The organism is Streptomyces sp. NPDC005435 (assembly GCF_040703155.1).
In the GTDB taxonomy this organism is placed as follows: domain Bacteria; phylum Actinomycetota; class Actinomycetes; order Streptomycetales; family Streptomycetaceae; genus Streptomyces.
This window is the reverse complement of sequence record NZ_JBEXEQ010000007.1, coordinates 224,985-282,655: the sequence shown is the minus strand read 5'-3', so window position 1 is coordinate 282,655 and position 57,671 is coordinate 224,985. Positions and strand designations below refer to the sequence as shown.

Sequence of the window (57,671 nt, the reverse complement as noted above, 5' to 3'; positions counted from 1 at the left end):
TGCCGGGGCTGCCCCGGGCGAACGGGGTGGTGCGCATGGTCCACCCGCAGGCGGGAGAGGTACGGCTCGCGTACGAAACGCTCGGCCTGCCCGCCGAAGACGACCAGCAGCTCGTCGTCCACCTCCCCGCCGACGACGCGAGCGCCGCCGCCCTCGACCGCCTCGCCGGCCGTCGCCCCGGCGCCCTGCGGGCGGTCTGAACGGGCGAGCCCGCCCTCAACAAGCCGATTTCAGGGGCCAGTTGACTGGCTCCTGCTCGTGCGCGCCGACCGCCTCCGCATCCCGCCGCGACCGGCCGAACCCACACGCGCACGACGCTCGTCTGACGTTCCCCTGGCGTTGCCGCCCGTTCCTGCGCAACCCGTGTACAAGATGACGCACTCCTGAACAGGCGCGCCTTGATCGGGCCATGGGCGACCCAAGAGCCTTGAAGCCGGGAACCGGGGCGCCGCCCCCGTTCCCACCGCCGGCCCCCCGACACCGGACTGGTCCCCGCACGTCCCCGCCCGGCAGGCCCGTACCCAAGGAGTGTCACGTATGCACAGCACCCTGATCGTCGCCCGTATGGCGCCCGAGGCCGGCACCGACGTGGCGCGGCTGTTCCGCGCGTTCGACGCGACCGAGATGCCGCACCGGATGGGCACACGGCGCCGTCAGCTCTTCTCGTACCAGGGACTGTACTTCCACCTCCAGGACTTCGACACCGCCGACGGAGGAGCGCGGATCCAACAGGCCCGCACCGACCCCCGGTTCATCGGCATCAGCGACGACCTGAAGCCCTTCATCGAGGCCTACGACCCCGCCACCTGGCGTTCCCCCGCCGACGCCATGGCCTCCCGCTTCTACTCCTGGGAGGCCTCCGCATGACGGCACGCCGCGTGGCCGTCACCGGCGTGGAGGTCCTCGCGCCCGGCGGAATCGGCACCAAGGACTTCTGGAACCTGCTCAGCGAGGGCCGGACGGCGACCCGGGGCATCACCTTCTTCGACCCCGCGCCGTTCCGCTCCCGGGTGGCCGCCGAGATCGACTTCGACCCCTACGCCCACGGACTGACCCCGCAGGAGGTCCGGCGGATGGACCGGGCCGCCCAGTTCGCCGTGGTCGCGGCACGCGGCGCGGTCGAGGACAGCGGAATCGACCTGACGGCGCTGGACCCCCACCGGGTCGGCGTCACGGTCGGCAGTGCCGTCGGCGCGACGACCGGACTCGACGCGGAGTACCGGGTCGTGAGCGACGGCGGCCGGCTCGACCTGGTAGACCACACCTACGCCGTGCCCCATCTGTACGACCACTTCGTCCCCAGCTCCTTCGCCGCGGAGGTGGCCTGGGCCGTCGGGGCGGAGGGGCCGGGCACCGTGGTGTCCACCGGATGCACCTCGGGCATCGACTCCGTGGGCCACGCCGCCGAACTGATCCGCGAGGGCTCGGCGGACGTGATGGTGGCCGGCTCGTCGGACGCGCCGATCTCCCCCATCACCATGGCCTGCTTCGACGCCATCAAGGCCACCACCCCCCGCTCCGACGACCCGGCCACCGCCTCGCGCCCCTTCGACAACACCCGCAATGGTTTCGTACTGGGGGAGGGCGCCGCCGTCTTCGTCCTGGAGGAACTGGAGAGCGCGCGCCGCCGGGGCGCCCACGTCTACGCCGAGATCGCCGGCTACGCGACCCGCAGCAACGCCTACCACATGACGGGTCTGCGCCCCGACGGCGCCGAGATGGCCGAGGCGATCCGCGTCGCCCTGGACGAGGCCCGGATCAACCCGGAGGACGTCGACTACGTCAACGCCCATGGTTCGGGCACCCGGCAGAACGACCGGCACGAGACCGCCGCCTTCAAGCGCAGCCTCGGCGACCACGCCCGCCGCACCCCGGTCAGCTCCATCAAGTCGATGATCGGGCACTCGCTGGGCGCGATCGGCTCCCTGGAGATCGCCGCCTCGGTCCTGGCCATGGAGTACGACGTGGTGCCGCCCACGGCCAACCTGCACACCCCCGACCCGGAGTGCGACCTCGACTACGTCCCCCTGTACGCCCGGGACCAGCTGACCGACGTGGTGCTCACGGTGGGCAGCGGCTTCGGCGGCTTCCAGAGCGCGATGGTGCTCGCCGAGCCGGGACGGAGGCGGACATGAGCGGCACCGCGGTGGTCACCGGTCTGGGTGTCGCCTCCCCCAACGGGCTGGGCGCGCCCGCCTATTGGGCGGCGACCCTGGCCGGCCGCAGCGGCATCGGCCGGATCACCCGCTTCGACCCGGCCCGGTATCCGGCCCGGCTGGCCGGGGAGATCGGCGACTTCGTGGCCGAGGACCATCTGCCGGGCCGGCTGATCCCGCAGACCGACCGGATGACCCGGATCGCCCTGGCCGCCACCGACTGGGCACTGGCAGACGCGGACGTACGCCCCGACGAACTGCCCGCGTTCGACATGGGCGTGGTCACGGCCAGCGCCTCCGGAGGCTTCGAGTTCGGCCAGAACGAACTGCGCAAACTGTGGAGCCAGGGCAGCCAGTACGTGTCCGCGTACCAGTCCTTCGCCTGGTTCTACGCCGTCAACAGCGGCCAGATCTCCATCCGCAACGGCATGAAGGGGCCCAGCGGCGTGGTCGTCGGCGACCAGGCCGGCGGCATCGACGCCCTCGCGCAGGCCCGCCGGCAGATCCGCCGGGGCACCCGGCTCGTCGTCTCCGGCGCGGTGGACGCCTCCCTGTGCCCGTGGGGCTGGGTCGCCCAGCTGGCCGGCGGCGCGCTGAGCACCGGCGAGGACCCCGCCCGGGCCTACCTGCCCTTCGACCGTCAGGCGCGCGGGCACGTACCGGGGGAGGGAGGTGCCCTCCTCGTCCTGGAGGAGGCGGCGGCGGCACGCGCCCGGGGCGCGCACGTCTACGGCGAGATCGCCGGGTACGGCGCCACCCTCGACCCGAAACCGGGCTCGGGACGACCGCCCGGACTGCGCAAGGCCGTGGAGATCGCCCTCGCGGACGCGGACGTGGACACCGCCGACGTGGACGTGGTCTTCGCGGACGCGGCCGGCGACCCGGACCTCGACCGCGCGGAGGCGGACGCCCTCACCGCCCTCTTCGGCCCCCGGGGCGTCCCCGTGACCGCCCCGAAGACCATGACCGGACGCCTGTACTCCGGCGGGGCCCCGCTCGACGTGGCCGCCGCCCTGCTCGCCCTCCGGGACGGCGTCGTCCCGCCCACCGTCCACAGCGACCCGGCCCCGGAATACGGCCTCGACCTCGTCCTGGACCGGCCGCGCCCGCTGCCCGTGCGCACCGCCCTGGTGCTGGCCCGGGGGCGCGGCGGCTTCAACTCCGCCCTGGTGGTGCGCCGGGCCGCCGGGTAGCGGCACCGGCTCACCGTCCCCTCCTCATCCCGCGTTGTCCGTTTCCACCCCGCGAAAGGACCCTCCGTGGCCACCGACGTTTTCACCCCCGACGCGCTCAAGCGCATCCTCCTGGAGGCCGCCGGCGCCGACGAGACCGTCGACCTGGACGGCGACGTCCTCGACACCGACTTCACCGACCTGGGCTACGAGTCCCTGGCCCTGCTGGAGACGGTCGGCCGGATCGAGCGGGAGTACGGCGTCTCGCTCGACGACGACGTGCTCGCCGAGGCCCCCACCCCCCGAGCCCTGATCGACCTCGTCAACGAGCGGCTGTCGGCCGCCCGGGCCGCCTGAAGGGGGAGCACCGTGCCGACCGAGACACCCGAGATATCCGAGACATCCGAGGCGCCCGAGATACCCGGGACGCCCGCCACGGCCGCGCCGGTCGCGCTCGTGACCGGCGGGACCAGCGGCATCGGGCTGGCGGTGGTCCGGCTGCTGGCCGCCGGCGGGCACCGCGTGTTCCTCGCGGCCCGAGACGCCGACCGGGTCGCCGCGACCGTGAAGGAACTGACCGCCGAGAAACTGGAGGTGGACGGCACGGCCTGTGACGTACGGGACCCGGCCGCCGTGGAACACCTCGTCCGGGCCGCCGTCGACCGCTTCGGCACCATCGACGTCCTCGTCAACAACGCGGGCCGGTCCGGTGGCGGTGTCACCGCCGACATCGGGGACGAGCTGTGGGCGGACGTCCTCGACACCAATCTCACCAGCGTCTTCCGGGTGACCCGGGAGGTGCTCAACACCGGGGGACTGCGGCACAAGTCCCGCGGCCGGATCATCAACATCGCCTCCACCGCCGGAAAGCAGGGCGTGGTCCTGGGCGCCCCCTACTCCGCCTCCAAGCACGGCGTGGTCGGCTTCACCAAGGCGCTGGGCAACGAACTCGCGCCCACCGGCATCACCGTCAACGCGGTGTGCCCCGGATACGTCGAGACACCGATGGCCCAGCGGGTGCGCCAGGGGTACGCCGCCGCCTACGACACCACCGAGGAACAGATCCTGGAGAAGTTCCGGGCGAAGATCCCGCTCGGCCGCTACTCCACCCCCGAGGAAGTGGCCGGACTGGTGGGCTACCTGGTCTCGGACACCGCCGCCTCCATCACCGCGCAGGCGCTCAACGTCTGCGGCGGGCTCGGCAACTTCTGACCGCGCGGCGGGACTGCCGCCGTACCTGTCGCCCGCCGTACCCGCCGTACCCGTCGTACCCGTTGTACCCGTCACCCGTCGCGTCCGCCGTACCCGCCGAGCTCCGCCGCCCCACCGCATCCGTCGAGGAGACACCGCCATGACCACCCGCGAGGTCGAGCACGAGATCACCGTCGGGGCCCCCGCTCCCGCCGTCTACCGGCTGCTGGCCGACGTCGCCCAGTGGCCGCGCATCTTCCCGCCCACGCTCCACGTCGACCAGGTGGAGCGCGCCGGGGCCGAAGAGCGCATCCGTATCTGGGCGACCGCGGGAGACGGGGCGAAGAACTGGACCTCCCGCCGCGTCCTCGACCCGGACGCGCTGCGCATCACCTTCCGCCAGGAGGTCACCGCCGCGCCGGTGGCCGCGATGGGCGGCACCTGGATCGTCGAGCCGGTCCCGGACGGCACCGCCCGGGTACGGCTGCTGCACGACTACCGCGCCGTCGACGACGACCCCGACTCCCTCGCCTGGATCGACCGCGCCGTGGACCACAACAGCCGTGCCGAACTGGCCGCGCTCAAGGACAACCTCGAACGCGCACACAAGGCTGAGGAGTTGACCTTCTCCTTCACCGACAGCGTCACCGTCGCCGGCGCCGCCGAGGACGTGTACGACTTCGTCAACGACGCGGGGCGGTGGCCCGAGCGGCTGCCGCACGTCGCCGCCGTCCAGCTGACCGAGGACACCCCCGGGCTCCAGACCCTGGAGATGGACACCCGCGCCAAGGACGGCTCCACGCACACCACCAAGTCGTACCGGGTGACCTTCCCGCACCACCGCATCGCCTACAAGCAGGTCACCCTGCCGGCCCTGCTGACCCTGCACACCGGGCTCTGGACCTTCGAGGAGACCCCGGCGGGCACCGTCGCGTCCTCCCGGCACACCGTGACCCTGAACCCGGACAACCTGGCCGTGCTCGGTCCGGACGCCACCGTCGCCGACGCCCGCGCCTACGTCCACGGCGCGCTGAGCACCAACAGCCTCGCCACCCTCGGCCACGCGCGCGCCTACGCCGAGGAGCGCGCCCACGCCGAAGGGAAGGCCTGAGCGTGGCCGGGACCCGGCTGGAGACCCAGGTCGTGGTGGTGGGCGCCGGACCCGTGGGCCTGCTGCTCGCCGGTGAACTGCGGCTCGGCGGCGCCCAGGTCGTCGTACTGGAACGCCGGAGCGAGCCCACCACCGAGTCGCGCGCCTCCACGCTGCACGCCCGCACCATGGAGATCCTCGACAGCCGCGGGCTGCTCCCGGACCTCGGCGACCCGCCGCGCCAACCGCGCGGACACTACGCGGGGATTCCCCTCGACCTGACGCTGCCCGGCCCGTACGCCGGACAGTGGAAGGTCCCGCAGTACGACACCGAACGGCTGCTGGAGCGGTGGGCGCGCGGTCTCGGCGCCGACATCCGGCGCGGCCACGCCGTACGCGCCGTGCGCGCCGGGGCCGCCCCGTACGTGGAGACGGTGGCCGAGGGTCCGGGCGGCGCCCTGCGGGTGCGCGGCGCGTACCTCGTCGCCTGCGACGGGGAGGACAGCACCGTACGCCGGCTGCTGGGCGCCCCCTTCCCCGGGCACGACGCCCGGCGGGAGCTGGTCCGCGCGGACGTCGCCGGCGTCGCCGTACCGGACCGGCGTTTCGAGCGGCTGCCCGACGGCTTCGCGGTGGCGGCCCGCCGTGCGGACGGGGTGACCCGCGTCATGGCGCACGAGTTCGGCACCCGGCCTCGACGGCGCACCGGGGCACCGGAGTTCACGGAGATCGCCGAGGTGTGGAAGCGGGTGACCGGCGAGGACATCAGCGGCGGCACCCCGCTGTGGACGAACGCCTTCGACGACACCAGCCGTCAGCTCGACCGCTACCGGCACGGCCGGGTCCTGTTCGCCGGGGACGCCGCCCACCGCCAGCTGCCCATCGGAGGCCAGGCGCTCAACCTCGGCCTGGCGGACGCCTTCAACCTCGGCTGGAAACTGGCCGCGCACGTCACCGGCCGCGCCCACCCGGACCTGCTCGACACCTACCACCGCGAACGGCACCCGGTGGGCCGGCGCGTCCTGTCCGGCATCCGCGCCCAGGCGCTGCTGCTGCTCGGCGGCCCCGAGGTGCGGCCGGTACGGGAGCTCATGGCCGAACTGATCGCCCTGGAGCCGGTCCGCGCCCACCTCGCCGGGCTCATCAGCGGACTCGACGTCCGGTACGACGTCGGAGGCCCCGCCCATCCTCTGCTGGGGGCACGCCTGCCCCCGCCGGCCCTGGACACCCCGGGCGGCCTCGCGGGCACCACCGAACTGCTCCGCGCCGGCCGGGGCCTGCGGATCGGCGGTCCGCACGGCGGCCCCGGCCCCGGCGCCGACGGACCCGTGCTGGTCCGCCCCGACGGCCACGTCGTACGGGCGGGACCGGAGCGGCCCGGCGACGAGGCGACGGCACGGGCCCGCTGGTTCCCGGCCGGCGTCACCCTCCCCACCCTGGAAGGAACCCCATGCCCCTGATCTCGCCCGACGACGGCCACCTCACCGTCTTCAACCTGTTCGAGACCGACACCCGCGCCCTCCAGGACGACGTCCTCGACGCGATGCGCGACATCATCGACCACGCCGACTACCCGGGCTGGATCTCCTCCACCCTGCACTCCGGCATCGACGCTCCCGGCACCGTCAACTACATCCAGTGGCGCAGCCTCGCCGACCTCGAAGCCCGCTACCAGGGGCAGAGGTTCCAGCGGAAGACCGTTCCCCAGTTCCATAAACTCGCGCGCACCGTACGGCTGTTGAAGACCGAGCTGGAGTTCACCCAGCATCACCCCGGACTGGGTGACACCGTCGAGATCTCGCCCGACCGGGACGACCACACCGTCCTGATCGTCCTCGACACCACCCCGGACCGGCAGAAGGAACTCCTCGAAACCCTCGCGAAGCCCGACGAGTGGATCACCACCGTGCCCGGCTACCGCTCCCACACCTACTTCCGCGGCCTGGACGGCACCTTCGTCGTCAACTACGCGCAGTGGGCGGACAAGGAGGCCTACGACGCCTTCCACCACCTCCCCGAGGAGCAGCGCCCGGCGGACGTGCGCGCCGGGCGGGTCCGCGCCCGCGAACTGGTCACCGGGCGCCAGGCCAACACCTACCGGGTGACCCACTCGCGTTCCGCGACGGGCTGAGGGAGGGGCTGCGATGGACACGGACACGGATACGGATACGGATACGGACATAGAGGCAACGGGCGGCACGGAGGGCACGGGTGTCACCCAGGCCACCGACGTCACGGACGTCATCGTCGTCGGCGCCGGCCCCACCGGACTGCTGCTCGCCGGTGAACTCCGCCTGGGCGGCGCCCGGGTGACCGTCGTCGAACGGCTCGCCGCGCCGACCGGGCAGTCCCGCGGGCTCGGCTTCACCGCCCGCGCCATGGAGGTCTTCGACCAGCGCGGCCTGCTGCCCCGCTTCGGCCGCGGCCCGGTTCCGCCGATCAGCCCGGTGGGCCACTTCGGGGGCGTCCGGTTCGACTACACGGTCCTGGAGGGAGCCCACTTCGGCGCCCGCGACATCCCGCAGTCCGAGACGGAGGCGGTGCTGGAGCAGTGGGCCGCCGAACAGGGGGCGGACATCCGGCGCGGCCGGGAACTGACCGGTCTCACCGTGGACGGCACCGGCGTCGAGGCCGTCCTGCGCACCCCGGACGGCACCGAACGGCTGCGCGCCGCCTACCTGGTGGGCTGCGACGGCGGCCACAGCACCGTACGGGAACTGGCCGGGTTCGGCTTTCCGGGCACCCCCGCCACCCGTCTGATGTACCTCGCCGACGTGGCCGGCCTCGGCCTGCGTCCCCGGCCGCTCGGCGAACGGCTGCCGAACGGCATGGTGATGGCCGCGCCGCTGGGCGACGGCGTCGACCGGATCATTGTCTGCCCGCACGGCGCACCACCGGACGCCCGCAGCGGACCGGCCGGCTTCCCCGAAGTCGCCGCCGCCTGGCGGCACATCACCGGCGAGGACATCGGCGACGGACACGCCACCTGGGTCAGCTCCTTCACCGACGCCACCCGGCAGGCCGACCGCTACCGGCGCGGCCGCGTCCTGCTCGCCGGGGACGCCGCCCACATCCATCTGCCCGCCGGCGGCCAGGGGCTGAGCACCGGGGTGCAGGACGCGGTCAACCTGGGCTGGAAGCTGGCCGCCGTGGCGCGCGGCACCGCACCGGAGTCCCTGCTCGACACCTACCACGACGAACGGCACCCCGTCGGCGCCCGGTTGCTGATGAACACCCGAGCCCAGGGCCTGGTCTTCCTCGGCGGCGCCGACGCGGACCCGCTGCGCGAACTGTTCACCGAACTCCTGGAGTACGACGACGTCAAACGCCATCTGGCGGGCATCGTCAGCGGACTCGACGTCCGCTACCCGGCCGGCCCCGGCCGGCATCCGCTGCTCGGCCGCCGCCTCGGACACCGCGCACTGGTCGGCGGGGCGGGCGACACCAGCACCACCGCACTGCTGCACCCGGCGCGCGGCGTTCTGCTCGACCTGGCCGGCGAACCGGCGGTCCGGGCCGCCGCCGACGGCTTCTCCGACCGGGTCACGGTGGTCACCGCCGTACCCAAACCGGTGGACGGCGCCGACCCGCTGGCCGGCACCCCCGCGCTGCTCGTCCGGCCCGACGGCCACGTCGCCTGGGCGGCGCCCGGCACCGGCGACCCGGCGGCCGGCCTCGGCGACGCGCTGCGGACGTGGTTCGGCCCGCCCCGCCACACCGGTGAACCTTCCCCGACCTCCCCGACCAAGGACACATGATGGCCTCACGCCTGTTCACCTCGGAGTCCGTGACCGAGGGGCATCCCGACAAGATCGCCGACCAGATCAGCGACACGATCCTCGACGCACTCCTCCGGGAGGACCCGGCCTCGCGCGTCGCCGTCGAGACGCTGATCACCACCGGCCTGGTGCACGTCGCCGGCGAGGTCACGACCAAGGCGTACGCGCCGATCGCGCAGCTGGTGCGGGACAAGATCCTCGAAATCGGCTACGACTCCTCCAGGAAGGGCTTCGACGGCGCCTCCTGCGGTGTCACGGTGTCCATCGGTGCGCAGTCCCCGGACATCGCACAGGGCGTCGACACGGCGTACGAGTCCCGGGTCGCGGGCGCCTCCCCCGGGGACGAGGGCGACGAGCTCGACAGGCAGGGCGCGGGCGACCAGGGCCTGATGTTCGGCTACGCCACCGACGAGACCCCGGAGCTGATGCCCCTGCCCATCCGCCTGGCCCACCGCCTCGCCCACCGCCTCACCGGCGTACGCCGCGACGGGGCCGCCCCCTATCTGCGCCCCGACGGCAAGACCCAGGTGACCGTCGAGTACGACGGCGACCGCGCCGTACGCCTGGACACGGTCGTGGTGTCCGCGCAGCACGCGAGCGACATCGACCTGGAGTCCCTGCTCGCCCCGGACATCCGCCGGCTGGTCGTCGAGCCGGAGCTGAAGGCGCTCGCGGAGGACGGCATCAAGCTCGACACCGACGGCTACCGCCTGCTGGTCAACCCGACCGGCCGCTTCGAGATCGGCGGCCCGATGGGTGACGCCGGGCTGACCGGCCGCAAGATCATCATCGACACCTACGGCGGCATGGCCCGCCATGGTGGCGGCGCCTTCTCGGGCAAGGACCCGTCCAAGGTGGACCGCTCGGCCGCGTACGCGATGCGCTGGGTCGCCAAGAACGTGGTGGCGGCGGGCCTGGCCTCCCGCTGCGAGGTCCAGGTCGCGTACGCGATCGGCAAGGCCGAGCCGGTCGGTCTCTTCGTGGAGACCTTCGGCACCGGGACCGTACCGGCGGCGCGTATCCAGGCCGCCGTCACCGAGGTCTTCGACCTGCGTCCGGCCGCCATCATCCGCGACCTCGACCTGCTCCGCCCGATCTACGCCCGGACGGCGGCCTACGGCCACTTCGGCCGTGAACTGCCCGAGTTCACCTGGGAGCGCACCGACCGGGTGGACGCGCTGCGCGCGGCGGCCGGACGGTGAGCGGGCACCGGCGCGTCCTGGTCACCGGCTCCGTGGCCACCGACCACCTCATGGCCCACCCGGGACGCTTCGCCGACCAGCTCGTCGCCGACCGGCTGGACCGCGTCTCGCTGTCCTTCCTCGCGGACACACTGGAGGTCCGCCCCGGCGGAGTCGCCGCCAACATCGCGCTCGGACTCGCCCGGCTGGGGCTCTCGCCGGTGCTCGCCGCGGCCGCCGGGCCCGACTTCGGACCGTACGGCGAGCGGCTGCGGGACGAGGGGGTGGAGACCGGGTCCGTACGCGTCAGCGACACCCTGCACACCGCGCGCTTCGTGTGCACCACGGACACCGAGCAGAACCAGATCGCCACCTTCTACGCCGGGGCGATGGCCGAGGCGCGGCATATCCGGATCGCCGACGTCACCGCCCGCCACGGTCCCTTCGGCATGGCCCTCGTCGGACCGGACGACCCCCGCGCCATGGCCCTGCACACCGAGGCATGCCGCCGGCAGGGCATCCCCTTCGCCGCCGACCCCTCGCAGCAACTGGCCCGGCTGGACCGTACCCGTACCCGGGCCCTGGTCACCGGATCGCGGCTGCTGTTCACCAACGAGTACGAGGCGGGGCTGCTCCAGGAACGCACGGGCTGGACGCACGCGCAGGTGCTGGAGCACACCGGCACCTGGATCGTGACGCGCGGCGCCGACGGCGTCGACCTCACCCGCGCCGGACACCCCCCGCTGCACGTCCCTGCGGTCCCCACCGAGGCCGCGGCCGAACCCACCGGCGTCGGCGACGGCTTCCGGGCCGGCTTCCTCGCCGCCACCGCGTGGGGACGCCCGCCGCTCGGCGCGGCCCGGCTCGGCTGCGCGCTCGCCACCCTCGTACTGGAGACCGTCGGCCCCCAGCAGTACGTGCTCGACCCCGAGGACCTCGGCCGCCGCCTGCGGCACGCCTACGGAATGGCGGCGGCCCGGGAGATCACCCCCTGGCTCGCCCGCCTGGGCGGGGGTGAGCCTGCCGTCCGGGGCGGGGTGTTGCGGGAGGGCGGGGGTGCCCGCGATGGCGGGGGTTCCCGTAATGGTGGGGGCGTCCGCGACGGTGGGGGTTCCCGTAATGGTGGGGGTTCCCGCGACGGTGGGAGTTCCCGCGAGGGCGGGGGCGTCCGCGAGGGTGCCGGCGACGGTGGGGGCAGGCGCGATGGTGAGGGCGCCCGCGACGGCGGGGGCAGGCGCGAGGACGGGGGTTCGCGCGGCGGACGGGGTACGCGTCCCGTCCGGGACGAGGTCCGGCGTGCCGACGGCGGCTCACGTGCCGTGCGCGGCGAGACCTCCGGTCCGGCGCGCCCGGCCGGCCCGGGACACCCCTCACCGGCCGACGGGCCCGTCCACGTTCCCGCCCTCCCGGCCCTGCCCGGTGGCCTGGTGCCCTGGGCCGGGAACATCGGCGCCGCCGGCCCGGGCAGCGGCGACGGCATCGGCCGGCTCGCCGCGACCGGGGGCGAGGGGAGCGGTGTGGCCGATTCCCGTGCGGCCGACGCCCGCCCGGCTGTCCCCCGTGCGGCCGACCTCCGTGCGGACGATCCCCGCCCGGCTGGCCCCCGCCCGGTCGACCTCCGGGCGGCCGACGCTCGCACCACCGGCTGCTGCCCGGCCGATTCCCGTCCGGCAGAAGGCCGCCCGGCCGACCTCCGCCCGTCCCGCCCCCGTGCGGCCGACCTCCGCACGGACGATCCCCGCCCGGCTGGCCCCCGCCCGGTCGACCTCCGGGCGGCCGACGCTCGCACGACCGGCTGCTGCCCGGTCGATTCCCGTCCGGCGGAAGCCCGTCCGGCCGACCTCCGCCCGTCCCGCCCCCGTGCGGTCGACCTCCGCCCGGACGATCCCCGCCCGGCTGGCCGCCGCCCGGTCGACCTCCGGGCGGCCGACGCTCGCACGACCGGCTGCTGCCCGGTCGATTCCCGTCCGGTAGAAGCCCGCCCGGCCGACCTCCGCCCGTCCCGCCCCCGTGCGGCCGACCCCCGCCCGGTCGACCTCCGGGCGGCCGACGCTCGCACCACCGGCTGCTGCCCGGCCGATTCCCGTCCGGCCGACCCTCGTGCGACCAACCTCCGGGCGGCCGATTCCCATCCGGCCGGCCCCCGCCCGGCCAGCCTCCGCACGACCGACCCCCGCCCCGCCGGTGTATCCGTACCGCCGTGGTCCGTCCGGCCGGTCGGGGGTCTGTCGGCTCCGTGGGTGTCCGGTGGGGGAGTGGCGTGAGTGCGGTGGCCGTTGCGGCCGGTCGGGGGCCGGTACCGGCCCCGGTGTCCAGGGGTGTGCGCCGTGTCGAACTGGACGCGGCCGGCACCGTGCTGTCCGCCCTGCTGAGCGAACCCGCGCGCGGGGCGCCACGGGCGACCGTCGTCGCGGTCCACGGCGGTGGGCTGCGCGCGGGCTACTTCGACGGGCAGGCCCACCCCGACGTGTCCCTGCTGACCCTCGGCGCCCGGCTCGGCTGCTCCGTGCTCGCCGTCGACCGCCCCGGCTACGGCCGGTCGGCGGCCGAGCTGCCCGCCGGGCTGCCGCTGGCCGCGCAGTCCGTACTGCTGCGCGCCGCCCTCGACGACTTCACGGCCCGGCACCCGGCCGGCGCGGGCCTGCTCCTGCTCGGCCACTCCTTCGGCGGGAAACTCGTCCTGCGGGCCGCCGCCGACGGACTTCCGGTGCTGGGCCTGGACGTGTCCGGATGCGGTCACCGCCCCGCCGTACCGCTCACCGGACCGCGCGTCCCCCGAGGCCGGACCCGGTACTGGGGACCGCTCAACCTCTACCCACCGGGCACGTTCCGGGCGTGCGCGGCCCTGACAGCGCCGACACCCACCCAGGAGGCGGACGAACTCCCGCACTGGCCGCGGTACTTCGCCCGGATCGCGCCCCGGGTCCGGGTCCCGGTCCGGCTGACCTTCGCCGAGCACGAGCGCCTCTGGCAGCACGGCCCGGAAGACCTGGCCGACCTGGCGGCCCACTTCACCGGGGCCCCACGGGTCCTGGTGGAACGGCAGCCGGCCGCGGGCCACAACATCAGCCTGGGCTGGGCCGCCCGCTCCTACCATCTGCGCGCCCTGGCCTTCCTGGAGGACTGCGTGACCCGTTCCGCACCCCGCTGACCCCGCCGTACCGCCCGCAGACACCCGCCCCCGTCCGAAGGGAACGCCATGTCCACCACCCCCGCCCCGGCCAAGGAACTGTCCGAGGAACTGCAGACGCTGCGCGCCCAGGTGCGGCTGCTCACCGACCGCGCCGAACTGACCGCCCTGGCCGACCGCTACCTCGCCCACCTGGACCACGACCGCGACCGCGACGACTGGCTGGACTCGGTGTTCACCCAGGACGCCCACCTGGTCTTCCCGATGGGGGAGTACCGGGGGACCGCCGGACTCGCCGAGTTCCAGAAACTGGCCCGCACGACCTTCGAGCGCACCCACCACCAGGGCACCAACCACTCCGTCGACGTCGACGGCGACCACGCCCGGATCCGGGCCCACCTCACGGCGGTCCACGTCGCACACGCCGCCGAACCCGGCGTGCACTTCGACATCGGCGGCCACTACGAGGCGGAGGCCGTACGCACACCGGACGGCTGGCGGCTGCGCCGCTTCGTTTTCGACCTCGTCTGGCACGCGGGCAGCGGACCCCTGACCGAGGGCGGCCACTGACCGCCCGGCCCCGCGGCTCGTCGCCGGCCAACCTGCGAAAACCTGACGCGAGTTCACCAAAACCTGACACAGGACCGCCTTGAACAGGCCACCCGCAGCGAAGAGGCTTCAGGTGGGCCCAGTCGGTGCGTCCGGTCCGTTCATCCGGTACTCAGGAGGAAGTTCGTCATGCCCTCAGACACCTCCCGGCTCCCCGCACCCGCCCGCATCCTGCACCTGCTCGCCGGCGGCTGGCTCGCCCAGGCCGTCAGCGCGGTCGCCGAACTGGGCGTCGCCGACGCGCTGGCCGACGGCCCGCGCTCCGTCCAGGACCTGGCCGCCGCCACCGGCACCCACGCGCCCAGCCTCCACCGGCTGCTGCGGACCGCCGCCGACGCCGGTCTCCTCGAAGAACTCGACGACCGCGCCTTCGCCCTGACCGAACTGGGACACGCGCTGCGCGAGGACGCCCCCGGTTCGCTGCGCAACTTCGCCGTCTGGACCGGGCTGCCCGCCGAACGCCACGCCTGGACCGGTCTCGCCGACGCCGTGCGCACCGGCCGTACCGCCTTCCCCGACGTGCACGGCACGTCCGTCTGGGACTACCTCGGCGAACACCCCGACGTCCTCACCGTGTTCGACAAGGCCATGACCGAGGCGTCCCGGGGGATCATCGCCCCCGTCGTGGCGGCCTACGACTTCGGCGCCTTCTCCACCGTGGTCGACGTCGGCGGCGGCCGCGGCGCGCTGCTGTCCGCCGTGCTCGACGCCAACCCGGGAGTGAGCGGAACCCTCTACGACCGGCCCGAGGTGGTGTCCCAGGCGGAGGAGACCCTGCGGGCCGCCGGAGTGCGCGACCGGGTACGGCTGGTGGGCGGCGACTTCTTCGACACCGTGCCCGCCGGCGGCGACGCCTACGTCCTGTCCAACATCATCCACGACTGGGACGACGAACTCTCCCGGCGCATCCTGCGTAACTGCCGTACCGCGCTCGGCGACGACGGACGGGTGCTGCTGGTCGAGGCCGTCCTGCCGGAACGCCCCCGCCCGACCCCCACCGTCTCCCTGATGGACCTCGACATGCTCCTCGTCGCCGGCGGAAAACAGCGCACCGCCGGGGAGTTCGAGGTACTGCTGGAGAAGTCCGGCCTGCGGCTGACACGGATCGTCCCCGGCGGCCACTGCAGCGTGGTGGAGGCCGCGCCGGCCTAGGGGGAGACACCCCCTAGGCCCTGTCGTCACATTCCCGTCTGCCTCGCGACGCCTGGCACGCACTCTCGCCGCACATGACCAGCCCTACGGAATCCCGTGAAAGAGGTACGCGTCAGTCATGCCAGAACGGCTCGCACGCAAGCTGTGGTTCGGCTACGGCCCGGGGTCGGCTCTCGCCGAGGCCGACGAGATCGTCCGCGGAGTGGAGCACGCCGACCGCGCGGGGCTCGACTTCTTCGCGCTGTCCGACCACCCCTACTACGGCAGCCGGCTGGAGGCGTACGCCACCCTGGGACTCCTCCTGGGCCGCACCCGCGCCATCACCGGTGTCGTCACCGTCACCAACCTGCCCACCCGCCCGGTACCGCTGCTGGCCCGCACGCTCGGCACCCTCTCCGCGCTCTCGCGAGGCCGTGTCGTCCTCGGCATCGGGGCCGGCGGCTACTGGGACGACATCGTCAGGTTCGGTGTGCCCCGGCTGGAACCGGCCGCCGCCGTCCGCGCGCTCGAGGAGGCCATCGGCCTGGTCCGGTCGCTGTCCGGCGGCGGCCGACCGGTCACCTTCGAGGGCGAGTTCACCCGGGTGGAGGCGCTCGACCCGGCCCCGGTGCCGGCTCCGCCGGTGTGGACGGGGTCGGTCGGCCCCAAGTCGCTGGCCGTCACCGGCCGCCTGGCCGACGGCTGGATACCCGGCCACGCGGCCGACTGGCAGAGCCCCCGCTACCGCGCCTCGCGACGGATCGTCGAGGAGGCCGCCGTCGCCGCCGGCCGGGACCCGGCGGACATCGCCACGGTCTTCAACCTGCCGGCCCGCGTCACCGACCGGCCCGTCCACGCGCCACGCGACGAGACCGGACGGTGGACGGGCGGCTCGGTCCGGCAGTGGACCGACGAACTCACCGAAGCGGTGCTGGAGCACGGCGCTTCCGGGTTCGTGTTCTTCGCGGCAGGCGACCCGTCCCGCGCGAAGGACCTGGAGCGCTGGACGGGGGAGATCGTCCCGGCCGTACGCGAGGCCGTGGCCAAGGAACAGAGGTAGCGGCACCGCCCACATCAGCACGTCGGCACATGGGCGCCGCGCATATGGGCGCCGCGTACATGAATGGCGCGCACATGGGCGCCGCGCACATGAGTGGCGCGCACATGTGCGCCGCGCACACCAGCACATAGGCACATCAGTACGTCCCAGAAAGGGCCTTGGATGTCCATACGCCGAACCGGTCCCAGCCACCTCCACCGGGCGCCCCTGCGCCCGGCACTCGCGCTGCTCGCGCTGGCGCTCACCGCCACCGCGTGTTCCGGTGACGGCTCCGGTGCCCCGGCCGGGGGCGCGGCGGGCACGCCACGCGAGGGCGGCACGCTGGTGGTCGGCGCCGAGGCCGACCCCGCCTGCCTCGACCCGCAGCAGACCGGGCAGCTGGCCGCCGTGGACATCACCCGCTCCGTGGTCGACAGCCTCACCGACCAGGACCCGAAGACGGGCAAGATCGTGCCGTGGCTCGCCAAGTCCTGGAAGCGGAGCGCCGACGGCCGCGACTTCACCTTCGTCCTGCGCGACGGCGTCACCTTCAGCGACGGCAGGCCCGTCGACTCCCACGCGGTGAAGCTGACCTTCGACAACCTGATCAAGCAGCCCGCCAACGGCGCCCCCGCCTACATCCGCGGTTACCGGGGCACCACCGTCAAGGACGCCCACACCTTCACCATCCGCTTCGACGCCCCCAACGCACAGTTCCTGCAAGCCAGTTCGGGCGTCGGCCTGGGCATCCTGTCACCGGCCACCTTCGAGAAGTCCAACGCCGAGCGCTGCCGGGGCGAGTTCGCCGGCTCCGGTTCGTACGTGCTGGACCACTACACGGCCAACCAGGAAGTGGTCCTGAAACGGCGCAAGGGCTACGCCTGGCCGTCCTCGCTCGACAAGAACCGGGGCGCGGGCCGCCTCGACCGGGTGAAGTTCACCTTCGTCGCCGAGGCGGGCGCCCGTACCAGCGCTCTCAGTTCCGGCCAGGTGCAGGTCGCCAAGAGCGTACAGCCCACCGACCAGGAGCAGTTCAAGGGCAACGGCTTCCACCTGCTCGCCAAGCCCGCCCCCGGACTGGTGCCCCCGCTCTCCCTGAACCACGTCGGCGCCCTCGCCGACGAGAAGGTCCGCAAGGCGCTCCTCGTGGGCATCGACCGCAAGCAGCTGGTCGACACCGTCTTCAACTCCTCGTACAAGCCGGCCACCAGCGTCCTGGCCTCCACCACGCCCTACTACACCGACGACAGCGACAAGCTGCGCCACGACCCGGAGGGCGCCGCCCGGCTGCTGGACGAGGCGGGCTGGAAGAAGGGCAAGGACGGCATCCGGGTCAGGAACGGCAAGCCGCTCACCCTGACCTGGCTGATTCCCGCGCCGCTGCCGCCGGTGGACGAGTACGTCCAGCAGCAGCTGCGCAAGCTGGGCGTGGACGTCAAGCTCAAGGCCGTCCAGCCCGCCGCCTACGTCGAGCAGCAGCAGAAGGGGCGCTTCGACATCACCGCGGTCGCCGTGACCCGCGCCGACCCGGACGTGCTGCGCAACATCTTCTACTCCAAGGGCTCCAACCTCTGGCACCTGCCGGCGAGCGCACTCGACACCTATCTGGAGCAGGAGGCGTCCGCGACCGACGACAAGACCCGCCGCGAGGCCGTCACCAAGGCCACCGACTGGATCCTCGACCACGCGGACACCGTCCCGCTGTACGAGGGCTCCCTGGTGCACGGCGTGTCCGACCGGGTGCACGGCCTGACGCTGGACGCGTCGACCCGGCTGAACCTCCACGACGCGTGGCTCGGGTGAGGCCGGTGCGAGCTTTCCGCGAGTCCGCCGGCGGGCCGGGCGGTGCGTCATGACCGCCGTGCGGTACCTGGCGGGACGGGTGCTGCGCGCGGTGTTCGTCGTCTGGGCGGCGTTCACCCTCGCCTTCGCCGCCCTGCGGCTGCTCCCCGGTGACCCCGTCGCGCTCATGCTGAGCGGGCGCGGCGGGTTCGACACCCTCAGCCCGGCGGACATCGCCCGGGCCAAGGCCGAACTGGGCCTGGACCAGCCGCTGTCGACGCAGTACGGCCATGCGCTCGCCGACGCCCTCCACGGTGACCTCGGCGCGTCGCTGCAGACGGGACAGCCCGTCACCCGCATGATCGCCGACGCGCTGCCGCCGACGCTGGCCCTGGGCGGCACCGCCCTGGTGCTCGCGCTGGCCGCCGGGACCGCGCTGGCGGTCTCCGCCCATCTCGCGGGCTCCCGGGCACTGCGGCAACTGCTGCGCTCCCTGCCGTCGTTCGCCGTCTCGCTGCCGTCGTTCGCGGTGGGCCTCGTCCTGATCCAGCTGCTGTCGGTCCGGTGGCACCTCTTCCCGTCCCTGGGCGGCACCGGAGCGGCCGGACTCGTCCTGCCCGCCCTCACCCTCGCCATCCCCGGAGCGGCGCTGGTCGCGCAGGTGCTCGGCAAGAGCCTGCACACCGTCCTGCGGGAGCCGTACGCCGACACGGTCCGGGCCACCGGCGCCGGCCGCGCCCGGCTCCTCCTCGGGCACGGGCTGCGCAACGCGGCCATCCCGGCGGTGACGGTCGTCGGCCTGCTGGTCGGCTATCTCATCGGCGGCGCGGTCGTGGTGGAGACCGTCTTCTCCCGCCCCGGCATGGGCCGGATCACCCAGGCCGCCGTCTCCACCCAGGACCTGCCCGTCGTCCAGGGCGTGGTCGTCCTGGCGTCGTTCGTCTTCGCCGTGGTGAACCTCGGCGTCGACCTGCTCTATCCCGTACTGGACCCGCGGATCCGGGCGACCGGCCGGCTGGTGACGTCATGACCGGCCACGGCACCGGCACCACGGCCGGCACGGCGTATGCCCCCGAGGCCGATGACACCGTGGCCGGCCCCCGGCTGCGTGCCGCGTGGGACGGCGCGGTCCGGCGCGTGCCGCGTTCGCCCGGCGCGGTCCTGTCCGTGCTGGTGCTCCTGCTGGTGCTGGGGTGGGCGGTCGCGCCCGAGTGGTTCACCCACCGGAGCCCCACGGCCGGGATACCGGCCGAGCGGTTCCGTCCGCCCGGCGGCGCGCACCTCTTCGGCACCGACCAGCTCGGCCGGGACGTGTACGCCCGGGTGGTGCACGGCGCGTCCCTGTCCCTGCGGGCGACCGTCGTCGCCATCGCCGTGGCCCTGGTCGTCGGCACCCTGCTGGGGCTGGCCGCCGGGTTCTTCGGCCGGTGGGCGGACGCGGTGATCATGCGGCTGGTCGAGGTGATGCTCTCGGTGCCCCCGGTCCTGCTCTCGCTGACCATCGTCGCCGCCATCGGTTTCGGCACCGTCCAGGTGGCCGTCGCCGTCGGTGTCACGAGCGTCGCCGGGTTCGCCCGGGTGATGCGGGCCGAGGTGCTGCGGGTGCGTACGGCCGTCTACGTCGAGGCCACGATCCTGCTGGGCTCCCGCTGGTGGCGCGTCCTGTTCCGCTACATCCTGCCCGCCGCCGTCGGCCCCGTACTCGCCCTGGCCGCCCTGGACTTCGGGCTGGTCGTGCTGGCCATCGCCAGTCTCAGCTTCCTCGGCTACGGGGAGCCGCCGCCCGCCCCCGAGTGGGGCGCCCTGGTCGCCGACGGCCGCAACTACCTCGCCACGGCGTGGTGGCTGACGACCCTGCCCAGCCTGATCGTGACCGCCGTCGTCCTCTCCGCCAACCGGCTGTCGAGGATGCTGGAGACCCGAGGAGAACGGCCATGACCTCCGCACCGGCCGGGACGACCCCTCCCGAGACGGTCCCGCAGGACACCCCGGTGCTGCGCATCACGGACCTGCGGGTCGGCTACCGTACGGCCGCCGGAACCCGAACCGCCGTCGACGGCCTCGGACTTGACGCCGCCCCGGGCCGGATCACGGCCGTCGTCGGCGAGTCCGGCTCCGGCAAGAGCACCACCGCGCACGCCGTGATCGGGCTGCTGCCCCCGGGCGGCCGGGTGGAGCACGGCTCCGTCCGCCTCGAAGGCGAGGAACTGACCGGGCTGAGCGAGCGGGCGTGGCGGGACGTACGGGGCCGGCGCATCGGCTTCGTACCCCAGGACCCCGGCGTGGCGCTGGACCCGGTGAAGCCGGTCGGCCGGCAGGTCGTCGAGGTGCTGCGCGTCCACCACCTGGCCACCGGGCGGGGCGCCGCCGAACGGGCCGTGGACCTGCTCGCCGGGGCGGGACTGCCCGACCCCGCCCGGCGGGCCCGGCAGTACCCGCACGAACTGTCCGGCGGTATGCGCCAGCGCGTGCTCATCGCGATGGCGACCGCGGCCCGGCCCCGGCTGCTCGTCGCGGACGAGCCCACCTCCGCGCTGGACGGCACGGTGCAGCGGCAGATCCTGGACCACCTGGAGTCGCTCGCCGCCGGCACCGGTACCGCCGTACTGCTGATCACCCACGACCTGGGCGTGGTCGCCGACCGCGCGCAGCACGTCGTGGTGATGTCCCGGGCGCGGGTCGTGGAGGCCGGGCCGACCCGCGAGGTGCTCGCCGATCCACGGCACCCGTACACGCGCCGGCTGCTCGCCGACGTGCCCCGCCTCGTCCCCCGTACGCGCCCGGCCGCCGGCTCGGCTGCCCGTCCGGCCGTCCGGACGGCACCACCGGCCACGGCCGTATCTGTCACGGCGTCACCGGTCACGGCGTCACCGGTCACGGTGCCACCGGCCTCGGCAACACCCGTACCCGCCCCCACTCCCGCGTCCGGTCCGCCCGCCGATGCCCCGGACCCCGGCGTACTGCTGCGCGTGCGCGGTCTCACGCTCTCCTTCCCGCTGCGCGGCCCCGGTCCCCGGCGCCGGCACCTCGCCGTCGACGGGGTCGGGTTCGACATCCCGCCGGGCCGCACCCTCGGTCTGGTCGGCGAGTCCGGCTCCGGGAAGTCCACCACCGCCCGCCTGGTGCTCGGCCTGGAACGGCCCGAGGCCGGCACCGTGGAGCTGGACGGCGTCGATGTCACGGCGGTACGCGGCGCGGCCCGGCGCCGACTGCACCGCGACATCCAGCTCGTGCACCAGAACCCGTACGCCTCCCTCAACCCCCGTTTCACCGTCGAGGAACTGCTCACCGAGCCCCTGCGCAACCACCGTGTCGGCGACCGCGCGCGGCGCGCCGCGACCGTACGGCGGCTGCTGGACGACGTCGCGCTGCCGGCGGACGCGCTGCGGCGCAAGGCCGCCGAGCTCTCCGGCGGGCAGCGCCAGCGGGTGGCCATCGCCCGCGCCCTCGCCCTCGGCCCGAAACTGCTGGTCTGCGACGAACCGGTCTCGGCGCTCGACGTCACCGTGCAGGCCCGGATCCTGGAACTCCTGACCGGACTCCAGGAACGCCACCGGATGGCCTATCTGTTCATCTCGCACGACCTGGCCGTCGTCGGACAGGTCAGCGACCGCGTCGCCGTCCTGCGCGCAGGGCGGATCGTCGAGGAGGGCGGCACCGACCGGGTCCTGCGCGCGCCCCGGCACCCCTACACCCGCGAGCTGCTGAGCGCCGTACCCGGACGGCACGCCCCGGACGCCCCGAACGCGGAGGACACCTCATGGAGCTAGGCCTCATCACCTTCGGCAGCCTGCTGCCCGACCCGGTCACCGGGACGATCCTCACCCAGCGGGAACGGCTGCGGGACGTCGTCAGGGCGGCGGCCGAGGCGGAACGGCTCGGCTTCTCCTGGTACACCCTCGGAGAGCACCACTTCGGGGAGCGGGACGTGATCCCCTCCCCGGCGCTGGTCCTGGCCGCGATCGCCGAACACACCTCCACCATCCGGCTGGCCACCGGCACCACCCTGGTCGCCAACCGGGACCCGGTCCTCGTCGCCGAGGACTACGCGCTGCTGGACCTGCTGTCCGGCGGCCGTCTCGACATGGTCCTCGGCGGCTCCTTCTTCCCCGAGCCGTACACCGTCTTCGACCAGGCACCCGAGTCCAAGGCGGCCCGCAAGCGCGAGAACACCGAACTGCTGCTGCGGCTGTGGACCGAGGAACGCGTCACCTGGCGGGGCCGGTTCCGCCCGCCCCTGGACGACGTACTGGTGCAGCCGCGCCCCCTGCAGTCCCGGCCGCCGTTCTGGATCAGCGGGGGAGTGGGCTCGGAGTCGGTCGGGCTGGCCGTCGACCACGGGCTGCCCCTGGTGGTCGGTACGACGGCGCGCCGGCCGGACGTCTTCGTCCCGGTGTTCGACTCCTACCGCGCCCTGTGGAAGGAGCGGCGGACGGACCCGCCGGGACGGCTGGGCGCCGCCAGTCATGTGTTCGTCGCCGAGACCTCGCAGGCGGCCCGCGCCCGCTGGGCCCCCTACATCGAGACCTATCTGACGGTACGGAAACCCGGCACCGTGGGACCGCCCGTCCCGCCGGACTTCGACACCTACATCGGCCCCGACGGCCCCGCGATCTGCGGCAGCCCCGCCGAAGTGGTCGACCGGCTCGGGCGGTTGCGGGAGCTGTGGGGCCACGATCTGCATCTGCTCGCCATCGACGTCGGCGGCCTCCCGTACGCCGACGTCCAGGCGGCGACGGAACTGGTCGCCTCCGACGTACTGCCGCAGGTGCGGGCCCCCGGCCGCGACGAGAGGGTGACGAGCGGTGCTTGACGACGACGTCCGTGAACTCGCCCGCGCCCGGACCCTCGGCGTCTTCACCACGCTGATGCCGGACGGCGGACCGCAGACGAGCCTCGTGTGGCCGCACGCCGACGCGGAACACCTGCTCGTCGGCACCCACACCTCGCGGCAGAAGTACCGCAACGTGCTCGCCGACCCCCGCGTCAGCCTCCTCCTGCTCGACTCCGGGAACAGCCGCCGGTACATCGAGATCCGGGCCCGGGTGGTGGACATCGAACCGGGCGAGGCCGCGCTGCGCCTGGCTCGCACCACCTTCGGCAAGTGGACCGGCAGTGAGCGGGTGCGGCGGGCCGAGGGCGAACGGGTGCTGCTGCGGCTGAAACCCGACCGCGTCCACCGCAAGGAGTGACCGCCGGGCGCCCCCGGCCCCCGGCGGCCGCTCCTGAGCCCCGACCCGAGAGGAAGACCCGCATGCCCGCCTCCCCCGCACCACTCGCCGCCCCGTCCCCTGTCGTCGACGCCGACTGGGTGCGCGAGCACCGTGGTCGGCTGGTCCTGGCCGACGTCCGCTGGTACCTGGACGGCCGCGACGGACGCGAGGCCCACCTCGCCGGACATCTGCCGGGTGCCGTGTGGGTGGACGTGGACACCGTGCTCTCCGCACCGCCCAGCGTCTCCGGCGGACGCCATCCGCTGCCCGGGGAACGGGAGTTCGCCCGCGCGCTGGGTGCGCTGGGCATCGGCGACGACACGACGGTGGTCGCCTACGACGACAACGGCGGTGCCTACGCGGCCCGGCTGGTCTGGCTGCTGCGCCGCACCGGCGGCCGGGCCGCCCTGCTGGACGGCGGACTCCAGGCCTGGGACGGCGGCCTGGAGACCGGGCCCGTCGTCCCCGTGCCGGCGGCCCGCACCCCGGTGGCCTGGCCCGGGGAACTCCTCCGGTCGGCCGACGAGGTGGCGAAGTCCCTGGCGGCGGGCACCGCCGTCGTCCTCGACGCCCGCGCCCCGGACCGGTACTCCGGCGCCACCGTGCTGCCGAGCGACGTACGCTCCGGGCACGTCCCCGGAGCCCGCAGCGCCCCCTGGGCCGCCAACCTCACCGCCGGGGGCCGCTTCGCCCCGGCCGCACACCTGGCCGCGCACTACGCGGCCCTCGGGGTCACCCCCGGCACCGATGCCGTCGTGTACTGCGGCAGCGGGGTCACCGCCTGCCACGACCTGCTGGCGCTGGAACTGGCCGGCGTGCCCACCGCGGCCCTCTACCCCGGCTCGTGGTCCGCCTGGTCGGCGGACCCCTCGCGTGCCGTGGTGACGGGCGAGGAGCCGGGATAGCGTGCCGGCGAAGGGGACGGCAGCGTCCTGTTGCGGCCGGTCGGCGGAGTCACCACCCGGTGCCGAGCCGGGCCATCGGCTCGATCAACTCCCTTTCCTCATACGCCAGATGGGACAGCAGCGCGTCGGTGAGGAGGTCCACCGCCGCGCGCAGTCCCTCCGGGCCGGGCGCGGTGCCCGCTCCGTCGCCCGCCCCGCCGCCGATCCGGGCGACCAGCTCACGGTCGATGCGCTCGATGACCCCGTGGATGGCGTGGTGCTCCTCGGTCAGCCGGTCGAGCACCGGCGCGAGCCGCGGGTCGCCCCGCCGCAGATGCGGGAAGAGATCCTCGTCCTCCCGGGTGTGGTGCACGGTCGTGATCCGGCAGTACGACGCGCAATAGGCGCCCAGCGTCCACGAGTTCTGCCGCAGGCTCAGCTCCCGCAGCCCGGACCGCGCGTCGCCGGGGTCCAGTGTCTCGGCCAGCACCTCGTCGACGATGTCGCGCAGCCGCGCCAGATCCGCGCGCAGCTGGTCGTGGGCGGCGACCAGATTCCTGGCCGGGGCCTGCCGCACGGGCGGGTAGCGCCGCTGCGGGTCCGGGGCGGGGCCGGTCGGCCGGTGCTCCTCGTCCCACAGCCGCTCCCCGCTCAGCCGGCTGGTGGGCGCCGGTGTGGGCTCGACGGAGAGGGAGGGTCCGGACGCGGCACCGGCCACCGCGACCGCGCGCTCCCGGCCGCGCGGCGCCGGGGCCGGGGCCGGCCGCGAGGCACCGGACGCGGCGGACGGAGCGGCATCCCCGGTGTCCCCGCTGCCCCCGGTGCCCCCGGTGCCCCCGGTGCCCCCGGTGTCCCCGGTGTCCCCGGTGCCCCCGGTGTCCCCGGCGTCCCGGTCGCCCCCGCCCGGCCGCTCGCGTGCCGCCGCGACGAGTGCGCGGGTCGCCGGGGCGACCTCCTCGCCGAAGATCCGCAGCAGGTCCGGACGGTGGGCCGGCAGAAGATAGGCGCTGGTCCCCACCTCGACGGTGAGCGCCGCCAGTTGCTCGGGCCAGTCGCGCGGGCCGCCCCGGGGGAAGCCGCCCTCCCCGGGCGAGAGGTTGTACAGCCGCCGTACCGCGGACGGCTCGCGCCCCGCGCCCGCGGCCCCCTCGTCGACGAGCCGCTGGCCCGCCGCGAGCCGGACCGGCGGCACATGCGGCACGCTGGGCAGCCAGCCGTCGGCCACCTCACCGGTCAGCCGCAGCATCCGAGGGCCCACCGCGCCGATCCACACGGAGATGCCGTGGGCGGGCACGGGCCCGGCGGCCGCGCCGTACAGCCCGTAGTACTTCCCGTCGCTGCGGACCGGGCCACGGCCGGACCACAGAGCGCGCAGGACCTCGACCGCCTCGCGAGTGGCGGCCAGCGCCTCGGCCGGGGCGCGCCGGGGACCGCCCTCGGCCGCGATGTCGTCCCAGTACGCCCCGGCGCCCAGGCCGAGTTCGACCCGGCCGCCGCTGAGCAGGTCCAGGCTCGCGGCGGCGCGGGCCAGGGCGGCGGGCGGCCGTAGGGGGAGGTTGGCGACATTGGGGAAGACATGGATCCGCGAGGTGGCGGCGGCCATGCTCGCCAGCACCGTCCACGCGTCCAGGAACTCCGGCCGGTAGGGGTGGTCCGGCACGCTCACCAGGTCCAGTCCGGCCCGTTCCGCCGCGCGGGCCGATGCCACGGCGTCGTGCGGCTGTCCGGACGACGGCACCAGGACGGCGCCGAAGAGCAGGTCGTGCCCGTAGTCGGTCATCTGCGTGGTCCGTTCTCAGCTCGCGGCGGGGCCGCTGGTGCCGGGCCGGGGTGCCGCCGCGGCCGCCGCCTTCGCCGGGGTGCGCCACAGTCCGCCGGGCCCGGAGAGCGCGGCCAGTGTGGCCACGCCCAGGGCGACGGCGGACATCACGAAGGCGGTGGTGTAGCCGGACTCCGCCGGCAGGCCGCTGCCGGCGAGGGTGTGGGAGGCCACCAGCGAGGCGGACACCTGCGCGCCCAGCGATCCGCCGATGGTGCGCATGATCGTGTTGATGCCGGTCGCCTCACCCGTCTGGCGGGGGTCGACGGCGGCGACGACGAGGTTGGCCAGCGCCGCGAAGGCGAAGCCGACCCCGATGCCGAGGATGCCCGAACCGGCGTACAGCGCCCACTCGGTGTCATGCGCCCCGGCGTACACCGCGAAGCCGGCCACGCCGATCAGGCAGGCGAGCACGAGGGGGAGTTTGAAGCCGGCCACGGCGCCGATCCGGCCCGCGAGAGGACTGGCGACCAGCATGGTGGCCGCCATGGGCACCATGAACAGCCCGGCTCCGGTGACCGAGGCGCCGAACCCGTAGCCCGCCTGCGGCGGGGTCTGGGCGAGCAGCGGCACCAGGGTGAACGCGCCGTACATCCCGAAACCGATGATGAGCGCGGTGACATGGGAGGACGCGACCGCCGGACGGCGCAGCAGTTCGATGTCGATGAGCGGTGCGGACAGCCGCCGCTCCACCAGGACGAAGACCGTGAGGAGCACCGCCGCCGCCACGAACAGGCCGATCACCCCGGCGGACGCCCAGCCCCACGTCTTGCCCTGGCTGATGGCGAGCAGCAGCGCGACGACGCCCGCGCTGAGCAGGGCGACACCCGCCCAGTCGATCCGGCCGGGGGAGCGGACGGGCGACTCCTCCACGAACGCGACCACGGCGAGGATGCCCAGGACGATCACCACGAGGCCGAGCCAGAAGATCCAGTGCCAGTCCAGGGCGTCGACGATCGGGCCGGGGATGACGAGCCCGACACCGAAGCCGATGCCGAAGGTCGAGCTGATGAGCCCGATGGCCACGGGCACGCGCTCGCGCGGGAACTGGTCGCGGACGATGCCGAACGCGAGGGGGAACGCGGCCGAGCCCACCCCCTGCACCGCGCGGGCGGCGATGAGCAGTCCGAGGGAGTCCGACAGGGCCGCGAGCAGTGTCCCGGCGGCGAACACGGTCAGGCTCGCGACGAGCACGCGCCGCTTGCCGAACATGTCACCGACCCGGCCGAGCAGCGCGGTGGCCACCGAGGCGGTGAGGAGGAAGGCGCTGAGCACCCACGAGACCGCGGTGGTGCTCACGTCGAACTCCCGCCGCAGGTCGGGGAGGGCGGGCACCACCATCGTCTGCATCAGGGAGAAGGACAGCACCGCGATCAGCAGGGCGGCGAACGGGGCCGCGACGCCCCGCCGCCGCTCCGTGACCGGCGGCGGGGCCGGGGTGGTCGTCGGATCGGTCATGGGGAAGGTCCTCCGCTCTGTCCGGGAGGCGTGGCGGCGCGGGGCGACGCCACACGACAAGTGACATGGCAAGCGACATGGCAGCGGCAGCGACACCGACGAGAAATAGTGTCGCTACGTAATGATTACATCGAGACATGCTTACGTCCAGTCGCTTTCGGTGGTTATGCTGCGCTGCATGAACGACGCCTCGGACTGTGGACCGCAGACCCCCCGGCCGGACACCGACATGCGTCCGCCGAGCCTGCTCGCGCTGCCCTCCTATCTGGTCAGCCATGTCGCCCGGCTCGGCCACGACGTCCTGGTCGAGGCGGTCGCGGAGCACGGCCTGAGGCTCCCCCACTTCGCCACGCTCACGGCGCTCGCCGACTTCGGACCGCTCCCGCAGCACGTGCTCGCCGACCGGCTCGCCCTCAACCGCAGCCATCTGGTCGGCTACCTCGACACCGTCGAGCAGCGGGGCCTGGTCCGGCGCACCCGCGACCCCGCCGACCGCCGGCGCCAGGTCGTCGAACTCACCCCGGAGGGCGAGGACTTGCAGCGCCGGCTGCTGGCCGTGGCCGAGCGCTCCCAGGAGCAGTTCCTGCACGACCTGTCCCCGGCCGAGCGCGCCACCCTGATCGCCCTGCTGCGCAAGGTCCTGGTCACCGAGGACCACGACGTACGCACAGGAGGCTGAACCGGCGCCCTCACCCGGCCGGTCACGACACGTTCCCGCAGCACGGTCTTCACGCCCGCCCGCCAGAATCGGGGACGAGTTCCCCTCCTGAACGAGAGGTCGTCGCACCGATGAGTAATGGAACGAACTCCCTCGCCGGCAAAGTGGCCGTGGTCACCGGCGGGGCGGGAGGGATCGGCGTCGCCACCGTGGAGGCACTGGCCACCGCCGGCGCGGACGTCGTCCTCGCCGACGTCGCCGAGGCGCCGACCCTGGCCGTCGCCGCGGAACTGGCCGCCAAGGGCCTGTCGGTGGCCGGGTGCACCGTCGACATCGCCTCGGAGGACAGCGTCGAACGCCTGGTGGACTTCGCCGTGGACACCTTCGGCGGCATCGACGTACTGGACAACAACGCGGCGCTGACCTCGGCCATCCGGCAGGACCGGGACGTGGTGTCGATGTCCGTCGAACTCTGGGACCAGGTCCTCGCGGTCAACCTGCGCGGCCCCATGCTGCTGTGCAAGCACACGGTGCCGGTGATGACCGAACGCGGCGGCGGCTCGATCATCAACATCACCAGCGGTCAGGGCCTGTCCGGGGACCGGGTGATGGTCGCCTACGGCAGCTCCAAGGGCGGACTGGTCGCGCTGACCCGCTTCGTGGCCGCCGCGTACGGGGCGGACGGCATACGCTGCAACGCCGTGGCGCCCGGACTGATCCGCACCCCGGCCCTGGAGGCGGACATGCCCGTGCCGGTCCAGCGGATGTTCCAGAGCGCGAACCTCGTCCCACGCCTCGGCACCCCGGACGACGTGGCCCAGCTGGTGGCCTTCCTCGCCTCACCCGCCTCCTCCTTCATCACCGGGCAGGTGCTGTCCGTGGACGGCGGCTTCCTCGCCCACCTGCCCACGCTCTCGCCGCTGCCGCCGCGCTGAGGGGGGGGCGGGGCGAGGGGCTCGGGCCCGAGAGGCCCGAGTGGCCCGGGCGGCCTGGGCGCGGTCCGTCGTGACCGCGCCGGACACCGGGTGTTCGACCGGACGCACGGACGGCGGACCCGGGTCACCCCACCCACGGACGGCGGACCCGGCTCATCCCACCGATGGGCGGCGGGCCCGCGTCACCCCACCCACGGCCCGATCCCGGCCTCGACCGCCGGCCCGTCCGCCGCCCCCGCCCAGGCGTAATACCCGTCGGGCCGCACCAGCACCGCCTCCCGGGCGGCGGTGCCCCCGCCGTCCGCCCGGCGTACGACGACCAGCCGCCCCCGCCGCCCGGCGGTGACCGCGCCGTACTCCCCGCCCGACGGCAGGACCAGCACGAACCGCCCCTCCCGCAGCACCTCGTACAGCCGCCCGCGCTCCAGCTCCAGATCCGGCGCGCGTCTGCCCACCAGGGGGTGGGACCCGCGCGGGGCGGGGTACGAGTAGCCGATGCCGGTGATCTCCCCGACCGCCCGCCGTGTCACCGGCCGCACATGGGTGACCGCCAGCTTCCGTACCGTCCGCAGCGCGATCTCCAGCGGGTTGTGCGCCATGGCGAGCCGCAGGTTGAGACCGCTGCTGCGCAGTACGGCGCGGCCGATCGGATGGCGCTCGCTGTGGTACGTGTCCAGCAGCGCGTCGGAAGCCCGGCCGTCGAGCACCGCCGCGAGCTTCCAGCCGAGGTTGACGGCGTCCTGGAGGCCGGTGTTCATCCCCTGCCCGCCGGCCGGCGAGTGCTGGTGGGCGGAGTCGCCGGCCAGCAGCACGCGCCCCACGCGATAACGGGGCACCTGGCGCTCGTCGCTGTGGAAACGGGAGATCCAGCGCGGGTCGTGCATCCCGAAGTCGGAGCCGAAGGCGCGCTCCACGAGCGAGCGCAGCTCCTCGAACTCGACCGGGGAGTCGTCGGGTTCGCCCCGGTGGGCCCGGTCCCAGCCGCCGACCCGCCAGTAGCCGTCGCCGAAGGGGGCGATGAAGCCGAAGGCGTCACCCGTGCCGTGCACCTGGACCACCAGGCTGGGCTGCTCGGTGAACCGCACATCGGCGAGCGCCACCGACCGGATCACCACCTTGCCGGGGAAGGGCAGCCCGAGTGCCTCGCGCACCACGCTGCGCGTCCCGTCCGCGCCGACCAGATAACGGGCCCGGAGCGTCGTGTCGCCCCCGGTGCCGCGCACGGACACGGTGACCCCGTCGTCGTCCTGGGCGAGACCGAGGACCTCGGTGCCGTAGCGGACGACCGCACCGTTCTCCAGCGCCCGGCGCAGCAGCAGCCTCTCCACCTCGTACTGCGGAGTGACCAGCAGGAAGGGGAAACGCGAGGGCAGCGCGCCGATGTCGAACGGAATCGCCCCGAACAGCCGCAGCTCGCGGATCACCTGGCCGGTCGTGACCAGTTCGTCGGCGAGAGCGCGGGCGTCGAGGAGTTCGAGGGTGCGGGCGTGCACACCGAAGGCGCGGGTCAGGTTGCTGATGCCCTCCGGACGCTTTTCGAGCACCACCACCTCCACGCCGGCCGCCGCGAGGTCCCCGGCGAGCAGCAGCCCGGTGGGGCCGGCTCCGGCCACGACGACCGCGTGGGGGCCGGGGACCGCGCCGGGACCGTCGGCGGCAGGGGGCCGAGAGCTGTACGGCATCCTCAACTCGCTTTCTGCAGAAGGGAGTCGGGGCCTGCGGCCGCCCGTCTCCATCCTGGACCGCCGGTGTGAAGCCGGTGCTGCGCGGACGTGTCGGCCGCATGTTGATAACCGCGCAATACGCCTTCATGAACCCGCAACGATGTATTTACGATGAAAGTCTTTGAACCGACTACAGTCGACCGATAATTTCGACCGAAGGTTCGACAACCACGCTGACCGAATGAGCCGGGGGGATCATGGGTCCGTACTTACCAGCGGTGAAGTCGGAGAACCATCGAACGATCGAGCGCGACGCACCCGGACCACGGACGGCGGACTCGCCCGGACCGCGGCCGGAACCGGAGGACCTGCCCGGACCGCAGACGCAGCCGGAGGACCTGCCGGGCCCGGCGCGGACCGTGCCCGGCGCGGCGGCCGGCTGGCGGATCCTGCTGGTGGAGAACGACGCCGCCGACGCCGAGTCCCTGACCGGCGGCCTGCGCCGGCACGGACACGAGGTCACCCATGTGGCCCTGGGCTGTACGGCCCTGGAATCCCACGAGGACGCGGATCTGATCCTTCTCGATCTCGAACTCCCTGATCTCGACGGGCTGGAGGTGTGCAAGAGCATCCGCTCCGTCAGCTGTGTGCCGCTGATCGTCGTCACGGCCCGCGGCTCCGAACTCGACTGCGTCCTCGGGCTCCAGGCCGGCGCGGACGACTATCTCGCCAAGCCCTACGGCTTCCGGGAACTGATGGCACGTATGGAAGCCGTCATGCGCCGCACCCGCTCCTCGCGCACCGCCGAACGCGAGATCACGCACGGCCCGCTGCACATCGACGTCAACGCACGGCAGGTCAGTCTCGGCGGCCGCGGCGTGGGCCTGACCCGAAAGGAGTTCGACCTCCTCTGCATCCTCGCCGCCCACCCCGACACCGTGATCCCACGCAAACGCCTGCTGCAGCAGGTCTGGGGCGATTCCTGGTCCCGCCGCACCGTGGACACCCACGTCAGCAGCCTCCGCGCCAAATTGGGCGCCAGCGACTGGATCATCACCGTCCGTGGGGTGGGCTTCAAACTGGGCAGGGCCTGCCCTGCGTGACGCGGTGTCCGCCGGGGAAGCGGGGCCGACGCCGGTTCGCGGCGTCGGCCCCGCTTCCCCGGCCCCCGGCGCCGGCCGGACCCACTGTTCGCCGACCGGCGCCGGCCCACGACAACCACCGCGACGCCGCTGGTCACCTCGTGGATGTCCGTGGCCCATGCCATGATCCGGCCTCATGAGTGCCCCTTCGCTTTCCCCCGCCTGGCTGGCCTCGTGGACCGCGCGAGTCTCCGGGCCCCTCGCGGTGATGACCGACGAGTTCGAGCGCCGGCACGGCTTTGCCCCTGGCCCCAACGAGGTCCGCCCGGCCAACCGGGATGATCGAACGGCGGCCCGCGCCCTCGCCCTCGCCCTCGCCCGAGCGAGCCTCGTTCCGGCCGACCTGGTCACCTTCTACGACACCATCGGCGACATCACCTGGTCGGACGTCGGCAACGGCCACTTCCTCGACCCGGCAAGCGACGTCCTTCTACGCCTCCAGGAGTACGGCCCCGTCGACCTCGGCACGAACCAGAGGGCCCACGGCCTGGCCATCGGCTCCGACGGCGGCGGCCTCTCCTACGTCGTGGGCCCCGACGGCTCGGTTCACCGAACGAGAACGGCATCGCTCGACGAACCGGAACTCGACAAGCTCGCCGATGACCTACGGCAGTTCCTGGAACTGCTGGAGCGGACCCTGACCAACGGAGGAGTCAAAGATGCTGCGCACGATGTTCAGGTCCAAGATCTAGCGTTTGGGCGTTTTCGCAGGTCAGAGCCCTGATTGCCGCGTCCAGGTCAGCGAACGGTCAGCATGGGACGGGGCCGTGCCCCGCCTTGCTGACCTGAACTTGTAGCGGGGGCTTGCTGCGCCGCCCGGCGCCTCGCCCGGACGGCTTGATTCGTGGCTCGTCAGCTCGCCTGTGGGATGGGGTCGTTCTTCGAGGAGTGCGGTTGTTCCAGGCCGACTCATTGCCCGCACCCGTACACGATTCGGTTCCGGGATGCTCTTGGTAAGCAGCGAGAAGAGGTTGGCTACGACGCGCAGGATGACGCGATCGAGCGCCTCACGCAGATCTACGCGGAGAGAAAGACAACGGAACCATCCGTAGCGCAAGATGACGGAGTACTCGACGGGCTGGCACGTGGAAAGCTCCAGGTGAACATCTTCCGTGTCCTCAAGGCGATCCTCCGCGACGCTTACAGCAAGGGTGCAGTGGCGGACGATCCTGTGAAGGACGTCCAGGAACCGGAGTACGCTCGCGAGAAGGTGGTCATCCCATCGCTCACCTCAGTCAAGAAAGCACTGACTGTCGCTGACGAATATCTCGCGCTTGAGATCGTCATGATGGTGGGCTGCGGTTTGCGGAATGGGGAAGCCCGTGCGGGGAACATCAACAATGTGGTGGCGGACGACGTCTATCGGTGCACGAGCAGATCCACTCCAACACGCACAAGCCGGCGAAGCTGAAGCACCGCAAGGCGGGGGAGTTCAGGGAGGTCCCTCTGCCGCGCTCCGTGAAGGAAGCGATGGAGCGGTACGAGGAGAAGCACGGCACCACGAAGGAGGGCTATCTCCTGCGTGGCCCGAGCGGGTACTACACGGAGCCGACGGGAACGCCGGCGTGTGCAGAGGCCCTTCAAGGACCTCCCGGCAGAGGACGGTGTCGGGAGGTACGGATTCCGGCACCATTTCGCCTCGAACGCGCTCGGGAACGGGATACCGATCACCGACGTGGCTGAATGGATGGGCCACAAATCGATCGAGGAGACCTATCGCACGTACCGTCATCTGATGCCGGTCAGCATCACCAAGGCCCCCCGCATCCTGGATGCCGGTCTGTGGGAAGCCGCCTGAATCAAGCAACGAGCAACCCCCGCGAGCGCGGGGACGATGCCACGGTGTCCGGGTGGTGAGGACCGAGAGGCGAGCAACCCCCGCGAGCGCGGGGACGACCCACCCCGCGCACGGGCGTTGTCCTGCGACTGCGAGCAATCCCCGCGAGCGCGGGGACGACCCGACCGAGTTCGGCGCGCGGGTGGAGGCCCGGGAGCAATCCCTGCGAGCGCGGGGACGATGCCGGGATCGCCGACCACGTCCGCCACGCCGACGAGCAACCCCCGCGAGCGCGGGGACGACAACCGATCCCACGACCTGGGACTCCAGTTGCCAGGAGCAACCCCCGCGAGCGCGGGGACGACTAACGAATCCGGACAACGGAATCGTCGGTGAGGGAGCAACCCCCGCGAGCGCGGGGACGACACGCTTGACATGGAACTCCCCCAGAGGGGAAGAGAGCAACCCCCGCGAGCGCGGGGACGACCGGCACCCCCGGGCCGAGGTGGCGAAGACCGTCGAGCAACCCCCGCGAGCGCGGGGACGACATCGCCGTGCCCTTCCGGCAGCTCACATTCAAGGAGCAACCCCCGCGAGCGCGGGGACGACGCGCCGTAGTTGTACATCAGCTGATCGCCGACCGAGCAACCCCCGCGAGCGCGGGGACGACGATCTCGGTGACACGGACGGGCGTGCCGTTGAGGAGCAACCCCCGCGAGCGCGGGGACGACCTCGACGCCCTGGTAGACGGCTGCGATGGCGTCCGAGCAACCCCCGCGAGCGCGGGGACGACGGCGGACCAGATGGTCTTGCCGGCGCCCCACTGGAGCAACCCCCGCGAGCGCGGGGACGACCGTCAGCGGGAGCGGGTGAGCGGCGACGGTGTCGAGCAACCCCCGCGAGCGCGGGGACGACATCGCCGTCGCGGCGCTGCGCGGCACGTGGTCGGAGCAACCCCCGCGAGCGCGGGGACGACAGTTGTGCGAAGTGGACTTCGAGCATGTCCGGGGAGCAACCCCCGCGGGCGCGGGGACGACCCACCGGCAGGCCCCAGGTGAGGAGCCGAGTCGGAGCAACCCCCGCGGGCGCGGGGACGACACACGGGCGAACAGCGGCCCAAGTACCAGCGGAGAGCAACCCCCGCGAGCGCGGGGACGACGCGGCCTCGCCCAGGATCTGCGGCGGCGTCTTCGAGCAACCCCCGCGAGCGCGGGGACGACGGTGAGGGTGACCAGGTAGAGCCCGTGGCCCGCGAGCAACCCCCGCGAGCGCGGGGACGACGCTTCCTGACCTGGTGGGTTGGCGGGCGGGAGGGGCGTTTTCGTTTACTTGGGTTCGGCGCGCGTACCTTGGTTGCGCGGGCGGGCCATGAGGGTGAGGCCGTCGAAGTCGATGGGTGTCCAGCGGTCGTGGCCGGCTGTTCTCACCGACCAGCCCTGCTCGGTGGGGGCTGGTTCGATCATGGTGGCCTGCCCGTTGTCGATGCGTTGAGCGAGGAGCGTCCAGAGGCGGTCGCGGATGCGGGGGTTGGGGGTTCCGACGTAGATGCCGGGGGCGGCTTCGACGAACCAGCGGGTGAGGTGGCCGCGCAAGCCCGGGGGTGCGGCGATGAGGATGACGACGGTGGTCCCCGCACTCATTCGTCGGCCCCGCGAGAATCGCTGAGGTTGTCCGTGGGCGCCACGACGTCGAGGTGGGCGTCTGTTGCGAAGGGGTCGGACCAGTTACGGCCACCGCTGGCAACGGTGTTGTCCTCGTTCCAGAGACCGTGGATTTCCTCGTCGAGTAGGTCTGGGTTGTCCGGGACGAGGAGGTTCTTGATGTCGTTGACGATGCGGGGGAGGAGCTTGTGCTGGACGACGGCGTCACGCAGGGCCGTGCGGGCGTCTCGTTCGGAGGTGAGTCCCTTGGCGGTGAGGTCGAAGGCGAGTGGGATGGTGTGCTCGGCTTTGTAGAGGTCGGCGATGTCCAGGACGAATGAGAGGGCGGAGCCGGTGTGGACGAAGCCGAGGGCGGGGCTGGTGCCGATGCCGGTGATGACGGCGTGGCAGATGCCGTACAGGGCCGAGTTCGCGGCGGAGAGCACGCGGTTGACGTCGTCGCCGGCGGCGAATGCGTCGCCGGGTCTGTAGTCGCGCTTGGTCCAGGGCACGCCCGTGCGTGCGGAGTGCTCTGCGTAGAGCTTGCGGACACGGCTGCCTTCTCTGCCCCGTAACTGCTGGAGGGTCAGGCCGGTGGTGTTCTCGCCGGGGAATCGCAGGTCGTACATGCGGCGGGCCACGGTGACACGTTCTTTGGGACGGGTGACGAGCCATGCCTGGCGGAGTTGGAGTCGGGAGCCCCTGGCGGTGCTGAGGCCGGAGGCGTAGAGGCGTACACCGTGCTCGCCGACCCAGCACACGGAGGTGGCGGAGTCGGCGAGCAGGGTGACGGCTGCATGGGTGATACGGCTGCCGGGGCCGATCAGAAGGACGGCGAGGTAGGCGGCGGGGACGTGGACGATGCGCGCTTTGTTGATCAGGACGATGGCGTTGTCGTCCCGGTCGATGTGGCAGCGTTCGACGTAGAGGCTGGAGACGCGGTCTTCGATGCGGTGGACGTCTTGTGGGCCGGTGCGCCACCAGGGTTCAGCCATGGTGTGTCTCGTCCGGGAGGGGGGCGAGGGTGAGGAGTCCTTGGCCGTATCCCTTGGCCGGGCCGATGCCGTTGAGCAGGGTGGCGCGGAGGGCGTCGGTGTCGGTGACGCGGAGGCGTCCCTGGAAGGTGGCGGTGGACAGGGTGACCTGGGCGCCGTTGGTGTTTTTGCAGAAGCGGAGGGTTTCGCGGGCGGTGATGGAGACGGCAGGTGCCTCAGCCGGGGGTGCCGTGTCGGAGCTGTCTCCGTGGGTGGTGCCGAGGTCGATGCCCGGTGCGGTGGTGGTGGCGGGGATGGCGAAGCCGTGGCGTTCCGTTCGTGCGAGCAGCCAGGCGAGTTGATGGGCGGCGGTGCGGTGGGCGACGCGGATGCCGCGGCGCTTGCCCGAGCGCTCGCTTGCCTCCTTGAGGCGTTCGGTCTGCTCGGGGCTGGGCTTCTCCGGGTTCTGTACGTGCTGGACCGGATTGGCGGTGAGCCGGAAGGCGAACTCCTTGCCGACCGCGAGGCGTTGGAGCAGGGGGGTGTAGTCGGCGATGAGAGGGTGGCCGCCGTCGGCGTCGGGCCAGCCGGCCTCCTCCACGAGATGGTGCCAGGAGGGACGGCTGCCGGTGAGGACGAGCACTTCGGCGCGATGCGCGGTGTTCGTGTCCAGCCGCCACAGCACGCGTTCGGCGACGGGCTGTACGGCCAGGCCGCTCAGGACGGCCGCGTGCAGGCGGTGGGGGTTGGCGAGCAGCGCGACGGCGCGGCGGCGGCGTGGGTTGAGCGCGATTTTCGACAGGTACGGCATGGGGTCACCAGCCCAGGAGTGAGAAGGGGTCGTGGCCGGGGCCGGCGGCGTCCGCGGTGCCGGTCGGCTTGTGACCGGTGGGCAGTGTGATCCACAGGTGGCGGACGATGCGGTCGCTGAAGACGGTGCCGGCTTTGAGGTCATAGGTGTCGGGAACGTCGGAGATGCTGACGTCGCCGGCGGGATCTTCGACGGTGGCTTCGAGTGTCACGGTCGGTGTGCGGATGCGGGCGCGGTGGTGCGCGGCCGCCTGCCAGGCCACCTCTTGCAGCGCGGAGGGCAGGTCGGTCGCCGGGACCAGGCCGAGGCTGACCGGGCCGGCCGGGGGACAGGAACGGCGGCCCAGGGACAGCGGGAAGACCGGGTTCCTGACGGCCGTCTCGAGGTCTTCGAGCAGGGAGGCGGGCCCCTGCAGGGCGGCGGTGAAGACCGCGTCCTGCAGGTAGGAGCGCTGGGTGACCCCGGTGTACTTCTTCGCGCTGTTCCGCTTCTGCACGCCCTTGGCATCGACCTCGGCGGAGGGCAGGAGCACGCCACGGTGGTCACTGACGGTGTGGTAGTCGCGCAGCAGCGTGCCGGGCTGGTCGACCCGGACGCCCAGGCGCAGGCCGAGCAGATCGGTCAGGCCCGCTTCGCGCGGGCGTCCCTGAGCCGCGGCAAGGAGACCGAGAACGCCGGACTTCGTGGGCTGGGCGCGGGTGTCGCGCCGGTTGTAGCGGGAGGCGCCACCCCAGGACTGCAGGGGGGCGGCCAGCCGCAGCAGGAGCACGGCTCGGTCGGTCATCACTTCGCGACTTCCGCGGTGTTGGTGCGCTGGGCGGGGACGGTGCCCTGGTCGAGCCAGGCGCCGACCAGTTCACCGAGCGTGTCGAGGAGGGCCGGGAAGGGCATGGAGGGGCCGAAGCTCGCCTCGATCTTGTCCGGGTTCAGGGCGTACGTGGCCAGCTTCTGCGTGGGGGCGTTGCCCCAGGTGGCGGCGACGGACCGCAGTTCCTCGGCCAAGGCCACGGCGGAGTCGCCGGCCAGGCCCTGCTGGCCGGTGACGGGCTCTTCGAAGGCGGAGACGAGGTTGACCGGCTGGTCGGTGCGGACGGTGATCAGAACCAGCTGAGGCAGGGTTCGGTGGGCGAAGGTGTTCTGGTGACCGGTGGGCATGGACCGGGTGAAGGCGTCGACGAACCGGACGGCGGCCTCGCGGGCGGCGTCGGCCGAGGTGAGGTTGTCGCGCAGCTGGTGCACGCCCAGGATGGCGTAACGGTAGAGAGTGGAGGAGTTGAACTCCACGGTGCCGATCATCCCGGCGCCGGTGTCGTCGGTGTTCTCGTCGTCGACGGCCGTGTAGTAGTCGAATTCGGTCCTGACGGCGTGAGTGGACAGGGCGTGGGCGACCTGGACGGCGGCGTCGACGTTGAGTTCCTTCAGGTCGGCGACCATGCGGCCGAACAGGGCGACCTCGGCCGGGTGCCCGGTGGACAGGGCGGAGACGACGTCGAGCTGCTTGATCTCGGCCTCGAGCTCGTTGTCGGCGAGGGCGGCGAGTTCCGCGGCCCGGTCGCCGAGGAGGGCGATGAGGGAGTCGAGCTGTCGCTTGCCGAAGAACAGCAGATAGGCGGACTGTTCTTCCTTCTTGGAGGACTTCTTGATGCCCAGGGGCTCCAGCAGGGCGCCGGCCAGCCGGTTCGCCTGCGCCGTTTCGAGCCCGGCACCGCCGGCGGCGGCCGGTGCGGCCAGGCGCTGGGAGAGCAGGGCGGCGATCCGCTTGGTGCGGGTGGCCCGGTCGGCGGGCGCCTCGCCCTTGGCGAACTCGATCCGGGTGGCGCGCTTCCAGGCCTGTGACGACACCCGGGCGCGCCGGGCCCCGCCGTAGACGGCCTGCTTGGGCGTGCCGGAGTCGTCGCGGTTGATGTTCGACGGCGGGAGGCTCTGCAGGATGTGGACCTCGACGAAGAGGGTGGGCTCGGTCATGGTGCGGCTCCTTGGAAGATGAGCGCCACAAGGGAAGCGGGCGGCCGGCCACGCGCTTGCGCACCGGATGTCGGGGACGCCGGTGCCGTGGCGGGGGCTGTGCCGGGTGGCGTGAATGGATGTGCGGTGGTGCGGTGCCGGTGTCAGGCGGCAGGGTCTTTGCGGTGGAAGTCGCGGTCCCACATGCTGCGCAGCCCAGGCTGCGCGTCGGGCCGTTGCGGGTCGTCCCAGTTGCGCAGGGCACGGCGCAGCAGGTCGTAGTCGAGACCGATTCCGGCCTTGCGCAGAAGGGGCACCAGACTGCGCAGATGGTGCGCGAGTTCACCCGCGTCCGCGGAGGTGAGCAGAATGCCGAGCCGTTCCTCCAGTGCTGCCTGGCCGACGCCGTCGCCCTGTGCGAGGAGGAGCCGGCAGGCGGCGCCGGGGCTGACCCCGGGCGTGTGCACGGACTGCCGACGGCCCTGCTGGTGGAGGCCGAACAGCGAGAGCGCGGCGTGTTCGGCGGTCAGGGCACGGGTGAGGGCGCCGCGGACCCGCAGGTCGCTGCCCATCGTGGTGCGGTAGAAGCCCCACATGGCCGGAACGGTCCCGGCTTCCTCGCCCAGCCCGGCGCGCAGGGCGGCCAGATCGGCTCCCGCGTCCGCGCCAGCCGGGTCGAAGCCGTCCCAGAACCCCGGCTGGACTTTCTTCGCACCGGGGATGCCCTGCCCGTTGGCGTCCGCCGGCTTGGTGAACTGCAGACCCCAGGCGCGCAGTACCCGCCCATGGCGAGGGGTGAGCCAGTCGCACAGGTCACGGTGAAGCCGCGTGTAGTCCAGGCCGATTCCGGCCTGGCGCAGCAGCGGGACCAAGGCGCGGACATGGTGCACCAGTTCGTCGAGGTCCACGGCCGTCGCGGCGGCCGTGAGCCGGCGTGTTTCCGGCCCGTCCGCCTGCCGCTCTGCTCGGTGTTGAGTAGGCGCCGACGTCTGGTGCCCTGGTGTGCGCGCAGGGCCCGGCAGGCTGTTCCCAGTCCCAGTCCGGGGTGGTGGACGGGTTGGGGCGCACCTTGCTGGTGGAGACCGAAGAGCGTGAGCGCCGCATGTTCGGCCTGGTAGGAGCGGGGCAGACGATCGCTGCCGCGCGCCGCGTCGGTGAGTTCCACTCGGTGCAGGTAACGCATCCCCGCCACAGTGCCCGGTTCGGCTCCCAGACCCTCGCGCAGTGCGCGCAGGTGCCGCGCCGGGGCCGGTACCCCTGTGCCTTGCGACGCTTTGCGGGGTTCGTGCCACTCTGCGGTGACTTCCTCCCAGTAGTAGGGGCGGCGGTGGGGGCCGGGTCCGAGGGATGCTTGAGTCATGCGGTTTCTCCCCCCAGGGCTGCCGTTTCGCTGACGCGGGGGAGGATCTCGTTGAGCCTGGTGTAGAAGGCACCGGCCGCCTTGCCGCTGCGGAACACAACCTCCTTGCCGTTGATCTTCTCGGTGCGTCCGATGACGGCCCGCGGCGGAACGGCGGCCATCAATGCGTCCGCCTCCTGGCGGGCGGCGCGGTGCAGCGTGATCTCCCAGGCTTGCTGGGCCTGCTCCAGCAGGTCGTAGTCGTCACCGATGGTCCGCAGCCCGGCCAGCAGACGCCGCATCCGGTCGTCGACGGTGTGCAGGAGCCGGGCCGAGGGCCTTTCGCCCTTGTCCCGGGGCAGCGGCGCCCCGCCGGCGGCGCGCCGTAGATCGCTGAGCAGGGAGTCCAGTGCCTTCGCCACACGGTCCGCCTGATCGACGCACTCCAGAACAGCCCGGCGCAGCCAGTCGTCGTCGGCGAGGAGGGAGGCAACGGGAAGCGGCAAACTGTCGGCGATGGCGTTCTCCACCACGGCGGACTGGTTGCCGTACTCGAGGCCGCAGGTCTCCACCCCGAGGGGGAAGCCCGGCGGCAGGCACTCGTCGGCTTGCAGGTCGCTGATCTGGCGCAGCAGCGCGGAGGTGTACGGGCCGTCGCCCTCCACCGGGACCGACAGGGACAGCAGAGCCCCCAGACCCTGCCACGCCGCACGTCCCGAGGTATGGCGGCGGGGCCGGCGTGCGGGCTGTCCCGCCTTGGGCTTGGCGGTGTGATTCCAGGCGGTGTGCAGTTCATGCTCCGACCACGTCGTGAGCCGGTCACCGGCGCAGACGACGACCTGCCGCACTCGCACACCCCGCTCCGTGAGGGTCGGGACGAGCCGGATACGGCGTGACTGGAACGTGCACAGGTCGAGCAGCCCCGCGGCGGGACGCGCCGACCACGAGGGCGTCGCCGGTGACTTCGCCCCCGACGAGGCCGGACGCTCGTCCCAGGCCCACTGCGGCCGGTCGCTGTCGGGCAGACCGTCGGGCCAGTACGGTGTGTTCAGCAGCAGCGTCTCGTACAGGGTGCTGCCGGTCGGGACGATCACCCCGAACTGCCCCAGAGGGCCGGTCGGGTTGCCGGTTGTCTTTCCGCTCTTCGCCTGCTCGTCGCCCACGGCGCCCGTCTTGATCGCCGCTGTGTCCCAGCAGTGTGCGTGCAGCAGCCACAGCACGGCGTGGGCGGGGGAGAGGTCAAGGTGGTCGGCTTCGCTCAGTGCGCTGAACAGCGGCACGTTGTTCCCCGACGCCGTCGACGGCACGAGCAGAGCCGATGTCTTCGTCCGTCCGTTGAGTGCGGTCAGTCCCGCGACCTGGGCGAACGGCCGTTCCGAGAAGGTCCGGAACCGGTCCGCGTAACGCGACTCGAGATAATCGGAGATCTCCTCCTTCTCCGCGTCGCTGAAGGCTCCTCGTGCCATCCGCTCGGCCCACTGGGCGCGCGACCTCGGCGGCCCCAGTGCATCCCACATGACGGGCAGCAGGAGTTGCCGCAGCACGGCGGGGAGCATCGTCGGTACCGGCAGATCGAGTCGTCGGATCGTGTGCGAGCCGGTCAGGGCGTCCAGAATGCCCACGCCGAGGCGTTCGCCCTCCAGCCCGACGGCGGAAAGCCAGCGTTGTCGGACCAGGTCGTCCTCATGCTGTTCCATGATCTATCCCCCTTGGTGTGCCGTCCGATCTCCCCCCGGAGACCACAAGCGGAAGCACGTAACTCATATGCCGCAAGGCCTGGTTGGGTGCCACTTGTCGGCTTGGTCAAGCCTGCATGCAAGGTTTGTTACTTACAAGTAAATCTGAATGATTCATGGAGATTCCTTGAAGGCTCCGTGTGGAGGAGGTGGAGTGCGTACACTCGCGCTCTGGGGTGCATCTGGTCCCGGCTGAGGCTGGGGTGTTCCTGTTTGTTACTTCGCGTAGTCCCCGCAGTCGCGGGGGTGGGGGCATGGCCCGAGACGGCGTTCTCGTCATCCCCGCTCCTCCTCCAGTCCGAGCTCCTGGTGGTAGGAGAGCCGGGACTTGCCCAGTTGTGCGTATCCCTCCTCCAGGACCAGTGCGCGCGCGTAGCGCAGCCAGGGGTGCGCTGCCCAACCGGACAGCGGCTTCAGGGCTCGGCCGTCATTCGAAAGCGCGGCCGGAAGCCGGACGGATCCGGCCAGCAGCCGCTCGACCACGTCATCGACCACGACCTCGCCGTGCATGCCGAGCCGGGTGCCGTCCAGTGCCGTGAAGCCCGCCGGTCCACGGCATACCAGCACGACCTCGACGCCGCTGTCGCCGTCGCGGACAACGGCGTTGAGATCTTCCTCGGACTTCATGCGGTTACCCGCGTAGTGCAGACCCTCCAGGGTCGTCGTCCCCCACTCGCGGGGCCGCGTCAGCGCGAACTCCCGGGCCCGCTCGCGGCGTTGCTCCTCCTTCGCCTGCCAGGTGCGGAACGCGGCTTCCTCGTCCCAGCCCTCCGGGCACACCGGAGCCTCCCCGTACGCCCGTGCCACCAGGTCCGGCACAACCGCCGGGATGGGCCACACTCCTGAGCCCCGGCGTCCGTCCCCGGCTTTGGGATCGAGCGGCCCCGCAGCCTCTGCCACCAGAGCAGCCGCCCGCAGCAACGACCATCGACCGTAGATCCTTTCGGACGCCGGCAGGAACCGAGGACGCCCTCCCTGGGGCCCGGGGCTCACCCCGGTCACCAGGACCCTCGGCGCCGAATGCGAGGCGGGCCGACGGGTGCCGGCGTGCCGGTGCAGTCTGCCGATCCGCTGCAGCAGCAGGTCCACCGGGGCGAGATCCGTGATCAGCAGATCGGCATCGACGTCGAAGGACTGCTCGGCAAGCTGCGTGGCCACTACCACCATCCGCTCCGGCCGATCGGCACCGGCCTCCGGCCCCATCAGCCGCAGACACCGCTCCGTCCGCTCCGCGCGGTGACCGGTACTCAGACGTCCGTGCAGCAAGTGAAGCTGCCCGTCGAACTGCGTTTTGGTCAACTCTCTGTAGATGGCCTGAGCTCGGTCCACCTGATTGACGACCACCAGGACGACACCACCGTCCCGGACCGCTTCACGAGCCGCCGACGCGACGGCTGCACCCTCCTTGTCCGAGTCGGCAAGCCATTCGATATGCGTGTCCACCGGCTTGCGCCAGGCCGGAGTCGGCGTGCGGGAACTTTCCACGACCGGGCGGTTGTCCACGGCGAACGCCGACGTCACACAGGGATAGCCGGCCGGCGTCGGGACTGGCTCCTCGGTGTCAGCCTTTCCCAGCACCCCTGACAGGTAGGCATCGACGAACGCCTGCCGCTGCGCCGGCGGCAGCGTGGCCGACAACAGGACCACCGGCACACCCGCCTGTCCCAGCCACCGCAACGCTTCCAGCAGGAACTGCCGCATGTAGACATCGGCCGCGTGGACCTCGTCCACGATCACGACCTTGCCCGTCAGGCCCGCGAACCGCAGCATCACATGCCGCGTACGCGTCGCCGCGTACAGCAGGTGATCGACGGTGCCCACAGCGAACGGTGTCAACAGCCCGCGCTTGTTGCCCAGGAACCATACGGGCGGCCCCGCTCGCTCGGCGTCCTCCCGCACCTTGGCGTTGGGCTGCCAGCCGAAGTCGTCGTCCTCGTCGATGGCTCCGAAGTCGTCCCACACCGAGCCATCGGGCTGATCGGCCGTATCCGGTCGGCCCTCCCGCCAAATCTGCACCCATCGACGGTTGAAGCCCCGTTTGCCATGCAGGAGCGCCACCTGCGACTCCAGAGCCGGATCGAACGAGCGCACCCACTCCAGCACTTGCCCATACATCGGATCGCTCGTCGCCTGCGTCGGCATCGCCACGAACACGCCATTCAAGCCGAAACGAGCTGCCAGAATCTCTGCCGCGGCGAACGCCGCCTTGGTCTTGCCCTCACCCATCGGGGCCTCAGCCACCAACAGCTCCGGAACCGGCATCGACCAAGCCCGCTCCACCAGCTCCCCCTGTGACGCACGTGGGGAGACCCCCAGACGGTCCTCCAACGGCGCGAGCGCACGGTCCGGCATCACCAGATGTCCCCAGCCGGGTGTGAACCCAAGCTTGCTCCACGCCAGTTCGGCCCGGCGCATCGCGCCGGCGGGCGAGATCTCCCGCGCATCGGCCAGACCGGGGAAGGATGCGCTGTCGCTGGCGATCCAGTCCGCCATCACGATCAGCCCCGACAACGCCAACTGCTCCGCTTTCCGTAGCGCCGCAGCGGGTTTCACTTCAGCGAAAGCGTCAAAGCCGACAGCACGTGTGAACACATCCACCACGGTCTGTTGAGTCTCGGTCCACCCTGCTCCGCGCCCCAGCGCATCCGGATACGGCACTCGCAGCCCGCTCGCAGAAGGAAAGGCGCCGTGATGGCCCGCGACCAACGGCCACACCCAGGCGGCCGCCTCGTCATCAGCCCACTCCCGACGCATCCGGGCCCGCAGCATTGCGCCACCGGCCACGTCATGCCGCCATTTCCTGGTTTTCCCGGCCGGTAGCCTGCCCCAGGTCAGTCCGGCGGCGCGCACGGGAGCGGCCTCTTCCTCATCCAGCCCCTGGAAGGCGGGACACGCCTTGCCACAGTCATGAATCCCGCACACCCACATGAACCACGCCCGCCCCCGGCCGCGGCTGATCTCGTCCAGACGCCGCCGCAACGACGGCGACAGGTACCCATCCCACATCAGGGCCGCGACCGCCGCCGTGTCCAGCAGATGTCCCAGCAGCAGATGCGTTCGCCCCCCATTGAGCGCTGCCGACTTCCCCCACAACCGAGACACCCGCGCAACGGTCTCGTCCGATACCCCCATCGACCGCATCAGGTCCACCAGCGAACGCTCATCCATCACCGACCCCCTGACCAACCCCGTCCCCAACTGCCCAGCACCATAGACGCCGGGTCTGACAATCCAGGATGAGACGCCTCGCAGCGCCACACAGGTGAATGAAAACAGGCGGTCTTGCTAGCATCAGCGCAGTTCAGTAAGTGTCGTCCCCGCGCCTGCGGGGGTTGCTCGTACGGCGGATACGCGTACGGCTCGGACCCGAAGTCGTCCCCGCGCCTGCGGGGGTTGCTCGACTTCCCCCCGCCGGGGGAAGAGGCAGCGCTAGTCGTCCCCGCGCCTGCGGGGGTTGCTCTCCTCGTGCCGTTCACCCGAGCCGCGCACGAGCGTCGTCCCCGCGCCTGCGGGGGTTGCTCCGCCTTGTCCTGTGGCCGCCGTTCCGGCGCCCGGTCGTCCCCGCGCCTGCGGGGGTTGCTCGGCGACGACGTCGCCGATCGCGGCGGGCCGGCTGTCGTCCCCGCGTCTGCGGGGGTTGCTCGACCTATCAGAAGGATCTGTGGCGGCACGAGATGTCGTCCCCGCGCCTGCGGGGGTTGCTCTTGGAGACCACGTATTCCACGCCCGGAGAGACGGTCGTCCCCGCGCCTGCGGGGGTTGCTCCGGTCTCATCGTCACGGCCCTTGTCGCGCTCGGGTCGTCCCCGCGCCTGCGGGGGTTGCTCATTCGTCTGGCTGTATGACCACGCTGTAAAGCCGTTGTCCCCGCGCCTGCGGGGGTTGCTCGCTGGTCCAGCTCGGCGCACTGTTCGCGTGCGTGTCGTCCCCGCGCCTGCGGGGGTTGCTCGTTCATCGCGGGGATCGTCCACCACGACACCCGGTCGTCCCCGCGCCTGCGGGGGTTGCTCGGCTGTCAGGTTCACGGCGAACGGCGCCTCGAAGTCGTCCCCGCGCCTGCGGGGGTTGCTCCGTGCTCGGTTTCAGCACCGCAGCGAAACCGCCGTCGTCCCCGCGCCTGCGGGGGTTGCTCGCAGCGAGCCGACCGACTTCAGACCGACATGGAGTCGTCCCCGCGCCTGCGGGGGTTGCGAGGTTAACGCCGGGCGCAACCGCTGACCAGTACGTAGGTGATCGCCGCGAACAGCGTTTCATCAGCGTGGCCGGGTTACACCGCCCTGTGGCCGCACCCGTGACGGCGGGATCAACGGCTTCGCGATCTGCCACAACCCATCCGGAACAATCCAACTTCACGTACCCCGCCCCATGCCCAGACCAACGAGCGCCTCACCACGTAGGACATGGTCTTAGCAACTTGCTCTGGCCCTCTCGATCTCCTGGCGACTCATCAGGTAAGTCAGCATTCGGTCAGCATTGGATCGGAGCAGTCTTCCGTAGAGCTCCCGGTTGCAGGCTTCGCGGCAGCTTGCTGCTCACAGACCACGCAGGTGAGGAGCCTGCGTGCTACGACGCACGATGTTCTGGAAAGTCTTCGAGTCGAAGATATGTTGAGTACAGTGAACGCCGCCCTTGACCTGCACAAAGCAGGCAGGGAGCCGTCTTTCAGGAGTCAAGAATGCTGCGCACGATGTTCAAGTCCAAGATTCACCGCGCCACCGTCACCCAGGCCGACCTGCACTACGTGGGATCCGTGACGATCGACGCGGATCTGTTGGACGCGGCCGATCTGCTGCCCGGTGAGCTCGTGCACATCGTGGACATCACCAATGGGGCCCGGCTGGAGACGTACGTCATCGAGGGGGAGCGGGGGTCCGGGGTCATCGGGATCAATGGGGCCGCGGCGCATCTCGTGCACCCCGGGGACCTGGTGATTCTGATCAGTTACGCGCAGGTGGACGACGCCGAGGCGCGGGCGCTGAAGCCGCAGGTCGTGCACGTCGACGGGGAGAACCGGATCGTCGCCCTCGGGGCCGATCCGTCGGAGCCGGTGCCGGGGTCGGACCAGGAGCGCAGCCCGCAGGCTGTTTCGGCCTGAGTCTTGGCGGGGGCCGGGGAGTGGGGCCGGGGTGATCGGGTAGTCGGGTGGTGGTTCCGTGGCCACCAGGTCCGGGACCGTCCGGAGGACAGTCATGACCCAGCCGAACCCCGACCCCGTACCCCCGGCCCCGCCGCCCGGTCCGGGGCCCACGCCGCCGGATCCGTACCCGAGTCCGGTACCGACCCCGGAGCCCGGGCCCGAGCCGCCGCCGCCGGGGCCGACCCCGCCGTCCCCGGTACCGCCAGGTCCTGAGCCGACCCCGCCGTCCCCGGTGCCACCAGGCCCGTCACCCACTCCGCCGTCCCCGGTGCCGCCCGTGCCCCCGAGCCCCGAGCCGGTCCCGCCGCCGTCCCCCGTGCCGCCGGGGCCCTCCCCGTCGCCGATTCCGCCAGGCCCCGAGCCCGTACCGAACCCGGAGCCGGGCCCGCCCCTCACGCCGGAGGAGTGAGGAGGGAGGAGGGAGGAGTAGGGGGTGGGGGGTGAGGGGTCCGGGCGCGGGCCAGTTCCTTCCGGTTCCGACCCGCACCCGGCCGACCTCGGACCCGGCCCACCCTGGACCCGGCCCGCCTCGGACCGGCTCGCCTAGGCCCCGGCCCGCCTCGGCCCGGCTCACCCTGGACCCGGCCCGCCTCGGACCGGCTCACCTAGGCCCCGGCCCGCCTCGGACCCGGTTCACCCCGGACCCGGTTCACCTCGCCCCAGGTTCACCTCGGACCGGTAGGACCCGGCCCGCCTCGGACCGGCTCGCCTAGGCCCCGGCCCGCCTCGGCCCGGCTCACCCTGGACCCGGCCCGCCTCGGACCGGCTCACCTAGGCCCCGGCCCGCCTCGGACCCGGTTCACCCCGGACCCGGTTCACCTCGCCCCAGGTTCACCTCGGACCGGTAGGACCCGGCCCACCTCGGACCGGGCCACCTAGGCCCCGGCCCACCCCGGACTCGGCCCACCTAGGACCCGGCTGACCTCGGACCCGGCCCACCTCGGACCAGCTCACCTAGGCCCCGAGACCATCCCGGCCCCGGCCCACCCCGCCCCGAAGAGAGCGACGCGACCTCCGCAGCTCCCGCCGCCTCCGCCCGCCGCCACCCCCTCCAGGCTCCGGACGACCTCACCTACCCCCTACGCCCGGACCTCCTACCCCCTACGCCCGAACCTCCGCCCGGTCCCCACCCCACAGCGTGTGGAACGACCCGTCCTTGTCCACCCGCCGATACGTGTGCGCACCGAAGTAGTCCCGCTGTCCCTGCGTCAGAGCCGCCGGCAGGCGGTCCGCGCGCAGGGCGTCGTAGTAGGCGAGGGCCGCCGCGAAGCCGGGGGCGGGGACGCCCTGGCGGGTGGCGGCGATGAGGACGTCGCGCCAGTCGTCCTGGGCCTCGGCGATCTCGCGGGCGAAGGTCTCGTCCGACAGGAGGGACGGCAGGTCGGGGCGGGCGTCGTAGGCGGCGCGGATGCGGTCGAGGAAGGCCGCGCGGATGATGCAGCCGCCGCGCCAGATGGCGGCGACCTCGCCGAGGTCGATGTCCCAGTCGTACTCGGCGCTGCCCGCCGCGATCTCGTGGAAGCCCTGGGTGTACGAGACGATCTTGGAGGCGTACAGCGCCTGCTCCACCTTGTCGGCGAAGGCGGCGGCCTCCTCCTTGCTCAGCGGGGTGGGCGTCGGGCCGGCCAGGTCGCGCGAGGCCTCGCGCAGTGCCGCGTGGCCGGAGAGCGAGCGGGCGAAGACCGCCTCCGCGATGCCCGAGACCGGGACGCCGAGATCGAGGGCGATCTGGACCGTCCAGCGGCCGGTGCCCTTCTGCTCGGCCTGGTCGACCACCACGTCCACGAACGGCTTGCCGGTCTCGGCGTCCACGTGGGACAGCACCTCGGCGGTGATCTCGATCAGGTAGGAGTCCAGGCGGCCCCGGTTCCAGGTGCGGAAGATGTCCGCGATCTCGGCGGGGGAGTACCCGGCGACGTCGCGCAGGAGCTGGTACGCCTCACCGATCAGCTGCATGTCGGCGTACTCGATGCCGTTGTGCACCATCTTCACGAAGTGCCCGGCGCCGTCGGGGCCCACGTGCGTCACACAGGGCGCTCCGTCGTCCGCCTTGGCGGAGATCTTCTCCAGCATCGGGCCCAGCGAGTCGTACGACTCCACCGAGCCGCCCGGCATGATGCTCGGGCCGTTGAGCGCGCCCTCCTCGCCGCCGGAGATGCCCGTGCCGACGAAGTGGATGCCCTGCTCGCGCAGTTCCCGCTCCCGGCGCCGGGTGTCGGCGAAGTGCGCGTTGCCACCGTCGATGATCATGTCGCCGGGCTCCAGGAGCGGCGCGAACTCCTCGATCACCGCGTCCGTCGGCTCACCGGCCTTCACCATGATGACCAGGCGGCGCGGGCGCTCCAGGGCCTCCACGAACTCCTTCGCGGTCTCGGCCGGGACGAACTCGCCCTCGCCGCCGAACTCCTCGACCAGCTCACGCGTCTTGGACGCCGTGCGGTTGTGCACGGCGACCGTGTAGCCGTTGCGCGCGAAGTTCCGGGCGAGGTTGCGGCCCATGACCGCGAGGCCGGTGACGCCGATCTGCGCTGAACTGCTCATACCGCCTGCTCCCTAGCTGCCATCGTGATGTGCGGCTCCGTCGGTGCGGGCCTCGCGGCCCATCCTGTCGCGCCGCCCCGGCGGACGCACATCCGGCCCGCCACGCATGTTTACGGACGGGAGGCGCCCCTCGGCTCAGTTCACGGGAGCGTAGGGCGAAATCCGCTGCCGAGGGCACCGCCGTGCCACGGCGGACGGCATCTTTCACTCCATCAGGAATCCAAACCTATGGGGCGAATCGGCCACCGACTTCGGCCGGATTCCCCTCTTGTCACGGCCTGTGCCCCGCACTTACTTTTGCCCCTCCTGGCACATGTCGAGGGGATTGCGGAGATGGCCGTACGCGGCCGGCATCGCCGGTATCAGCCCAGCAGGATCAACCGGGCCTCGCTCACCGTCACGGCGGGAGGCGCCGGACTCGCGATTCCGCTGGTCGCCGCCGGCACCGCCGACGCGGCCGCGCCCTCCACCTGGAACAAGGTCGCCGCCTGTGAGTCCAGCGGCAACTGGAGCATCAACACGGGCAACGGCTTCTACGGCGGGCTCCAGTTCACCCGCTCCACCTGGGAGGCGTACGGCGGCACCCGCTACGCCCCCCGCGCCGACCTGGCCACCCGCGAGCAGCAGATCGCCGTCGCCGAGAAGGTCCTCGACGGACAGGGGCCGGGCGCCTGGCCCGTCTGCTCGGTACGGGCGGGGCTCACCAGGGGCGGTACCCCGGACCGAGCACCGGACCGAGCGGCCCAAGCACCGGCCCACACCGAGGCCGCCCCGGCCCACACGCACCCCGCCACCCCGCACACCGGCAGCGCCCCCGCCCGCCCCGCGCGGAGCGCGACGGCGCACGACGTCAGCCCGCAGACCATCCCCCAGTCCCGCGCGGGCCGCGCCGAGATGTACACGGTCGTGCACGGCGACACCCTCTCCGGCATCGCCGACGAGCACGACGTACGCGGCGGCTGGCGCGGGCTGTACGCGGGCAACCGGCCGGCCATCGGCTCCGATCCCGATCTGATCCTGCCGGGGCAGCGGCTCAGCCTGCGGCCCGGCTCCGGGACGGCGCCCCGCACGACGACCCCGGAGAGCACGCCCGCGCGGAAGAAGACCGCTCCGGAACACAAGACGCCCGCGCACAAGGCCCCCCAGCACCAAGCGCCCCCGCACAATGCGCCCACACACACGGCCCCCGCCCACAAGACCTCCACCAGCGGGTTCACCGCCCCGGTCAGCGCCGCCATCGGCACCGGCTACCACGCGGGCGGCTCCCACTGGTCGAAGGGCTACCACACGGGCGTCGACTTCCTGGTGCCCACCGGCACCTCGGTCAAGGCGGCGGGCGCCGGGCACGTGGTGGCGGCCGGCTGGGGCGGGTCGTACGGCTACCAGGTGGTGATCCGGCACGCCGACGGCCGGTACACGCAGTACGCCCACCTCTCGGCGATCTCCGTACGGGCCGGGCAGAACGTGGCCATGGGCCAGCGCGTCGGCCGGTCCGGCGCGACCGGGAACGTGACGGGCCCGCATCTGCACTTCGAGGTGCGGACCGGACCCGGCTTCGGCTCGGACGTCGACCCGCTCGCCTTCCTGCGGGCACACGGCGTCAAGTTCTGAGCGCGGCCCGGCCGTCACGGCCGGGCCCGACGGGTCGTACGACGGTCACCCGAGGGGTCGTACGGCGGTCAGGCCGCGCGTCCCTCAGGTCCGCGAGCGGCGTCCACGCCCGGTACGAGCGTCTCGGCGCGCCGGGGTCCGGGCAGCAGCTTGACGGCGTCCGCCGGAAAATCCGCCGGCGGCAGCCCCTCGGCGGACGCCTCGGACAACTCGGCCCGCGCCGAGGGCACCCCCGCGTCCGCCTCCGGCCGCTCCGTGGTCAGCAGGATCAGGCCGCCCGCCGTCACCACCCCGCACGCCAGCGCGAGCATCGCGCCCGTCGTGCCGTGGCGGAACGACTCGCCGAACATCAGGATGCCGACGACGGCTGCCAGCACCGGGTTGACCACGGTCAGCGTGGCCAGCGGCGCGGCCAGCCCGCCGCCCCGGTAGGCCGCCTGGGAGAGCAGTACGCCCGCCGCCGAGAACGCGCCGATCAGCGCCAGCGAGGACAGGTCCGCGAGGCCGGGCCCGTCGCTCCAGCCGGCGGCGACCGTCTTCGTGAACACCGAGCCCATGCCGAAGGCCGTACCGGCGCCCGCCGCGAGGAACACCCCGCGCACCGCCGGGCTGCGGTGCGCGGCCCGGCCCGCCGCCATCAGCGCCACGACCACCCCGCCGGCCACCAGCGCGACGGCCGTGCGCCGGGCCGGGTCCAGGTTGTGCGCCTCGGCCGAGCCGACCAGCGCGAGCAGCCCCGCGAGCCCCGCCGTCGCCATGACCGCACCGCGCCAGGCCGCCGCCCCCGTCGCACGGCCCACGAACAGCACCGCCATCGGCAGCGCGAAGACGATGGTCAGCGCGCCCAGCGGCTGGACCAGGCTCAGCGGGCCGTAGGCGAGCGCGACGACGTGCAGCACGGCGCCGAGCCCGTTCAGCCCGAGCGCCGCCCACCAGCCGGCCCGGCGCAGCGGCAGGAACCGGGCGTCCGGGCAGGACACCGCGACCCGCTCCTGCGCGAGGGCGCCGCCCGCGTACGCCACGGCGGACACGAACGACAGCAGGACGGACAGCGCGAGGGCGCTCATGAACGGCTCCCCCGGAAAAGGGCCCCCTGGGCCCGGCGCGGCGCGCGGTCGGCTTCCATTGCACCCACATTGCCCGCTCCGGCGCCCCAAGTCGTCGTCCCTGAGCACGCGATGGGTCCTACTGCGGATGGAGTACGGAGATCATCCCCGAGACGGGTGACTTGGGCCGCCCTGCCCTGATGCCCACCCCTGATCCGGCCCTGATACAAGTGCGGACGTGGCCCTCGATCCCGACCTCATCGCACTGCGCCCGCTCGGCGGGTTCTTCGCCCTGCGCACGGTCCCGGAGGGTGCCCGTCCGCCGGGACAGCCTCTCACGGAGGTGTACGGGGCGGGCGGTCCCGGCGTTCAACGGGACGCCCAGGACGCCCCGGACGCTTTGGACACCCGCCTCGCCCTGGTCGGCGACCGCCTCCGCGTGACCGAGCCCCGCGTGCGCGCCTCCATCGCCCAGCAGGGCCTGGCCGCCCGGCTGTGGTCGCCCGCGCTGGCCTGCGCCGCGCTGTACGGCGAGGTCCCCGATCTGGGCCCGCTCCACTGGGACGCCACGGCGAGCGCCCCCGACGATCTCTGGCTCACCGCCGTACGCCCGCTGCCCGGAGACGCCCTCGCGGACACCGTCCTGAGCACCCACCTCGCACCCCTGGGGGACACTCTGAGAGCCCGCTGCGGGATCGCGTCCGGGCTGCTGTGGGGCAACGCGGCCTCGGCGCTCGCCGGAGCCGCCCGCCAACTCGACCACTGGGCACGGGCGAACGGCCGCCGGGACGTGGCCGAGCGCACCGCCGCCCTCACCGACGCCCTCTTCGCCCGGCCCCCGCTCCACGGCACCGGAGTGCGCGCCGGGACGGCGTTCCGGCGCCGCAGCTGCTGCCTCTACTACCGCGTCCCCGGCGGCGGGGTCTGCGGGGACTGCTGCTTCACACGCGCCCCGGGCTCTTCCCCGCGCGCCGCTTCTGGGTGACCATGAGGGAACCTGCCGCCGAGTCCAGGGGGTTGTCCGGTGCGAGTGGGACTGCTGACCCGGGAGTTCCCCCCGGACGTGTACGGCGGCGCGGGCGTCCATGTCGAGTTCCTGGCGCGGGAGTTGTCCCAGCTGGTGGACCTTGAGGTGCACTGCTGGGGCGAGGGCCGGGGCCCCGGCGTCGTACGCCACCGCCCCTGGCCCGCCCTGGACGGCGCCAACGACGCGCTGCGCACCTTCTCCGTGGACCTCGCCATGACGGCCGCCCTGGAGGGCCGCGACCTCGTCCACTCGCACACCTGGTACGCCAACCTCGCGGGCCATCTCGCCAAGCTGCTGTACGGTGTCCCGCACGTGGTGACCGCCCACTCGCTGGAGCCGCTGCGCCCCTGGAAGGCCGAGCAACTGGGCGGCGGTTACGCCCTGTCGGGCTGGGCCGAGCGCAGCGCGATCGAGGCGGCGGACGCCGTGGTCGCCGTCTCCGGCGCCATGCGCGACGACATCCTCGCGTGCTACCCGGCGCTCGACCCGGCCCGTGTCCATGTGATCCACAACGGCATCGACACCGGCCTGTACCGTCCCGACCTGGGCACAGAATCCCTGGTCCGCAACGGAGTTGACCCGGACCGGCCCTACGTCCTCTTCGTCGGCCGGATCACCCGCCAGAAGGGCGTGCCCCAACTGCTGGGCGCCGTACGGCAGATAGACCCCGACGTACAGGTGGTGCTCTGCGCGGGCGCCCCCGACACCCCGGAGATCGACCGGGAGTTCCGCGAGCTGTACCAAGAGGTGAGCGCGGAGCGCGCGGGCGTGCTGTGGATCCCGCAGATGCTGCCGCGCACCGAGGTCATCCAACTCCTCACCCACGCGGCCGTGTTCGTCTGCCCGTCGGTCTACGAGCCGCTGGGCATCGTCAATCTGGAGGCGATGGCCTGCGGCACCCCCGTGGTCGCCTCCCGGACCGGCGGCATCCCGGAGGTCGTCGACGACGGGCGCACGGGTCTGCTGGTCGACGTGGACGGGGAGTTCGAGACGAACCTCGCCCGCGCCCTGGACACGGTGCTCGCCGATCCGGCGGCGGCCGCCCGCATGGGCGAGGCCGGACGGGTGCGCGCCACAACGGAGTTCGGCTGGGACGCGGTGGCCCGGCGCACGGCCGCGCTGTACGGGGAGATCCTCGCGCAGGCTTAGTCCCCCCGGGTCGGGGGCATCCATGGGTTCATCCACGGTGAGGGGAGTGGCCATGCGGCGAGGGGGACCTTCGGTACTCGGGATCGTGCTGGCGGGCGGCGAGGGCAAGCGCCTGATGCCGCTCACCACGGACCGCGCGAAACCGGCGGTCACCTTCGGCGGCACCTACCGGCTGGTCGACTTCGTGCTGTCCAACCTGGTCAACGCCGACGTGCTGCGCATCTGCGTGCTCACGCAGTACAAGTCGCACTCGCTGGACCGGCACGTCACCACCACCTGGCGGATGTCGAGCCTGCTCGGCAACTACGTCACCCCGGTCCCGGCACAGCAGCGGCTCGGCCCGCGCTGGTACCTGGGCAGCGCCGACGCGCTCCTGCAGTCGCTGAACCTGGTCCACGACGAACAGCCCGAGTACGTCGCGGTGTTCGGCGCCGACCACGTCTACCGCATGGACCCCCGGCAGATGCTCCGGCAGCACATCGAGGGCGGCGCCGGCGTCACGGTGGCCGGCATCCGGGTGCCCCGGGCGGAGTCCTCGTCCTTCGGCGTGATCACCCCGGGCTCGGACGGCCGTACGGTCCAGCGCTTCCTGGAGAAGCCCGCCGACCCGCCGGGCCTCGCCGACGACCCGGCCTCGGTGTTCGCCTCCATGGGCAACTACATCTTCACCACCAAGGTCCTCATCGAGGCGCTCCAGCGGGACGCCGAGGACGAGGAGTCGGTGCACGACATGGGCGGCTCGATCCTGCCCCAGCTCACCGGCCGGGGCGAGGCCCAGCTCTACGACTTCGGCGACAACCACGTGCCCGGCGAGACCAGCCGCGACCAGGGCTACTGGCGCGACGTGGGCACCCTCGACGCCTACTACGACGCCCACATGGACCTGATCGCCGAGCGCCCGGCGTTCAACCTCTACAACCGCCAGTGGCCCATCTACACCCACTCGGGCCAGCTCTCCCCGGCCCGCTTCAACGCGGGCGGCATCGCGAGCGAGTCCATCATCAGCGCGGGCTGCCTGATCAAGGGCCAGGTCACCCGCTCGGTGCTGTCGCCGGGGGTACGGATCGACCCGGGCGCGGTCGTCCAGGGCTCGGTGCTGCACGACAACGTGCGCGTCGGGCGGGGCGCGGTGGTGCGGGGCGCCGTACTGGACAAGAACGTGGAGGTACCGCCCGGCGCGACCATCGGCGTCAACCCGGAGCGGGACGCCGAGCTGTACACCGTGTCGAAGGGCGGGGTCATCGCGCTGGGGAAGGGGCAGTTGGTGTCCTGACCCCCGCCCGGGGCGCGGCCGCCGTCAGGGCCGGTTTCGCGACGCGCCGACACATTCCGCCCGGGATGCCCGGGTTCACGTCGTCCGACCCGCACGATGCAGGCAACGACGTCGAACCCCGAAAGGCCATCCATGAGACGGACCCGGCGCACCCGGCTGTGCCTGGCCGGAGTGCTGGCAGCGTCGGCGCTGGTCGCGAACCCCACCGAGAGCCCCGCCGCGGACGCCACCACGGGCGCCACGGCAGGGGGCGCCCCGGCGCGGGCCGACGGCCCCCTCACCGACCTCGTCAACCCCTTCATCGGAAGCCGGAACGAGGGCAACACCTTCCCCGGCGCCACCGTGCCCTTCGGCATGGTCCAGCTCTCCCCGGACACCGGCCACAGCACCGGCTACGACTACGGACAGACCCGCATCCGGGGCTTCTCGCTGGTCCATCTCTCCGGCGTAGGCTGCAGGATCGGCGGCGACCTGCCCGTCCTGCCCACCACCGGCGACGTGACCACCACCGACTACGCCCGCTACGCCGCGAAGTTCAGCCACGACGACGAGGAGGCGAGCCCCGGCTACTACCGCGTCGGCCTCGGCTCCGGCATCCGCGCCGAGCTGACCGCGACCGCCCGCACCGGCGTCCAGCGCTACACCTTCCCGGCCACCACCAAGGCCAACGTCCTGCTCAACGCGGCCCAGTCGCTGCACAAGCCGGGCGGGAGCGAGGTCGAGATCCTGGACGACCGCACCGTGCGCACCCGGATCGGCGGCCACGGCTTCTGCCGCGACACCGGGCCGTACACCGTCTACACGGTCACCCGCTTCAGCCGCCCCTTCACCGCCCACGGCACCTGGACCGGCTCCACGGTCACCGACGGCGCGCGGACCGGGACGGGCGGGGCGTACGTACGGTTCGACACCACGCGAGACCGCACCGTCGAGGCGACCACCGCCCTGTCGTACGTCGACGCGCGCGGCGCGGCCCTCAACCTCCGTGCGGAGGGCGGCCGTTCCTTTGACAGCGTGCGGCAGCGGGCCCGCGCGGAGTGGGAGCGGCGGCTCGGCACCGTCCGGGCCGGCGGCGGCACGGACACCCTGCGCCGCACCTTCTACTCCTCCCTCTACCGCTCGTTCCTCGCGCCGAACATCGGCAACGACGCCGACGGCCGCTACACCGGCTGGGACCAGAAGCCCCACCGCGCCGACGGCTTCACCTACTACCAGAACTGGTCCCTGTGGGACACCTACCGCACCCAGGCCCAGCTCCTCGCCCTCCTCGCGCCGCGCGAGGCCCGTGACATGGCGCGCTCGGTCGTCCGCGTCGACGAGGACGGCGGCTGGCTGCCCAAGTGGGGTTACGGCACGGTCGAGACGAACATCATGACCGGCGACCCGGTCACCCCGTTCCTCACCACCGCCTACCACATGGGCCTGCTGAAGGGCTTCGAGGAGCGGGCCTACGAGGCGCTGAAGAAGAACGCCGACGGCGTGCCCCCGGCCGCCTACCCGGGCGTCGGCCGCGAGGCGAACAAGGAGTACCTGGCGAACGGCTTCGCGCCGTACGTCCAGGGCCGCCCCTACGCCAAGCTGGGCGACTCCGACTACCACTTCGGCGCCTCCGTGACCCTGGAGTACGCCCTCGC

General features: G+C 72.7%; 46 protein-coding genes, 4 pseudogenes and 2 CRISPR repeat arrays (2 of these 52 cut by a window edge). Of the genes and pseudogenes, 35 read left to right on the top strand and 15 right to left on the bottom strand.

The genetic code is table 11. The features are described 5' to 3' along the window. From AB0898_RS11725 to AB0898_RS11615, 23 genes and pseudogenes are all read left to right on the top strand, one after another. On the top strand, window positions 1–200 hold the 3' portion of the coding sequence (locus AB0898_RS11725) for a helix-turn-helix domain-containing protein (RefSeq protein WP_366802701.1). Its footprint begins 649 nt before the window's first position; the window shows 200 of its 849 coding nt (coding positions 650–849); its start codon lies beyond the left edge, outside the window; its stop codon occupies window positions 198–200. Window positions 201–537: 337 nt separating this feature from the next. Then, window positions 538–867, top strand: coding sequence for a TcmI family type II polyketide cyclase (locus AB0898_RS11720; RefSeq protein ID WP_366802700.1), 330 nt, complete (start codon window positions 538–540; stop codon window positions 865–867). Beyond that, on the top strand, window positions 864–2,135 hold the full coding sequence (locus AB0898_RS11715; RefSeq protein WP_366802699.1) for a beta-ketoacyl-[acyl-carrier-protein] synthase family protein: 1,272 nt from the start codon (window positions 864–866) through the stop codon (window positions 2,133–2,135). The genes AB0898_RS11720 and AB0898_RS11715 overlap by 4 nt, the downstream gene beginning before the upstream one ends. Next, window positions 2,132–3,349 carry a ketosynthase chain-length factor gene (locus tag AB0898_RS11710; protein WP_366802698.1) on the top strand — a complete coding sequence of 406 codons (1,218 nt, stop codon included), beginning with the start codon at window positions 2,132–2,134 and terminating at the stop codon, window positions 3,347–3,349. Before AB0898_RS11715 ends, AB0898_RS11710 begins: the two co-directional genes overlap by 4 nt. A gap of 66 nt (window positions 3,350–3,415) precedes the next feature. Beyond that, the gene (locus AB0898_RS11705; protein ID WP_366802697.1) at window positions 3,416–3,685 is read left to right on the top strand and encodes an acyl carrier protein; all 270 of its coding nucleotides are present in this window, start codon (window positions 3,416–3,418) and stop codon (window positions 3,683–3,685) included. Window positions 3,686–3,745: 60 nt separating this feature from the next. Then, window positions 3,746–4,540, top strand: a complete 795-nt coding sequence (gene fabG, locus AB0898_RS11700; RefSeq protein ID WP_366802719.1) for a 3-oxoacyl-ACP reductase FabG — start codon at window positions 3,746–3,748, stop codon at window positions 4,538–4,540. A 139-nt stretch (window positions 4,541–4,679) separates the two neighbouring features. Then, window positions 4,680–5,630 (top strand): aromatase/cyclase, encoded by a 951-nt coding sequence (locus AB0898_RS11695; RefSeq protein ID WP_366802696.1) that lies wholly within the window; start codon window positions 4,680–4,682, stop codon window positions 5,628–5,630. 2 nt (window positions 5,631–5,632) lie between these two features. Further along, on the top strand, window positions 5,633–7,069 hold the full coding sequence (locus tag AB0898_RS11690; RefSeq protein ID WP_366802695.1) for an FAD-dependent monooxygenase: 1,437 nt from the start codon (window positions 5,633–5,635) through the stop codon (window positions 7,067–7,069). Beyond that, window positions 7,060–7,740 carry an antibiotic biosynthesis monooxygenase family protein gene (locus AB0898_RS11685; protein ID WP_366802694.1) on the top strand — a complete coding sequence of 227 codons (681 nt, stop codon included), beginning with the start codon at window positions 7,060–7,062 and terminating at the stop codon, window positions 7,738–7,740. Before AB0898_RS11690 ends, AB0898_RS11685 begins: the two co-directional genes overlap by 10 nt. Window positions 7,741–7,753: 13 nt before the next feature. Continuing rightward, on the top strand, window positions 7,754–9,367 hold the full coding sequence (locus AB0898_RS11680) for an FAD-dependent monooxygenase (RefSeq protein ID WP_366802693.1): 1,614 nt from the start codon (window positions 7,754–7,756) through the stop codon (window positions 9,365–9,367). Further along, on the top strand, window positions 9,367–10,590 hold the full coding sequence (gene metK, locus AB0898_RS11675; RefSeq protein ID WP_366802692.1) for a methionine adenosyltransferase: 1,224 nt from the start codon (window positions 9,367–9,369) through the stop codon (window positions 10,588–10,590). The genes AB0898_RS11680 and metK overlap by 1 nt, the downstream gene beginning before the upstream one ends. A 50-nt stretch (window positions 10,591–10,640) precedes the next feature. Beyond that, window positions 10,641–11,576 (top strand): annotated as a pseudogene (locus AB0898_RS11670) (carbohydrate kinase family protein); the annotation flags it as partial. 1,313 nt (window positions 11,577–12,889) lie between these two features. Continuing rightward, window positions 12,890–13,720, top strand: coding sequence for an alpha/beta fold hydrolase (locus AB0898_RS11665; RefSeq protein WP_366802691.1), 831 nt, complete (start codon window positions 12,890–12,892; stop codon window positions 13,718–13,720). Between the two features lie 48 nt (window positions 13,721–13,768). Further along, complete coding sequence (locus AB0898_RS11660) at window positions 13,769–14,269, top strand: nuclear transport factor 2 family protein (protein ID WP_366802690.1); 501 nt, start codon at window positions 13,769–13,771, stop codon at window positions 14,267–14,269. 168 nt (window positions 14,270–14,437) lie between these two features. Beyond that, entirely contained in the window at window positions 14,438–15,460 is a 1,023-nt protein-coding gene (locus AB0898_RS11655; RefSeq protein WP_366802689.1) for a methyltransferase, read from the top strand. Between the two features lie 118 nt (window positions 15,461–15,578). Next, a complete protein-coding gene (locus tag AB0898_RS11650) occupies window positions 15,579–16,499 on the top strand; it encodes an LLM class flavin-dependent oxidoreductase (protein ID WP_366802688.1) in 921 nt (306 codons plus the stop codon). Window positions 16,500–16,661: 162 nt separating this feature from the next. Further along, window positions 16,662–18,281 carry an ABC transporter substrate-binding protein gene (locus tag AB0898_RS11645; RefSeq protein WP_366802687.1) on the top strand — a complete coding sequence of 540 codons (1,620 nt, stop codon included), beginning with the start codon at window positions 16,662–16,664 and terminating at the stop codon, window positions 18,279–18,281. A gap of 49 nt (window positions 18,282–18,330) precedes the next feature. Continuing rightward, window positions 18,331–19,290 (top strand): ABC transporter permease, encoded by a 960-nt coding sequence (locus AB0898_RS11640; protein WP_366802686.1) that lies wholly within the window; start codon window positions 18,331–18,333, stop codon window positions 19,288–19,290. Continuing rightward, window positions 19,287–20,198: an ABC transporter permease gene (locus tag AB0898_RS11635; protein ID WP_366802685.1), complete on the top strand. Its 912-nt coding sequence runs from the start codon at window positions 19,287–19,289 to the stop codon at window positions 20,196–20,198. Before AB0898_RS11640 ends, AB0898_RS11635 begins: the two co-directional genes overlap by 4 nt. Beyond that, a complete protein-coding gene (locus AB0898_RS11630) occupies window positions 20,195–22,030 on the top strand; it encodes a dipeptide ABC transporter ATP-binding protein (RefSeq protein WP_366802684.1) in 1,836 nt (611 codons plus the stop codon). The genes AB0898_RS11635 and AB0898_RS11630 overlap by 4 nt, the downstream gene beginning before the upstream one ends. Further along, entirely contained in the window at window positions 22,021–23,073 is a 1,053-nt protein-coding gene (locus tag AB0898_RS11625; RefSeq protein ID WP_366802683.1) for an LLM class flavin-dependent oxidoreductase, read from the top strand. Before AB0898_RS11630 ends, AB0898_RS11625 begins: the two co-directional genes overlap by 10 nt. Beyond that, window positions 23,066–23,452: a PPOX class F420-dependent oxidoreductase gene (locus AB0898_RS11620; protein ID WP_366802682.1), complete on the top strand. Its 387-nt coding sequence runs from the start codon at window positions 23,066–23,068 to the stop codon at window positions 23,450–23,452. Before AB0898_RS11625 ends, AB0898_RS11620 begins: the two co-directional genes overlap by 8 nt. A 62-nt stretch (window positions 23,453–23,514) precedes the next feature. Further along, on the top strand, window positions 23,515–24,378 hold the full coding sequence (locus tag AB0898_RS11615; RefSeq protein ID WP_366802681.1) for a sulfurtransferase: 864 nt from the start codon (window positions 23,515–23,517) through the stop codon (window positions 24,376–24,378). 49 nt (window positions 24,379–24,427) lie between these two features. Here AB0898_RS11615 and AB0898_RS11610 read toward each other — a convergent pair whose 3' ends face one another. Next, window positions 24,428–26,137, bottom strand: a complete 1,710-nt coding sequence (locus AB0898_RS11610; protein WP_366802680.1) for an LLM class flavin-dependent oxidoreductase — start codon at window positions 26,135–26,137, stop codon at window positions 24,428–24,430. Window positions 26,138–26,152: 15 nt separating this feature from the next. Next, a complete protein-coding gene (locus tag AB0898_RS11605; protein WP_366802679.1) occupies window positions 26,153–27,634 on the bottom strand; it encodes an MFS transporter in 1,482 nt (493 codons plus the stop codon). Window positions 27,635–27,812: 178 nt separating this feature from the next. On the opposite strand from AB0898_RS11605, the gene AB0898_RS11600 reads away from it, so the two are divergent. Beyond that, window positions 27,813–28,313: a MarR family transcriptional regulator gene (locus AB0898_RS11600; protein ID WP_366802678.1), complete on the top strand. Its 501-nt coding sequence runs from the start codon at window positions 27,813–27,815 to the stop codon at window positions 28,311–28,313. Between the two features lie 110 nt (window positions 28,314–28,423). Beyond that, window positions 28,424–29,227 (top strand): SDR family NAD(P)-dependent oxidoreductase, encoded by an 804-nt coding sequence (locus AB0898_RS11595; protein WP_366802677.1) that lies wholly within the window; start codon window positions 28,424–28,426, stop codon window positions 29,225–29,227. Between the two features lie 182 nt (window positions 29,228–29,409). On the opposite strand, the gene AB0898_RS11590 is transcribed toward AB0898_RS11595, so the two are convergent. After that, on the bottom strand, window positions 29,410–30,909 hold the full coding sequence (locus tag AB0898_RS11590) for an FAD-dependent oxidoreductase (protein ID WP_366802676.1): 1,500 nt from the start codon (window positions 30,907–30,909) through the stop codon (window positions 29,410–29,412). Between the two features lie 380 nt (window positions 30,910–31,289). Here AB0898_RS11590 and AB0898_RS11585 point away from each other — a divergent pair, with 380 nt between their 5' ends. The 4 genes and pseudogenes from AB0898_RS11585 to AB0898_RS11570 form a co-directional block, all read left to right on the top strand. Beyond that, window positions 31,290–31,994 carry a response regulator transcription factor gene (locus AB0898_RS11585; protein ID WP_366802718.1) on the top strand — a complete coding sequence of 235 codons (705 nt, stop codon included), beginning with the start codon at window positions 31,290–31,292 and terminating at the stop codon, window positions 31,992–31,994. 247 nt (window positions 31,995–32,241) lie between these two features. Continuing rightward, complete coding sequence (locus AB0898_RS11580) at window positions 32,242–32,757, top strand: SMI1/KNR4 family protein (RefSeq protein WP_366802675.1); 516 nt, start codon at window positions 32,242–32,244, stop codon at window positions 32,755–32,757. Window positions 32,758–32,877: 120 nt separating this feature from the next. Next, a complete protein-coding gene (locus tag AB0898_RS11575; RefSeq protein WP_366802674.1) occupies window positions 32,878–33,444 on the top strand; it encodes a hypothetical protein in 567 nt (188 codons plus the stop codon). A gap of 66 nt (window positions 33,445–33,510) precedes the next feature. Next, window positions 33,511–33,831: pseudogene (locus tag AB0898_RS11570) on the top strand (tyrosine-type recombinase/integrase); the annotation flags it as partial. Window positions 33,832–33,841: 10 nt separating this feature from the next. Then, window positions 33,842–35,091: a CRISPR direct-repeat array (repeat unit 28 nt; unit sequence GAGCAACCCCCGCGAGCGCGGGGACGAC). 44 nt (window positions 35,092–35,135) lie between these two features. Here AB0898_RS11570 and cas2e read toward each other — a convergent pair. The 10 genes and pseudogenes from cas2e to AB0898_RS11520 form a co-directional block, all read right to left on the bottom strand. Further along, window positions 35,136–35,450, bottom strand: coding sequence for a type I-E CRISPR-associated endoribonuclease Cas2e (cas2e, locus tag AB0898_RS11565; RefSeq protein WP_366802673.1), 315 nt, complete (start codon window positions 35,448–35,450; stop codon window positions 35,136–35,138). Continuing rightward, complete coding sequence (cas1e, locus tag AB0898_RS11560) at window positions 35,447–36,445, bottom strand: type I-E CRISPR-associated endonuclease Cas1e (RefSeq protein ID WP_366802672.1); 999 nt, start codon at window positions 36,443–36,445, stop codon at window positions 35,447–35,449. Before cas1e ends, cas2e begins: the two co-directional genes overlap by 4 nt. Next, window positions 36,438–37,235, bottom strand: coding sequence for a type I-E CRISPR-associated protein Cas6/Cse3/CasE (cas6e, locus tag AB0898_RS11555; RefSeq protein WP_366802671.1), 798 nt, complete (start codon window positions 37,233–37,235; stop codon window positions 36,438–36,440). Before cas6e ends, cas1e begins: the two co-directional genes overlap by 8 nt. A 4-nt stretch (window positions 37,236–37,239) precedes the next feature. Then, the gene (cas5e, locus tag AB0898_RS11550; RefSeq protein WP_366802670.1) at window positions 37,240–38,019 is read right to left on the bottom strand and encodes a type I-E CRISPR-associated protein Cas5/CasD; all 780 of its coding nucleotides are present in this window, start codon (window positions 38,017–38,019) and stop codon (window positions 37,240–37,242) included. Then, window positions 38,019–39,200, bottom strand: coding sequence for a type I-E CRISPR-associated protein Cas7/Cse4/CasC (gene cas7e, locus AB0898_RS11545; protein ID WP_366802669.1), 1,182 nt, complete (start codon window positions 39,198–39,200; stop codon window positions 38,019–38,021). The genes cas5e and cas7e overlap by 1 nt, the downstream gene beginning before the upstream one ends. Before the next feature lie 143 nt (window positions 39,201–39,343). Continuing rightward, window positions 39,344–40,087, bottom strand: coding sequence for a type I-E CRISPR-associated protein Cse2/CasB (casB, locus tag AB0898_RS11540; RefSeq protein WP_366802668.1), 744 nt, complete (start codon window positions 40,085–40,087; stop codon window positions 39,344–39,346). Between the two features lie 119 nt (window positions 40,088–40,206). Continuing rightward, window positions 40,207–40,539: pseudogene (locus AB0898_RS11535) on the bottom strand (type I-E CRISPR-associated protein Cse2/CasB); the annotation flags it as partial. Next, on the bottom strand, window positions 40,536–42,215 hold the full coding sequence (gene casA, locus AB0898_RS11530; protein ID WP_366802667.1) for a type I-E CRISPR-associated protein Cse1/CasA: 1,680 nt from the start codon (window positions 42,213–42,215) through the stop codon (window positions 40,536–40,538). The pseudogene AB0898_RS11535 and the gene casA, both read right to left, overlap by 4 nt. 315 nt (window positions 42,216–42,530) lie before the next feature. Further along, window positions 42,531–45,422: a CRISPR-associated helicase Cas3' gene (gene cas3 / locus AB0898_RS11525; RefSeq protein ID WP_366802666.1), complete on the bottom strand. Its 2,892-nt coding sequence runs from the start codon at window positions 45,420–45,422 to the stop codon at window positions 42,531–42,533. A 142-nt stretch (window positions 45,423–45,564) separates the two neighbouring features. After that, window positions 45,565–46,446: direct repeats of the CRISPR family, unit length 28 nt; unit sequence GTCGTCCCCGCGCCTGCGGGGGTTGCTC. A gap of 5 nt (window positions 46,447–46,451) precedes the next feature. After that, window positions 46,452–46,596, bottom strand: a pseudogene (locus AB0898_RS11520) (IS5/IS1182 family transposase); the annotation flags it as partial. 332 nt (window positions 46,597–46,928) lie between these two features. On the opposite strand from AB0898_RS11520, the gene panD reads away from it, so the two are divergent. Continuing rightward, window positions 46,929–47,348, top strand: a complete 420-nt coding sequence (panD, locus tag AB0898_RS11515; RefSeq protein ID WP_366802665.1) for an aspartate 1-decarboxylase — start codon at window positions 46,929–46,931, stop codon at window positions 47,346–47,348. A 1,143-nt stretch (window positions 47,349–48,491) separates the two neighbouring features. On the opposite strand, the gene gndA is transcribed toward panD, so the two are convergent. Further along, window positions 48,492–49,931, bottom strand: a complete 1,440-nt coding sequence (gene gndA / locus AB0898_RS11510; RefSeq protein ID WP_366802664.1) for an NADP-dependent phosphogluconate dehydrogenase — start codon at window positions 49,929–49,931, stop codon at window positions 48,492–48,494. A 333-nt stretch (window positions 49,932–50,264) separates the two neighbouring features. Between gndA and AB0898_RS11505 the strand changes: the two genes are divergently transcribed. After that, window positions 50,265–51,542, top strand: a complete 1,278-nt coding sequence (locus AB0898_RS11505; protein WP_366802663.1) for a transglycosylase family protein — start codon at window positions 50,265–50,267, stop codon at window positions 51,540–51,542. Window positions 51,543–51,610: 68 nt separating this feature from the next. On the opposite strand, the gene AB0898_RS11500 is transcribed toward AB0898_RS11505, so the two are convergent. Further along, window positions 51,611–52,609 carry a DMT family transporter gene (locus AB0898_RS11500; protein WP_366802662.1) on the bottom strand — a complete coding sequence of 333 codons (999 nt, stop codon included), beginning with the start codon at window positions 52,607–52,609 and terminating at the stop codon, window positions 51,611–51,613. A gap of 217 nt (window positions 52,610–52,826) precedes the next feature. On the opposite strand from AB0898_RS11500, the gene AB0898_RS11495 reads away from it, so the two are divergent. From AB0898_RS11495 to AB0898_RS11480, 4 genes are all read left to right on the top strand, one after another. Further along, a complete protein-coding gene (locus AB0898_RS11495) occupies window positions 52,827–53,573 on the top strand; it encodes a (2Fe-2S)-binding protein (RefSeq protein ID WP_366802660.1) in 747 nt (248 codons plus the stop codon). Between the two features lie 39 nt (window positions 53,574–53,612). Beyond that, window positions 53,613–54,764, top strand: coding sequence for a glycogen synthase (glgA, locus tag AB0898_RS11490; RefSeq protein WP_366802659.1), 1,152 nt, complete (start codon window positions 53,613–53,615; stop codon window positions 54,762–54,764). Between the two features lie 52 nt (window positions 54,765–54,816). Continuing rightward, window positions 54,817–56,037 carry a glucose-1-phosphate adenylyltransferase gene (gene glgC, locus AB0898_RS11485; protein ID WP_366802658.1) on the top strand — a complete coding sequence of 407 codons (1,221 nt, stop codon included), beginning with the start codon at window positions 54,817–54,819 and terminating at the stop codon, window positions 56,035–56,037. A 132-nt stretch (window positions 56,038–56,169) separates the two neighbouring features. Next, on the top strand, window positions 56,170–57,671 hold the 5' portion of the coding sequence (locus AB0898_RS11480; protein ID WP_366802657.1) for a GH92 family glycosyl hydrolase. It continues 859 nt past the right edge of the window; only the first 1,502 of its 2,361 coding nucleotides appear in the window; the start codon lies at window positions 56,170–56,172; the stop codon falls past the right edge of the window.

What these genes read in the sequence shown, in the direction of transcription:
- AB0898_RS11720 (WP_366802700.1), top strand. Translation starts at nt 538, where the DNA reads ATGCACAGCACCCTGATCGTCGCCCGTATGGCGCCCGAGGCCGGCACC.
- AB0898_RS11715 (WP_366802699.1), top strand. Translation starts at nt 864, where the DNA reads ATGACGGCACGCCGCGTGGCCGTCACCGGCGTGGAGGTCCTCGCGCCC.
- AB0898_RS11710 (WP_366802698.1), top strand. Translation starts at nt 2,132, where the DNA reads ATGAGCGGCACCGCGGTGGTCACCGGTCTGGGTGTCGCCTCCCCCAAC.
- AB0898_RS11695 (WP_366802696.1), top strand. Translation starts at nt 4,680, where the DNA reads ATGACCACCCGCGAGGTCGAGCACGAGATCACCGTCGGGGCCCCCGCT.
- AB0898_RS11685 (WP_366802694.1), top strand. Translation starts at nt 7,060, where the DNA reads ATGCCCCTGATCTCGCCCGACGACGGCCACCTCACCGTCTTCAACCTG.
- AB0898_RS11680 (WP_366802693.1), top strand. Translation starts at nt 7,754, where the DNA reads ATGGACACGGACACGGATACGGATACGGATACGGACATAGAGGCAACG.
- metK (WP_366802692.1), top strand. Translation starts at nt 9,367, where the DNA reads ATGGCCTCACGCCTGTTCACCTCGGAGTCCGTGACCGAGGGGCATCCC.
- AB0898_RS11660 (WP_366802690.1), top strand. Translation starts at nt 13,769, where the DNA reads ATGTCCACCACCCCCGCCCCGGCCAAGGAACTGTCCGAGGAACTGCAG.
- AB0898_RS11655 (WP_366802689.1), top strand. Translation starts at nt 14,438, where the DNA reads ATGCCCTCAGACACCTCCCGGCTCCCCGCACCCGCCCGCATCCTGCAC.
- AB0898_RS11650 (WP_366802688.1), top strand. Translation starts at nt 15,579, where the DNA reads ATGCCAGAACGGCTCGCACGCAAGCTGTGGTTCGGCTACGGCCCGGGG.
- AB0898_RS11645 (WP_366802687.1), top strand. Translation starts at nt 16,662, where the DNA reads ATGTCCATACGCCGAACCGGTCCCAGCCACCTCCACCGGGCGCCCCTG.
- AB0898_RS11640 (WP_366802686.1), top strand. Translation starts at nt 18,331, where the DNA reads ATGACCGCCGTGCGGTACCTGGCGGGACGGGTGCTGCGCGCGGTGTTC.
- AB0898_RS11635 (WP_366802685.1), top strand. Translation starts at nt 19,287, where the DNA reads ATGACCGGCCACGGCACCGGCACCACGGCCGGCACGGCGTATGCCCCC.
- AB0898_RS11630 (WP_366802684.1), top strand. Translation starts at nt 20,195, where the DNA reads ATGACCTCCGCACCGGCCGGGACGACCCCTCCCGAGACGGTCCCGCAG.
- AB0898_RS11625 (WP_366802683.1), top strand. Translation starts at nt 22,021, where the DNA reads ATGGAGCTAGGCCTCATCACCTTCGGCAGCCTGCTGCCCGACCCGGTC.
- AB0898_RS11615 (WP_366802681.1), top strand. Translation starts at nt 23,515, where the DNA reads ATGCCCGCCTCCCCCGCACCACTCGCCGCCCCGTCCCCTGTCGTCGAC.
- AB0898_RS11610 (WP_366802680.1), bottom strand. Translation starts at nt 26,137, where the DNA reads ATGACCGACTACGGGCACGACCTGCTCTTCGGCGCCGTCCTGGTGCCG.
- AB0898_RS11605 (WP_366802679.1), bottom strand. Translation starts at nt 27,634, where the DNA reads ATGACCGATCCGACGACCACCCCGGCCCCGCCGCCGGTCACGGAGCGG.
- AB0898_RS11600 (WP_366802678.1), top strand. Translation starts at nt 27,813, where the DNA reads ATGAACGACGCCTCGGACTGTGGACCGCAGACCCCCCGGCCGGACACC.
- AB0898_RS11595 (WP_366802677.1), top strand. Translation starts at nt 28,424, where the DNA reads ATGAGTAATGGAACGAACTCCCTCGCCGGCAAAGTGGCCGTGGTCACC.
- AB0898_RS11590 (WP_366802676.1), bottom strand. Translation starts at nt 30,909, where the DNA reads ATGCCGTACAGCTCTCGGCCCCCTGCCGCCGACGGTCCCGGCGCGGTC.
- AB0898_RS11580 (WP_366802675.1), top strand. Translation starts at nt 32,242, where the DNA reads ATGACCGACGAGTTCGAGCGCCGGCACGGCTTTGCCCCTGGCCCCAAC.
- cas2e (WP_366802673.1), bottom strand. Translation starts at nt 35,450, where the DNA reads ATGAGTGCGGGGACCACCGTCGTCATCCTCATCGCCGCACCCCCGGGC.
- cas1e (WP_366802672.1), bottom strand. Translation starts at nt 36,445, where the DNA reads ATGGCTGAACCCTGGTGGCGCACCGGCCCACAAGACGTCCACCGCATC.
- cas6e (WP_366802671.1), bottom strand. Translation starts at nt 37,235, where the DNA reads ATGCCGTACCTGTCGAAAATCGCGCTCAACCCACGCCGCCGCCGCGCC.
- cas5e (WP_366802670.1), bottom strand. Translation starts at nt 38,019, where the DNA reads ATGACCGACCGAGCCGTGCTCCTGCTGCGGCTGGCCGCCCCCCTGCAG.
- cas7e (WP_366802669.1), bottom strand. Translation starts at nt 39,200, where the DNA reads ATGACCGAGCCCACCCTCTTCGTCGAGGTCCACATCCTGCAGAGCCTC.
- casA (WP_366802667.1), bottom strand. Translation starts at nt 42,215, where the DNA reads ATGGAACAGCATGAGGACGACCTGGTCCGACAACGCTGGCTTTCCGCC.
- cas3 (WP_366802666.1), bottom strand. Translation starts at nt 45,422, where the DNA reads ATGGATGAGCGTTCGCTGGTGGACCTGATGCGGTCGATGGGGGTATCG.
- panD (WP_366802665.1), top strand. Translation starts at nt 46,929, where the DNA reads ATGCTGCGCACGATGTTCAAGTCCAAGATTCACCGCGCCACCGTCACC.
- gndA (WP_366802664.1), bottom strand. Translation starts at nt 49,931, where the DNA reads ATGAGCAGTTCAGCGCAGATCGGCGTCACCGGCCTCGCGGTCATGGGC.
- AB0898_RS11505 (WP_366802663.1), top strand. Translation starts at nt 50,265, where the DNA reads ATGGCCGTACGCGGCCGGCATCGCCGGTATCAGCCCAGCAGGATCAAC.
- AB0898_RS11500 (WP_366802662.1), bottom strand. Translation starts at nt 52,609, where the DNA reads ATGAGCGCCCTCGCGCTGTCCGTCCTGCTGTCGTTCGTGTCCGCCGTG.
- glgC (WP_366802658.1), top strand. Translation starts at nt 54,817, where the DNA reads ATGCGGCGAGGGGGACCTTCGGTACTCGGGATCGTGCTGGCGGGCGGC.